We start from the raw sequence: 55614 nt of genomic DNA, 5'->3' as shown, positions 1-55614 counted from the left end.
CCTCCAGCAGGCGGGCCGCGGCGGTGATGTAGAAGCCGGTCAGACCGTCCTGCACGCCCGCCACCAGGGCCCGCCCGGGCAGCAGGGCGAACAGTCCACCGGTGACGACGGCGGCCGCCTTGACGTCGATGTGGGCCAGCGCGAACGCCACCCCGATCGCCGCGGGCGGCATCGCGGCCACCGTGAACTGGTAGAACTCGGGCAGTCCGCGCCCGGCACACAGCCAGGCCAGCCGGTCGCCGAGCATCGCGCCGAGGGCGGCCGCGACGAACACGATCAGATCACCGCCGACCAGCGTGGAGGCCGCACCGGCCAGCAGACCGCTGGCCAGGGTCAGTGCCCAGCCGGGATAGGGGTGCCGGTTGCGGCGGATCTCCGCCAGCCGCCGGTAGGCCTCCTCCAGGGAGACATGGGCCTCCGGGTCGGTCAGGTCGTCCACCAGCCGGAACACGGCTGAGAGCCGGGTGTAGTCGGTGCCCCGCCGGCGTACCGTCCGCGACGCCGTCACCGGGTCCTCCACCAGCGACGGCTGGTGCGAGATGGACAGCAGGGTGAAGGTGACGTTCGGCTCGCAGCGGTCCAGGCCGTAGGAGCGGCACACCGCGAACATCGCGGCCTCCACGTCCTCCGCGCCCTCACCGCCGGCCAGCAGCAGCTCCCCGATGCGCAGGGTCAGGTCGAGGACGCGCGGAACGGCCGGGCCCTCCTCCTCGTGGCGCTGCACGTGCTCCGGGGCGGGCCGCTCGGCCACCGGCATGCGCAGCATCGTGCGCATCCGGTCCTGCCAGGGGGCGTCCTTGACCAGGCTGACCAGCGGCACTCCGGTGGCCGGAGTGAACGCGATCAGGGTGTCCTTGGCGCTGTAGGTGCTCGGCGGGCTGAACGCCGACCCCTCCGGCTCGGCGCTCGGCGGCTCCGGCGTCTGCAGCCCCTCCGGCACCGCGAACTCGGAGGTCGTCTCCGGTTCGAGAACCGTCCTCGGGACGTCGAGCCCGGCGGGAATGGCGAACTCGGACGTGATCTCCGGGTCGTACCGCGCCTCGTCCGACCGGGGCTTGCGGTCCTCCGCCTCCGTCACCTCGCACCGCTCCCTGAACGACACCTTCCGCTGGCCTCAGTATGCGCATGGACACCCGGACGAGTCCGCACGGGTGCGTGCATGCGAAAAGGGCCGCACGCGCACGCGTGAGACCCGTTTCGCAGAAGACGCCTGAAACGGCGCCGTAGGGGCGTCAGTGGCCGCCCTGCTCCTTGAAGCGCTTGTAGGACCGCTCGATCTCGACCTCGGCGTCCGTGCGGCCCACCCAGTTGGCACCCTCGACCGACTTGCCGGGCTCCAGGTCCTTGTACACCTCGAAGAAGTGCTGGATCTCCAGGCGGTCGAACTCCGACACGTGGTGGATGTCGCGCAGGTGCTCCACCCGCGGGTCGGTGGCCGGAACGCACAGCAGCTTGTCGTCGCCGCCGGCCTCGTCCGTCATCCGGAACATGCCGATCGCACGGCACTTGATGAGGCAGCCCGGGAAGGTCGGCTCGTCCAGGATGACCAGCGCGTCCAGCGGGTCGCCGTCCTCGCCGAGGGTGTTCTCGACGAAGCCGTAGTCGGTCGGGTAGGCGGTCGAGGTGAAGAGACGACGGTCCAGGCGGATCCGACCCGTCTCGTGATCCACCTCGTACTTGTTGCGCGAACCCTTCGGGATCTCGATCGTGACGTCGAACTCCACCGGTGGCTCCTCCATGATCAGCACATAGTTCTGGTGGTTAAGTGTCCCTCACGCACGTGTGTGATCGCGAAAGGGGCTGGTGGTCGTGCCAGAGCTGAGGCCTTGGCGAGCCGCGGGACCGCAGCTGGAGCGGATCGCGAACGCCGTACGACCGCGTCTGGCGCGGGCCGCGACGGCCGCGAAACCGCACCTCGCACGGTGGACCCGGGCCCGTGGGCCCCGCCCCCCGCACCTGCGGCGTCCCCGGTCCGTCAGGACCTGGCAGTACACTGCGGGCGCCGCCACCGCCGGCCTCGCACTCGCCGCCGGCGTGGTGACCGTGGCCGGCCCCTGGGACGCCGACGGTCAGCGTACGGCCGAGCGGGACCGGGCGGTCGCCCTGCAGCGGTCAGGTGGCGCAGATCACGGCGGATCCGGTACGGCGGCGGGGGCGCCCCGGCCCGCGCCGAGCGCCGCGCCCGTCCTGGTGGGCCTGGACGCCGCGAGGAGCGCCGCCGGCACCCTGCAGGCCGCCCCGGGCGGAAAAGCCTTCTCCGACGTCCTGGGGCCCCTTCTGAGCGCCTCCGCGCTGGGCGACACGCACACGGCCGCCGTCGTCGACGTGGCCACCGGCACGCGCGTGTACGACGCCGGCGCCGACAAAGCCCTCACCCCGGCCTCCACGACCAAGATCGCCACCGCGGTCGCCGCCCTGTCCGCCCTGGGCCCCGACCACCGCCTCACCACGCGCGCGGCCCTCGAACCCGACACCGGCGAACTCGTCCTGGTCGGTGGCGGCGACCCCACCCTCACCGCGCACGAGGCGTCCGACGGCTGGGCCAGCCTGCGCACGCTGGCCGCGAACGCCGCGAAGGCACTTCAGCGGCGCGGCATCCACAAGGTCACGCTCTCCTACGACACGACCCTCTACTCCGGCCCCGCCCTGCACCCCATCGGCGTCAACGACAACCTGGCACCCGTGAGCGCCCTCACCGCCGACGAGGGCCGCGCCGACGACTCCACCAGCGGTCCGGCAGCCCGCGCGAGCGACCCGGCGCAGGCGGCGGCCGGCGAGTTCGCGGGCTTCCTGGACGCCGCCGGCATCACCACCACACCGCCCGGCCCCTCCAAGGCCAGCACGCGCGCGGAGACCCTCGCCACGGTCTCCTCGCCCCCGCTGTCCACCCTGGTCGAGCGCATGCTGACCAACAGCGACAACGACATCGCCGAGCACCTGGCCCGCCAGACGGCCCTCGCCAGCGGCGAACCCGGCAGCTTCGACGGCGGCGCCAAGGCGATCTCCGCACGGCTGACCAAGCTCGGCCTGCCGATGTCCGGCGCCTCCTTCCACGACGGCAGCGGCCTCGACCGCGACGACCGGCTCACCGCCGGCCTCCTGACCGGCCTCCTCGTCACGGCCGGCGACCCCGAACGCCCCGGCCTGCGCCCCGTCCTCACCGGCCTGCCCGTGGCCGGCTTCACCGGCACCCTCGCCGACCGCTACACCGACAGCGCGGCAGGCGTCGTACGCGCCAAGACCGGCACCCTGACCGGGGTGAACACCCTCGCCGGCACGGTCGTGGACGCCGACGGCCACCTCCTGGCCTTCGCCTTCATGGCCTCCGGCACGACCAGCCCCACGGAGGCCGAGTCGGCCCTGGACAAGACGGCGACGGCACTGGCGAACTGCGGCTGCAGGTAGCGGATCCCGCTGCCGTGCCGGGTGCCCGCCCGACGACCCCCGCCCCTGCCACCCCTCATGGCCTGCCCCAAGCGGGAGCGGTCCCGTACGGTTGACAGCATGACTGGCTTCGGTGGCACCACATCTCCCGGGATGGTCGACTGGAACCTCGCGGTGGCAACCGCGACGCGGCTCGTACGGCCGGGCCCCGACGTCAGCCGTGACGAGGCACGCGCCGTCGTCGCGGAGCTGCGCCGGCACGCGAAAGCCTCGGAGGAACACGTCCGGGGCTTCACTCGTATGGGCACAGAGGAGACCCACGACACCCCGGTCCTCGTGGTCGACCGCCCCGGCTGGGTCCGCGCCAACGTCGCCGGCTTCCGCGAGATCCTCAAACCGCTCCTGGAGAAGATGCAGGAACGCCGCGCCGGCAGCGCCGGCAGCGCGGTCCTCGGCACCGTCGGCGGCAAGGTCACCGGCGTGGAACTGGGCATGCTGCTCTCGTTCCTGTCCTCCCGCGTCCTCGGCCAGTACGAGACCTTCGCCCCCGCCGGCCGCGACCTCCCCGCCGGCGAGAGCGGCGGCGGCCGCCTCCTGCTCGTCGCCCCCAACATCGTCCACGTCGAGCGCGAACTCGACGTCGAGCCGCACGACTTCCGCCTCTGGGTGTGCCTGCACGAGGAGACCCACCGCACCCAGTTCACGGCCGTGCCCTGGCTGCGCGACCACCTGGAGGGCGAAATCCAGTCGTTCTTGGCGGAGACCGACGTCGACCCGATGACCTTCCTGGAGCGCATCAGGGAAGCCGCCCAGTCCCTCGCCGGAGGCCGCCCCGAGGGCGAGGAGGACGACGGCGGCCGCTCCTTCGTGGAACTGGTGCAGACCCCGGCCCAGCGCGAGATCCTCAGCCGCCTCACCGCCGTCATGTCCCTGCTGGAGGGGCACGCCGACTACGTCATGGACGGCGTCGGACCCAGCGTCGTACCGACCGTCTCGGAGATCCGCGAGAAGTTCCAGCAGCGTCGCGCCAAGGGCGCCTCCCGTCTCGATCTCGCCCTGCGCAAGCTGCTGGGTCTGGATGCCAAACTGAGGCAGTACCGGGACGGCGAGAGGTTCGTACGAGCCGTCGTCGAGCAGGTCGGCACCGACGGCTTCAACCGCGTGTGGACCTCGCCCAACACCCTTCCCACCAAGGCGGAGATCGCCAAACCGGCGGACTGGGTCGCGCGGGTGCATCGCAAGGCCGAGTCGTGAACGGCATGGACACGTCGTGAATGGAATCCGGCCTGCGGCAGGCGAACGCCCCTCCAATCACCCGTCCGAGGGACCGTGAGCCATGCGTAGGCGTGCAATGCTCGGGGAACCGCCTGGTTCTGTCACCATCTACACACTCTGAGTGACCGACTCGGGTTCACCCCCCGAAAACTTCATGAAGGGAACCGGACATGGGTCCCCATCCTGCGGTCGCGGCGATACGCCTGGCGGTCCGCCGCGTCCTCCACGACATCCTCAACGACCTCCACACCCCCGGCGGGCTCGGCCGACAGGCCACCGGCGAGCGCCTGGACCGGACAGCCGAGCGGCCCCCCTCCCCGCTCGTGCTCGTCGCGTGCTCCGGCGGCGCCGACTCCATGGCCCTCGCCTCCGCCCTCGCCTTCGAGGCGCCCAGACTCGGCATCCGCGCCGGAGGCGTCACCGTCGACCACGGCCTCCAGCCCGGCTCCGGCCTCCGCGCCGACGAAGTGGCCCTGCGCCTGCGGGAACTCGGCCTCGACCCGGTCGAGTCCGTCACCGTCACCGTCGGCCGCGACGGCGGACCGGAAGCCGCCGCCCGCGACGCCCGCTACGCCGCCCTCGACGCCGTGGCCGAACGCCACGGGGCCGCCACGGTCCTGCTCGGCCACACCCGCGACGACCAGGCCGAAACCGTCCTGCTGGGCCTCGCCCGCGGCTCCGGCATCCGCTCCCTGTCCGGAATGGCCGCGGTCTCGGGGGCCGGCGGCCGCTACCGGCGGCCCTTCCTGGCGCTCGACCGGCAGACCGCCCGCAAGGCCTGCATGGCCCAGTCGCTCCCGGTCTGGGACGACCCGCACAACGCCGACCCGGCCTACACCCGCTCCCGGCTCCGGCACGAAGGCCTGCCCGCGCTGGAGAAGGCCCTCGGCAAAGGAGTCGTGGAGGCGCTCGCCCGCACCGCCCAGCTCTCCCGCGACGACGCCGACGCCCTCGACGCCTGGGCCTGCCAGGCCGAGGCCTCCGTACGCGACGCCACGGGCCTGCTGGAATGCGCCAAGCTCTACGCCCTCCCGCCCGCCGTACGCCGCCGGATCCTGCGCCGCGCGGCCATCGAGGCCGGTGCTCCGGCCGGTTCGCTGTTCGCCCGGCACATCGAGGAAGTCGACCGCCTGATCACCGGCTGGCGCGGTCAGGGAGCCATCAATCTCCCGGGCAGAGTCGTCGCCCAGCGCCAGGGTGGCAGACTGGTGATTCGGCAAGGCTGAATCCCGGCCCCGCGGAGCGACCCTCCGGCGGCCGGCCCGGGCAGCCGGTGGCCGTGACTGCGGCCGTAAGTGCGGGACGACCGAAAGTGATGCGGGTGGACGCGAACGACATGGGTGCCGACCTCCAGCAGGTGCTCATCAGCAAAGAAGAGATCGACGCGAAGCTGGCCGAGCTGGCCGCGAAGATCGACGCGGAGTACGAGGGCAAGGACCTGCTCATCGTCGGCGTCCTCAAGGGCGCCGTGATGGTCATGGCGGACCTCGCGCGGGCGCTGTCCACCCCCCTCACCATGGACTGGATGGCCGTGTCCTCCTACGGCGCGGGCACCCAGTCCTCCGGTGTCGTGCGGATCCTCAAGGACCTCGACACCGACATCAAGGGCAAGCACGTCCTGATCGTCGAGGACATCATCGACTCCGGCCTGACCCTGTCCTGGCTGATCAACAACCTCGGCTCCCGCGAGCCCGCCTCCCTGAAGGTGTGCACGCTGCTGCGCAAGCCCGACGCGGCCAAGGTCGCCATCGACGTCGAGTGGGTCGGCTTCGACATCCCGAACGAGTTCGTCGTCGGCTACGGCCTCGACTACGCCGAGAAGTACCGCAACCTGCCGTTCGTCGGTACGCTCGCGCCCCACGTCTACGGCGGCTGAGCCAGTCGGCTCAAGCCCTGTAGGACGATCGGGAACCCCGGCGGGTTCCGTGCCGTTGAAGCATGCAGAGACGGGTTTCCCCGCCGTCGAAGCAACTTCGTGCGGCTTCGGGCATCCATGCTGGGGTACCGTCAGAAGAACTGTCTTATCAAACTCACTATGGCAGGAGGGACGGGGCGACACCGCTCCGTATGGATGGACGTGAAGCGATACTTCCGTGGGCCGGTCATGTGGATCGTGCTGGCCGTCCTTGCCGTGGTCGTGTTGATGCAGGTCGTCGGCTCGTCCGGCGGCTACAAGACGGTGGACACCGGCCAGGTCGTGGCGGCGATCAACGCCAACAAGGTCCAGTCGGCCAAGCTCACCACCGGTGACGAGCAGAGCATCAAGGTCACGCTCAAGGACGGCCAGAAGGTCGAGGGCAGCTCGAAGATCCAGGCGAGCTACATCGGCGACCAGGGCGTGACGATTGCCGGCACGCTGCAGACCAAGTACCAGGACAAGCAGATCCCCGACGGCTACACGGTCTCGCCGTCCAAGCAGAACCCGTTCGTCGGCGTCCTGCTCTCCCTGCTGCCCTTCGTCCTGATCGTGGTCGTCTTCCTGTTCCTGATGAATCAGATGCAGGGCGGCGGCTCCCGGGTGATGAACTTCGGCAAGTCCAAGGCCAAGCTCATCACCAAGGACACCCCGAAGACGACGTTCTCCGACGTCGCCGGCTGTGACGAGGCCGTCGAGGAGCTCCACGAGATCAAGGAGTTCCTGCAGGAGCCGGCGAAGTTCCAGGCCGTCGGCGCCAAGATCCCCAAGGGCGTGCTGCTCTACGGCCGCCCGGGTACGGGCAAGACCCTGCTCGCGCGCGCCGTCGCCGGCGAGGCGGGCGTCCCCTTCTACTCGATCTCCGGTTCCGACTTCGTCGAGATGTTCGTCGGTGTCGGTGCCTCCCGGGTCCGTGACCTGTTCGAGCAGGCCAAGGCGAACGCCCCGGCGATCGTCTTCGTCGACGAGATCGACGCGGTCGGCCGCCACCGCGGCGCCGGCCTCGGCGGTGGTCACGACGAGCGCGAGCAGACGCTGAACCAGCTGCTCGTCGAGATGGACGGCTTCGACGTCAAGGGCGGCGTCATCCTGATCGCCGCCACCAACCGGCCCGACATCCTCGACCCGGCGCTGCTGCGCCCCGGCCGCTTCGACCGCCAGATCGCGGTCGACCCGCCGGACCTGCAGGGCCGCCTGGAGATCCTCAAGGTTCACCAGAAGGGCAAGCCGGTCGCGCCCGACGTCGACCTGTCCGCCGTCGCCCGCCGCACCCCGGGCATGACCGGTGCCGACCTCGCGAACGTGCTGAACGAGGCAGCGCTGCTCACCGCCCGCGGCGACCAGAAGCTGATCGACAACAAGGCGCTGGACGAGGCGATCGACCGCGTGGTCGCGGGCCCGCAGAAGCGGACCCGGATCATGTCGGACAAGGAGAAGAAGATCACCGCGTACCACGAGGGCGGTCACGCCCTGGTCGCGGCGGCCTCGCCGAACTCCGACCCGGTCCACAAGATCACGATCCTGTCCCGCGGCCGCGCCCTCGGTTACACGATGGTTCTGCCCGACGAGGACAAGTACTCGACCACGCGCAACGAGATGCTCGACCAGCTCGGCTACATGCTGGGCGGCCGCGCGGCCGAGGAACTGGTCTTCCACGACCCGACGACCGGCGCCGCGAACGACATCGAGAAGGCCACCAACCTGGCCCGCGCGATGGTCACCCAGTACGGCATGACCGAGCGGCTCGGCGCCATCAAGTTCGGCGGCGACAACAGCGAGCCGTTCCTCGGCCGTGAGATGGCTCACCAGCGCGACTACTCGGAAGAGGTCGCCGCGCTGGTCGACGAAGAGGTCAAGAAGCTCATCGAGAACGCGCACAACGAGGCCTGGGAGATCCTGGTCGAGAACCGCGACGTGCTCGACCAGCTCGTCCTTCACCTGCTGGAGAAGGAGACCCTGGGCAAGGAGGAGATCGCCGAGATCTTCGCCCCGATCGTCAAGCGCCCGCCGCGGCCCGCGTGGACCGGTTCCTCGCGCCGCACCCCGTCCACCCGCCCGCCGGTGCTCTCCCCGAAGGAGCTGGCACTGACCAACGGTGCGAACGGCGCGACGGCCGCGATCAGCACGGTCAAGGCCACCGCCACGGAGTCGGCCCCGGTGACGGACCAGACCCCGGAGGACCGCCCGGAGAGCTGACGGCTTTTCGGCCAACCGGCCCGGAATGAACGCCGCGTCCACCAGGTTTTAGCCTGGGGGCGCGGCGTTCTTATGTCCGCAAGGTGAACATGTGGCTGCCGTCACATGTGAAGGCTCAGGAACGAGGAACCAGATGACCGACCCCGTGACGCTGGACGGCGAGGGCCACATCGGCGAGTTCGACGAGAAGCGCGCCGAGAACGCCGTACGCGAGCTGCTGATCGCGGTCGGCGAGGACCCGGAGCGCGAAGGCCTGCGGGAGACCCCGGCTCGGGTGGCACGGGCGTACAAGGAGATCTTCGCGGGCCTGTGGCAGAAGCCCGAGGACGTCCTGACGACGACGTTCGACCTGGGGCACGACGAGATGGTCCTGGTGAAGGACATCGAGGTCTACAGCACCTGTGAGCATCATCTGGTGCCGTTCCGCGGAGTCGCGCACGTCGGTTACATCCCGTCGACGTCCGGGAAGATCACCGGTCTGTCCAAGCTGGCCCGGCTCGTGGACGTCTTCGCGCGCCGCCCCCAGGTGCAGGAACGTCTCACGACGCAGATCGCCGACTCCCTGATGACGATCCTGGAGCCGCGAGGCGTGATCGTGGTCATCGAGTGCGAGCACATGTGCATGTCCATGCGCGGCATCCGCAAGCCGGGGGCGAAGACCATAACGTCGGCCGTCCGTGGCCAGCTGCGGAACGTGGCCACACGGAATGAGGCGATGAGCCTCATCATGGCGCGCTGACCCGGTGACACTCAGGCGGTCATGCCGCCGGCTCTGCCCCCGGGGGGTTCTGGTCGTCGTCCTCCGGGAGCTTGCACACCCGCTCCAGGAACATGGCCGCAGCTATCACGCCGATGCCCGCCAGGACCGAGAAGCCGGCGTAGAGGGCCTGGTCGCGGCGGACCGGGATGTCGAGCAGCTCCAGCAGGAAGACGCCCGTGCCGCCGTACATGCCGGCGACGAGGGCGGCGACCAGGGCGCTGGCCTGGCCGAAGACGACCGCGCGGGCGGCCATCAGCGGGTCGACGCCCTTCGCGCCGGGGCGTCGCTCGCGCTGGGCCTTGAAGCGGGCGCGCAGCGAGAGCGCCGTCGACAGCAGGACCACCGCGATCAGGGCGAGCACGATGGGCGCGGCCAGGGGGACGCTGGGAAGGGTCCCGATCGAGTTCCAGAGGCGGGCGCCCGCCCAGGACAGGATGCCGGCCACGACGAACACGCCCGCCAGCACCCTGATGCGCAGCTCTCTCACGGTGTCCCTTCAGCTCCCCCGGACCGGTCCGGACTGCGGTCGTGTCGACCTTGTCGTCTTGACCTTAACGACTACTCGGGCAGTCGGAGTTCCAGGTCCGCGCGGGGCGCGACACCCTCTCGGGTGACGACGGACAGCAGTTCGGCCACCGTGCCGCGGCCGGGCAGCTGGGCTTCGGGGTCCACGTCGTGCCAGGGGGCGAGCACGAAGGCGCGCTCGTGGGCGCGCGGGTGGGGCAGGGTGAGCTGCGGGTCGTCGGAGGTGACGTCGGCGTAGGCGACGATGTCGACGTCCAGGGTGCGCGGGCCCCAGTGCTCGTCGCGGACGCGTTGGTACGCCTCCTCGATGGCGTGCGCCCGCTCCAGGAGGGAGGCGGGGGGCAGAGTGGTCTTGAGGACCACGACGGCGTTGAAGAACGACGGCTGGCTGCCGGGCGCCACGCCCCAGGGCTCGGTCTCGTACACCGGGGAGACGGCCTTCACGCGGACACCGGGGGTGTCCTCCAGGGCGTCGACGGCACCCTGGAGGGTCTCCAGACGGTTGCCGAGGTTGGAGCCGATGGAGATCACGGCCCATTTGGGGTTCTGCAGGGTCGTGTCGGCCGCGTCGACCTGCTCGACGACCGAGGCGGGCACCGGCTGGACGGTCGGGTCGCTGTGACCCTGGAGGAAAGATCGGGTCATACTCGGCTCCGGGTGATGGTGACGGTCACATCGTCGAAGGGGACGGTGATCGGCGCGTCCGGTTTGTGGACGCACACCTCCACCTCCTGGACCCCTTCGTGCTTCAGGCAGGTCTGGGCGATCCGCTCGGCGAGAGTCTCGATGAGATCCACCGGCTCGCCCCCCACCACGGCCGCGACCTCCTCGGCCACGACGCCGTAGTGCACGGTCTTCGCCAGGTCGTCGTCGGCCGCGGCCGACCGGGTGTCCAGCCCCAGGACGAGGTCGACGATGAAGGTCTGGCCCTCCTCGCGCTCCTTGGGGAACACGCCGTGGTGCCCGCGGGCCTTGAGGCCGCGCAGCGCGACACGATCCACGCGAATCACTCCTGCAATCGTCGGGAATGACCGGCCCGTACCGCGTGCGGGCGGCACACCGGCTTCAGACGAATCTACCTGCGGGCACTGACAAAGCCGGGCTGCGGGGCGCGGGCCCGGGCCGGGAGCACGAGGGTTCATCTCGTGTTTCCCCGGGAAAACCCGGCGGTGTCATGGGTTGGTAGCGGCTCCTACCCCGGGGTAGGTGATTCCAACCACTTCTTCCTCCCTGTGCCGGGGGCCGCCCGCTCAGCCGAGGGGTTCGTCGTCCGGATTCACGCCGTCGACGCCGCTCTCCCCGTTCTCGTCGTCGCTCTCCGCCAGGACGGGGGAGGCGTGGTGCGACCAGAGCTTCCAGCCGGAGGGCGTGCGCCGGAACACGTTCGTGGCGACGACGAGCTGGCCGACCAGCGGTCCCAGTTCCGCGCCGTCCTTCGGGGCGGGGCCGCCACTGAGGATGTTCTCGGTGCAGGTCACCAGCGCGGTGTCGCCGGTGACGGAGACGTGCACATCGGTGAGGAAGAACTGGATGTAGTCGGTGTTGGCCATGATCAGGGCGTACGACCTGAGGACCTCGCCGCGGCCGGTGAGCACCGGCCAGCCGGGGTGGACGCAGGAGATCACGCCAGTGTCCGCCGGGTCGTGGTACTCCTCGTCGACGCCCAGGTCGGCGGGGGTGAGCCAGAGCGAGGACAGCTCCTCGAAGTCACCGCGTTCCATCGCCTCGTAGAAGGCGGTGTTGGCGGCCTCCACCTGTTCGACGTCGGTATGAGGGGCGCTCACCGGGCTCCTTCCGCCCCGCGCTCGCCCGCGGCGCCCAGCGTGTGCTGTGCATCACGCGCCCCGCGTTCACTTCCCGCTCCCGCGCCCGGCGCCGACCCCGCCGTCCGCGCCTGTTCCACGGCGCGCGCGACCCGTACCGCGTCCGCGGTGGCGCGCACCTCGTGTACGCGCACCGCCCACGCGCCGGAGTGCGCCGCGAGTGCGGAGACGGCGGCCGTGGCGGCGTCGCGCTCGCGGGCCGGCGGGGGCGCGCCGTCCGGGCCGGCGAGGACGCGGCCGAGGAACCGCTTGCGGGAGGCGGCCACGAGCAGGGGGTACCCGAGGGCGCGCAGGCGGTCGAGGTGGGCGAGGAGCGTGAGGTCGTGCTCGGCGTCCTTGGAGAAGCCGAGGCCGGGGTCGACGATGATGCGGTCGGGCGCGATCCCGCCCGCCAGAACGGCCTCCACGCGTGCGTGCAGCTCGTCCACGACTTCGGTGACGACGTCCTCGTAGACGCCCCTGACGCTGTCGCCCTGGAGGAAGCCGCGCCAGTGCATGACGACGAACGGGGCGCCCGTGTCGGCGACCGCCGGGATCATCGCGGGGTCGGCGAGGCCGCCGCTGACGTCGTTGACGAGGGCGGCGCCGGCCGCGAGGGACTGCTCGGCGACGGAGGCGCGCATGGTGTCGACGGAGACGACGACGCCTTCGGAGGCGAGGCCGCGGACGACCGGGACGACCCGCCGGAGTTCCTCGGCCTCGTCGACGCGGGTGGCGCCGGGGCGGGTGGACTCGCCGCCGACGTCGACCAGGTCTGCGCCTTCGGACACGAGGTCCAGGCCGCGCTTCACGGCGGCGGTCGTGTCGAACCAGCGGCCGCCGTCGGAGAAGGAGTCGGGGGTGACGTTGACCACACCCATGACCGCGCACCGGTCCCATGGCGGAAAGCCGGGCGCCTGGCCGCGCCCGCTGTGGCTGTTCATACGTTCAGCGTAGGCCCAGCGGGGCGCCGGGAATGCGCGGCGGCCCGGGCGGAGACCCCGAGCTGGAGGGGTGGGACGCCCGCCCGGGCCGGTCCTCGGTCGCACCGCTCGCTTGCGCGGTGCTCAGCGTCGTGGCACGGCGCTCAGGCCGCGCGCATGTCCGTTTCCGCGAGGGAGTGCGCGCAGGGGCGCTCGGCTGCCGCCTTGCGCCGGCGCAGGGCGCGCGGGAGCGGGAGCGCGAGGTCGACGAAGCCCTCCGCCTGCATGGTGGCGAAGCCGATGCGGGGCAGGTCCGTCGTGGCGCGGTAGACCATGAACCGCGGTTCCCAGCGCGGCTGGAACTTGGCGTTGAACTTGTACAGCGACTCGATCTGGAACCAGCGCGAGAGGAACACCAGCAGCCCGCGCCAGGCACGCAGCACCGGACCGGCGCCGATCTTCTCCCCGCGCGCGAGGGCGGAGCGGAACATCGCGAAGTTCAACGAGACCCGGGCGATGCCGAACTTCGGCGCGGCCTGCAGGGCGGCGACGATCAGCAGTTCGTTCATGCCGGGGTCGGCGCTGCGGTCGCGGCGCATCAGGTCCAGCGACGCGCCGTCCTTGCCCCAGGGCACGAAGTGCAGGACCGCCTTCAGGTCGCCGTACTCGCCGGGCTCGTCGTCCTGCTTGTGCGCGGTGGCGATCAGGCAGTCGCCGTCGGAGGGGTCGCCGATGCGGCCGAGAGCCATCGAGAAGCCGCGCTCGGTGTCGGTGCCGCGCCAGTCCTCCGCGGCCCGGCGGATGCGCTCCAGCTCGGCCTCGCCGACGTCACGGATGCGCCGTACTCGGGTTTCGTAGCCGGCCCGCTCGATGCGCTTGACCATCTGTCGTACGTTGCGCATCGCGCGTCCGGCGAGCGAGAAATCCGCGACGTCCACCACCGCCTCGTCGCCCAGCTCCAGGGCGTCCAGGCCCGTCTCCCGGGTCCACACCTCGCCGCCCGTCTCCGAGCAGCCCACGACGGCCGGGGTCCAGGAGTGGGCCTTGGCCTCGTCCATGAAGCGCTCGATCGCGCCGGGCCAGGCCTCGACGTCACCGATGGGGTCGCCGCTGGCGAGCATCACACCGGAGATGACGCGGTAGGTGACCGCGGCCTTGCCGCTGGGCGAGAAGACGACGGCCTTGTCACGGCGCAGCGCGAAGTGGCCGAGGGAGTCGCGGCTGCCGTGCTTCTCCAGCAGGGCCCGCAGCCGGGACTCGTCCTCCTCGGTGAGGCGCGCGGCCGGGTGCTCGGGGCGGAACGCCAGGTAGATGGTGGTGACGGCGGTGATCCAGCCGAGCGCGCCGAGCGAGAAGGCGACGGTCCAGGACGTGTTGCCCTGGTAGTCGACCGGGCCCTCGAAGCCGAACAGGCCGTAGACGACGTGCGTCAGTCGGTCGGCCAGGCTCGGGTCACCGATCGTCCGGTGCGGGTGCACGCTGACGATCACGAGGCCGAGGACCAGGGAACCGGCACTCATAAGTACGAAGTTGGTAAGAGCTCGCCACCTGCTGCGCGGGTCCGGCAGGGCCGAGAACTGGTCACGATGGAGCAGCAGCGGCACGAGCAGCGCGACCGCGATCAGCACGCCGACGATCGAGTGCCGGTAGGCGAACTGCGCCGCCGCACCTGCCGGCAGCAGCGCGACCGCGGCCCGCCATGCCCGGCGCTTGCGCCGCTTGATCCCGTGCGCGAGCAGCAGCAACAGCACGCCGGCACTCAGCGAGAGCGCTGCGGCGAAGGGCCCGAACGAGCCCGGCAGCACCTCGGCGATAGCGTGCATACGGCTGTGACGGAAGCGCGGGAACACACCCGCGGCAATGTCCAGGACGCCCACGAGCGCGGCCGCCCTGCCGACCAGGACGGGAACGGCCTCGGGGCGCGGGCCGCGCAGTATGCGCCGCGCCCGGCTTGATCGGCTCGGAACCTCGCCCGACATTTCCCCATCTATCCTGACAGACATCGCATCCCGTAGTTCTGCGAGAGACCTTGAACCCGGGCCCGATCGGGCATCCGGCGACATTGCGCCCTCTAGGACGGTGTCTCGGGGAGAGAGGTTCACTCCTCACCGGAAAGTCGGGTCAAAGGTCAAGGAAAGCCCCGGGCAAGCCCTCGCGACGGTGCGTGGGCACGTGCCGGGCGGAGAGCGCAGGCAGGAAGCAGCCCATGGGTCTGACGAGCAACAAAGTGCTGATGCTGGCGGTCGTGATCGCCGCCGTTCTGTTCGCCGGTACGGTCTGGCTGTGGCCGCGGCTGGCGCGGCAGAACTGGCGGGCCGTCCTCGGGCGGGTCGGCCTGCTGCTCGCCACGCAGCTTGCGGTCTTCTCCTCGGTGGGACTCGCCACGAATCAGGCCTTCGGTTTCTATGCGAGCTGGGCGGACCTGTTCGGTCAGGAGAACGGCCAGGGGGTGGTCGTGGATCACATAGCCGGGGGCAGTAACAGCCCCATCCAGGTGGTCTCCACGTCCCGGGTCATCGGTGTGAGCAGTTCGATGCCGCAGGTGGCCGGGCAGGTCCAGAAGGTCGACATCATCGGTCGTTCGACCCATCTGTCGACGCCGGCGTTCGTGTACCTGCCGCCGGAGTATTTCCAGTCGCAGAACCGCGGGCGCAAGTTCCCGGTGTCGGTCGTGCTGACCGGTTACCCCGGTACGGCCCAGGCCCTGGTGGACAAGCTGCATTACCCCACGACGGCGCAGCAGCTGGCCAAGCAGGGGAAGATGCAGCCGATGATCCTGGTGATGATGCGGCCGACCGTGGCGCCGCCGCGGGACACCGAGTGCGTCGACGTGCCCGGTGGCCCGCAGGCCGAGACCTTCTTCGCGAAGGATCTGCGTGACGCGGTGATGGCGCACTACCGGGTTGACAAGACGCCTGCCAGCTGGGGCATCGTCGGCGACTCGACCGGTGGTTACTGCGCGTTGAAGATCGCCATGCACCACCCGGGTTCGTACGCGGCCGCCGCGGGCCTTTCGCCGTACTACAAGGCGCCGATCGACCCGACCACCGGGGATCTCTTCCACGGCAACAAGAACCTGCAGAACCGTGCCGACCTCTTCTGGACGATCAAGAATCTGACCGCGCCCGAGACGTCGCTGCTCGTCACCAGCAGCAAGGTCGGTGAGCACAATTACAAGGACACGCTCAAATTCATCAAGAGTGTGCAGGACACGAACGTGACCAGGATTTCGTCGATCATCCTTCCCAGCGGCGGGCACAACTTCAACACCTGGAAGCGGGAGATCCCCAGCACGCTCCAGTGGCTCAGCTCACGACTGGTCGCCCACTGAACCCCCTGGGCCCGACACTCTGTGAAGCCGGACATGTGGCCGTGTTTTTACGGGGCGGGGGCCCACGATTCGCCTACGCGCGGTAAGTTTCTGGCCATGCCACGTGGACGCCACCGCCATTCCCCACCTCTGCACCGGCTGTTGCCTGCCTCGGCGATCGCCGGTGTGTCCATCGTCTGCGCGCTGGGTCCCTGGGTGTTCACCGAGGCCATGGTGCTGCGCGCCCTGGCCGCTGCCGCCGCCGCGACGGCGGTCGTCGGCGCGGTCGTGATGCGCCGCTGGGACACACAGGCGGGCAAGCGGGTCGCCGAGCTCACACGCGCGCGTGCCGGCGACGAATGGCGCTACGAGGAGCGGGTCGCCGAACTGGAGACCGACCTGGAGGAGTCGCGCGAACTGCGCGCGAAGCTGGAGCAGCGGCTGCGTGCCAAGCGCACGGAGCTCGCGGGCCTGCGCAACGAGCACGCGGCCCTGCTGCGCCGGTACGCCACGGCGGAGACCGAGCGCGCGAGCGCCCTGGAAGGCCGCCGGCTGCTGGAGATCGAGTCGGCCGCGCCCTCGTCCTCGCTCGCGCTGCCGCCCGCGCGTCGCGCCGAGCCGGAGCCGACCGGGACGAAGACGGCGCACGAGTCCGCCGAGACGGCCGGCGCCGCCGGTGAGGCCGAGGCGGACGGCGCGGACGAGCCGCCGGCGCGGGCGGTGTTCTCGTCCGAGGGCGCACGGCTGTACCGGCAGGCCCTGACGGCCCTGGTCCGGTTCGACGGCGAGGTTTCGGCCGAGTCCGTGCCGGAGGCCGCAGAGGCCGCAGAGGCTGCGGAGGGGGCCGCTGCCGAGCACGACGAGACCGCGGTTTCCGAAGCCGCGGGTTCCGATGCTGCGGTTTCCGAGGTGGCGGCTGCTGAGGCCGTGACGTCCGGGGACACGGCTGCGGAGGCGGTGGCGCCCGAGACCGGCGCGGATGCCGGCGTGGCCGGGGCGGATGCGGGCCTTCTCGCGGCGAGCACGGCAGATGTTCGCAGGTCCGACGCGGTGGAGGCCGATTCCGCCGCCCGTCCGAAGGGCGCTGCGGAACTCGCCGGAGGCGTTGCCGTGGAAGGCACCGAAGAAGGCGCGGCCGAAGGTGTGACGGACGGTGCCGGTGATCCTCGGAGCGAGGCCGGTGCGCCGGACGCCCAGGAGGAGGAGGCGCAGGGGCAGCCCTTGGCGGCCGACGGGCACACGCGCGTGGCCGCCACCACCACCGCACCGGTCGAGCCCGCCAAGCCGGTGGGCCGCCCGCCCGCCGGGCACTTCACCGTGCCGACCGCGGTGGCCGTCGTACCGGCCGCGCCCGCGCGGCGCCCGGTGGTCGAGGGCGGTTTCGACTTCTTCGGCACCCAGAAGGGCGCGCCGAAGGCCGCGCTGGACTCCGTGCAGAACGAGGATCTCGCCGATGTCGTCGGCGCCGAGGCCCTCGCCGTGCACAAGGCTGAGGCCGAGGCCGACTTCAAGCCCGCCGGAGCGCAGGAGCACGGCGTCGGCCAGGTCATCGACCTGACCGCGCACGACGAGACCGAGCAGATCGACGTACAGGGGCTGCGCAGCGCGGCTTCCTGAGTCCCTCAGCAGGCAGGCACGAGGCCCGGCTTCCCGCACAGGGAGCCGGGCCTCCTGTCATTCCGAGGTCATTCCGAGGTCATCCCGAGGTCAGCCCGAGGTCATCCAGCGGTCGGGGCGGGCGTCCCGGCGGCCCGTACGGGACCTCTCCGCCTGGGCGTGCAGGAGCCGCGCGGCCTGCTGGGCGTCCCGCGAGCGGGCCGTGACGGTCTTGTCGGCCCCCGTGTCCACATGGACGTCCGCGAGCCGCCAGAGGCGCTGCCAGGGGCCCTGGGTCAGTCGCACGCTCTGCACCTTGGCGTGCGGGACCAGCGAGAGCCGGCGACGGAGCAGGCCGTGCCGGGTGGCGAACACCGCGTCGGTGACCGCGAGGCGGTGCCCGCGCCACCACACCGGCACGCACCAGCGGGCCCGCCGCGGCGGGCGTGCCAGTTCCTGAGGCACGGTCACGCCGGGCAGCACGCGCGCGACGACCGACTCGGCGATCGGGCGCGGAGCGACCGGCACCAGCACCGAGTTGGCGGACCCGGCCACGTCCAGTTCCACCCGCACCCAGCCCAGCCGCCGCCACAGCAGGGGCTCCACGAACCGCACGGTCTGCACCCGGCCGGGCGGGACCGTCTCGTGTGAACGGTCGAGCAGCCCGTGGTCGATGCGCAGTCCGTCCGGTGACTCGCTCACCGTCCAGTCGAACTCGCCGACGAACCGTCCCACGCTGCTCGCGCCGACCGCGCCGAACAGCGGGAGGGCGGTGGCGAGGACCGTCCACAGGTTGTGGGTGGTGAGCCACAGCACGGTCGGGACGACGAGCGCGGCGCACAGCGAGCCCCAGGTGGCGCCCGTCAGCAGCAGGGAGATCGCCAGCGCGCGCGGGGGCACGCGCAACAGCTCCTGCGCCGGCGCCTCGCCGACTTCGCGCGCCGTCTCGGGCGCGAAACCCGCCGCGCGCGCCAGCAGCTCCGCACGCAGGGCGCGCGCCTCCTGCTCGCCCAGGAAGGCCAGTTCGTCCTTGTCGTCGGCGCCCACGACGTCGATCCGCAGCTTCGCGACGCCGGCCAGGCGCGCGAGGAGGGGCCGGGAGACGTCCACGGCCTGGACGCGCTCCAGGCGGATGTGCGCGGTGCGCCGGAACAACAGGCCGGTCCGGATGCGCAGTTCGGTGTCGGTGACCGCGAACCGCGTGAACCACCAGGACAGGAAGCCGTAGAGGCCGGCCACCGGCACCAGCACCGCGAGCCCCAGCAGCAGCACGGTGGTGGTCAGCCGGGCCAGCTGCTGCTGCGTCCCGTTCGGGTCGTGCACCGCCCATCCGGCGAGTACGGCGACCGGCGCCCAGGCCCGGCGGAACGGCGTGACGGGGTGCAGCCGGCGCTCGGTCACCGGCACAGGCGCGGGTATCTCCTCGTCGTGGTCCGGGGTCGTCACAGGCCCGCCGATCGCGCCTCGCCCAGCTCGGTGAGCCGGTCGCGCAGCCGTTCCGCCTCGGCCGGGTCCAGGCCGGGGATGGTGGCGTCGGTCGCGGCGGCCGCCGTGTGCAGCTCCACGGTCGCCAGCCCGAAGCGCCGCTCGACGGGTCCGGAGGTGACCTCCACCATCTGCATCCGCCCGTACGGCACCACCGTCTCCTCGCGCCACAGGACACCGCGGCTGATCAGCAGGTCGTCCGCGCGCTCGGCGTACCGCCACGAGCGCCAGTTGCGCTCCAGCAGCCTCCAGCACCATGCGGCGAAGGCCAGCGGCAGCAGCGCGAAGGCCGCCCACGCGGGCCCCACGAGCAGGCCCAGCAGCAGCCCGGCGGCGACCGCGAGCACCACCGTCCCCCCGACCACGAACAGCCGGCGCACCCGCACCAGAGCGGGCTGCAGGCCCCGCCACACCAACTCGTCCCCCGGTATCCCGGTCTCCTCCGGGCTCCCCGTTTCCATGGGCCCAGCGTACGTAGGGGAGACTGGGGCCATGACTCCTACGACGGAGACCACGGTCGGGATCGGCGGTGCCGCGGAGAGCACCGACATGGTGCTCAACATCGGGCCCCAGCACCCGTCCACGCACGGCGTGCTGCGGCTCAGGCTCGTGCTGGACGGGGAGCGCATCGTGCACGCGGAGCCGGTGATCGGCTACATGCACCGCGGCGCCGAGAAGCTCTTCGAGGCCCGCGACTACCGGCAGATCATCGTGCTCGCCAACCGCCACGACTGGCTGTCGGCGTTCTCGAACGAGCTGGGCGTGGTCCTCGCCGTGGAGCGGATGCTCGGCATGGAGGTGCCCGAGCGGGCGGTGTGGACGCGCACGCTGCTCGCCGAGCTGAACCGCGTCCTGAACCACCTGATGTTCCTCGGCTCCTACCCGCTGGAGCTGGGCGGCATCACCCCGGTGTTCTACGCGTTCCGCGAGCGCGAAGTGCTCCAGAACGTCATGGAGGAAGTCTCCGGCGGCCGTATGCACTACATGTTCAACCGCATCGGCGGCCTCAAGGAGGACCTGCCGGCCGGCTGGACCGCACGCGCGCGTGCCGCCGTCGCCGCCGTGCGCTCACGCATGGACGTCTTCGACGACCTGGTGCTCGGCAACGAGATCTTCCGGGGGCGTACGCGCGCGGTGGGCGTGCTGGCCCCGGAGACCGTGCACGCCTACGGCGTGAGCGGGCCCATCGCGCGCGCCTCGGGCGTCGACTTCGACCTGCGTCGTGACGAGCCGTACCTGGCGTACGGCGATCTCCAGGACACCCTGGAGGTCGTCACCCGGGGCGAGGGCGACTGCCTCGCCCGCTTCGAGGTGCTCCTGGGGCAGGCCCACAACGCGCTCGACCTCGCCGACGCCTGTCTGGACCGGCTCGCCGAGCTGCCGCCCGGGCCGATCAACCAGCGGCTGCCGAAGGTGCTGAAGGCCCCCGAGGGGCACACGTACGCGTGGACCGAGAACCCGCTCGGCATCAACGGCTACTACCTGGTCAGCAAGGGCGAGAAGACGCCGTACCGGCTGAAGCTGCGCTCGGCCTCGTACAACAACATCCAGGTGCTGACCGAACTGCTGCCGGGGACGCTGGTGGCGGACATGGTGGCGATCCTGGGTTCGATGTTCTTCGTGGTGGGCGACATCGACAAATAGGCAGGTCCGGGATGTCGTTTAGGCCAGTCCCGGGATGCCGCTCGGCTCAGGCGAGCGGGTCCGGAATTCCAACCGGCTGGACCAGCCAGCCGAAGTCGCCGAGACCGCCCGGGGCGGTGAGTTCGGCAGCTTCCCCGGCGCTCGCGAGGGCGCGCACGTAGGCGGAAGGGTCTGTGGAGGCCAGCGTGAGCGGGGGGCGTGCGCCGGTGATGTCCAAGGCGCGCAGAGCGGCGCGTTGCGTGAGGAGGCGCGCGGAGGGTGTCGTGTGCGCTGTGCCGAGGAGCTTCTGTGCCGTGTCGGAGGGCGTGCGCGCCGCGTCCTGAGGCGTGCACGAGCGCGTGTGTGCCGTGGAGGCCGCCGCGCACGCGTCCAGCGCGACGTGCGCCGTGATGTCGCACGACCCGTCCGGCACGGGCGCCGTCTCGCGCCCCTCCCGGAAGCCGGTGAGCGTCCCGAACGGGGGGCGCGCGTCGACGGTGTGCGCGTAGTCCACGGCCACCGCGAGCCCCCGCACCACCCGGTCCACCGCCGACGCCCACGCCAGGTCCCGGGGCAGCCCGATCTCCGCGCGCAGCCCCTCCTCGGCGGGCAGCGGCCACCACCGGGCGAGCCAGTCCGCCGCCGCTCCGGTCACCGGCTCCCCGAGCCGCTCGGTGCCGTCGTCGGCGACGAGCACCAGCCGGGGCACGCCCGCGGGATCGACCTCGGCGACGTCCACGGGCACGTTGTCCAGCCACTCGTTGGCGAACAGCAGCCCCGTGACGGCGGCCGGGGGAGTGTTCCGCCAGATGATGCGTTCGTCCAGTACGGCAGGGCGGTCGGCGAGTTCGACGGCGTACGCGCGCGTGCGGGCGGCCACGTCGGCCGGCAGGGCGGCCAGCACCCCGGTGACCAGCTCGCCGCGCCCCGCGCCCATGTCGACGAAGTCCAGCGCCGAGGGCCGCCCCAGCGCCTCGTCGACCCGGCACAGCAGCCGGGCCACGGCCTGCGCGAACAGCGGGGAGGCGTGCACGGACGTACGGAAGTGGCCGGCCGGGCCCTCCGGGCGGCGGTAGAAGCCGCCGGGCCCGTACAGCGCCGCCTCGGTCGCCGCACGCCAGCCGCGCCGCTCCGTTCCGTCGCGCCGGCCGGGCCGGTCGCGGGCCTCGTCCCGGTCGTGAGCGTCGTGCCCGTCGCCGGCGGGCCGTTCCGCTTCCGGTGCCGTCTCATCCGTCACCGGAACAGACTAGGCGCACAGATGATCACTCCCTCCACCTTGCGGAGTACGCGTGCCGGGTGGGGATCGGCCCTCCGGTTGACCCCTGCACGCATCTCGTTTCCCTACTCTGGGTTACGTGCAGCGCCTTTATGACTTCCTCCGCCGCCACCCGACCTGGGTCGACTCCTTCTGGGCCGTCACCCTGCTCGGGCTGTCCGGCCTGAGCGTGGTCAATCTGAACGGGGCGCCGGGGCACCACGGATCGATCGCCGCGGCGATGACCGTGTCCTTGGTCCTGGGCGTCGTCGTCGCGCTGCGCCGCCGTCATCCGGAGGCGATGCTGCTGGCCGCCTGCGCGACCGGGCTGGCCCAGCTGGTCCTGGACGTGGGGACGACCCTCGCCGACTTCGCGATGCTGGTGATCACGTACACCGTCGCGGCGATCGGTGCCCGCTGGGCCTCGCGGCTCGCCCTCGCCGTCAGCCTCGTCGCGGCGACCCTCGCACAGATCCGCTGGCCGGCGCCGGAGTCCGGTTTCGCCGGGCACATCGCCATAGCGGTCTTCCAGACAGTGCCCTTCGCGCTCGCCTGGGTGCTCGGTGACTCCATGCGCACCCGGCGCGCCTACTTCGCCCAGCTGGAGGAGCGCGCGGCCCGCCTGGAGAAGGAGCGCGAGGCGCAGTCGAAGGTCGCGGTGGCCGCCGAGCGGGCCCGGATCGCGCGCGAGCTGCACGACGTCGTCGCGCACAACGTGTCGGTGATGGTGGTGCAGGCCGACGGCGCCGCCTACGTCCTCGACGCCGCCCCCGACCAGGCCAAGAAGGCCCTGGAGACGATCTCCTCCACCGGCCGTCAGGCCCTCGCCGAGATGCGCCGCCTGCTGGGCGTGCTGCGCACCGGCGAGCACCAGGAGGGCGGGGAGTACGTCCCGCAGCCCGACGTCGAGCAGATCGACGACCTCATCGAGAAGTGCCGCAGCTCCGGCCTCCCGGTCGACTTCAAGGTCGAGGGCACCCCGCGCCCGCTGCCCAGCGGCGTGGAGCTGACCGCGTACCGGATCGTGCAGGAGGCGCTCACCAACACCCGCAAGCACGGCGGGCCCAACGCGGGCGCGAGCGTGCGGCTGGTCTACTTCGACGACGGGCTCGGCCTGCTCATCGAGGACGACGGCAAGGGCGCCCCGCACGAGCTGTACGAGGAGGGCGGCGCGGACGGCCAGGGGCATGGCCTGATCGGAATGCGCGAGCGGGTCGGTATGGTCGGCGGCACCCTGGACGCGGGCCCGCGTCCAGGCGGAGGATTCCGCATCAGCGCCCTGCTCCCGCTCAAACCGGCGCACTGACGCAGCCGTACGCCCCCTGTTGACACCTGTCAGACCCCCACTACGAAGCACCACCGCCCGTTCCGACGAAAGAGGCCCGATGACGATCCGCGTGATGCTCGTCGACGACCAGGTGCTGCTGCGCACCGGGTTCCGGATGGTGCTCGCCGCCCAGCCGGACATGGAGGTCGTCGCGGAGGCGGGCGATGGCGTCGAGGCCCTGCAGGTGCTGCGGTCCACGCCCGTCGACGTCGTCCTGATGGACGTCCGTATGCCGAAACTGGACGGTGTGGAGACCACCCGGCGGATCTGTGCCGAGCCCGACCCGCCCAAGGTGCTGATCCTGACCACGTTCGACCTGGACGAGTACGCCTTCTCGGGGCTGAAGGCGGGCGCCTCCGGCTTCATGCTCAAGGACGTACCGCCCGGTGACCTGCTGGCCGCGATCCGCTCGGTGCACAGCGGCGACGCGGTCGTGGCGCCCTCCACCACCCGGCGCCTGCTGGACCGCTTCGCGCCGATGCTGCCCTCCGCCGGCAAGGAGCCGCAGCACAAGGAGCTGGGGCGGCTCACCGACCGGGAGCGCGAGGTGATGGTGCTGGTCGCGCAGGGCCTGTCCAACGGCGAGATCGCGGCCCGGCTGGTGCTGAGCGAGGCGACGGTGAAGACCCACGTGGGCCGCATCCTGACCAAGCTCGGTCTGCGCGACCGGGTCCAGGTGGTGGTGCTGGCCTACGAGACGGGCCTGGTGCGCGCGGGCGGGCACGGCTGAGACCGGTCACGCCGAGGAGTCGCGCAGGCCCTCGCGGCCAGGGCTGACCCCGGCGCCTCCGAGCCGTCAGTGCAGCCCCCGCCACGACAGCCCCGCCACGACAGCCGAAGCCCGCTGGGGCGGGGTGCCGGTGCACCCCGGCCGCCACCGCCACTGCAGCGTCGCGCTGCGGCCTGCCCTGTCGCGCTGCGGCGTACGTCAGCGCAGGACGCCCTCGATGAAGTCGCTGCCCAGCCGGGCCACCGCTGTCAGGTCCAGCTCGTGCTGGACGTACCGGCCGCGGCGGCAGTGGGTGATCAGGCCCGCCTTCTTCAGCACCGCCAGGTGCCGGGATATCTCGGGCGCCGACATGCCGTGCGCGTCGGCCAGTTCGCTCGTGGTGTGCGGAGCTCGCGCCAGGTTCCGGCACAGGCGCATCCGCACCGGGTGGGCCAGTGCCTCCATGCGGCGGGTGAGCTGCTCCACGGACGGGGCCTGCGGGCGGGAGCCGCTCGCGGGATAGGAGATCGACGGCTGCCAGCCGTGTCTGCGCAGGACCAGGACGTGCGGCCAGCCGAGGCTGGTCGGCACCAGGACCAGGCCGCCGTCGCCCGTGGCGGCCCGGCCCACCGTCAGCTTGTCGATCGTGATGAGCGCGGCTTCCTCGTCCAGCGAGACGGCCCCGGAGAGGGACGCGAGGGCTTCCCCGAGGCCCTTGCGGCGGAGCAGTTCGGTCTTGTGCCGGGCGTCGGCGACGAGCTGGGGCTGGAGCCGGGCCCAGGTGCCGGCGAAGAAGGCCTCGTCGCAGTCGAGCATCAGCTGCCGGAACCACGCGCGGACGACCGGCGGGTCCTCCAGCAGCCGGCGCGTGAACCGTTCCTGTACGGCACCGCGGGCGGCGGCCAGTTCCAGGGCACGGCAGCGCAGCTCCGGGTCGGTCAGGGGGCTGCCGGGATCCTGGACGTCGTAGCGCAGCTGGCAGGTGAACTCCAGTGCGGCGGTGACGAACTGATCGTCCGTCAGCTTGTCCAGCTGGTCCAGTTCCTCGGCGAGCGTGGCGCCGGGGAGCGCGTGGCCGCCGGGGAGGGCCGCGAACGGGGAGAAGACGTCCGAGAACGTCGTACGCCACAGGAAGTCCGCCTCGCACAGCCGGTCGGCCAGGCAGGGGTCCAGGCGGGACGAGACGGCGGCCACCCAGCCCTGGAGGCCGGGGTGGTGGCCGGGGTCGCTGAGGGCGTGCAGGGCCATCCCCAGTTCCTTCAGCGGAGAAGGCACGAAGGCGACTCTCGCCCACCGCTCGGCTTCACCCGAGCCGGGGGTACCCCCGTCGATGGCGAGTCCGGTGATGTCGATGGTCACGCTCATGCCCTCCATCGTGCACCCGGCCACTGACAGCGGCGCCGTGGATTGACGGCAGTCGTCAATCCACGGGACAGCCGCCCTGGCCAGGGGCAGTCTGGAGGCACCGGGGCAGCCGCGGAGCCCGAACGGTCACCGAGCGGTCGGTGAACATGTCCATGTGCCGAGAGTCCCGAGACCTTCCGAGTGCCGAGAGTCCCGAGATCTTCCGAGAAGGCGATCCGCCATGAGCATCACCCAGCAGTACCTCCTCGACAGCTACCGCGCCCGTGTACTCGGCGAACCGGAGCCGCCCGCGCCCGGCCGGCACGACGTCGACGCGGTCCGCGAAGTGCGCGACCACCGGCGCTTCCAAGCGGTGATCGCCGAGCGCCCGGCGCGGGGGCGCGTGCGCTACGCCCTGCGCCGGTGGCTGCACCCGCGCGCGCTGTGATCACCCGGCGCGCTGCGACCACCTCGTGAGTCCTGCGATCACGCCACGCGTCCCGTGATCACGCCACGCGTCCCGTGATCACGCCACGCGTCCCGTGATCACGCCACGCGTCCCGTGATCACGGCGCGGGCAGCCGCTCCACGAAGTCCGCTACGGCCGCCCGTACGTCGTCCGCCGTCCACTCCAGGCCCGCCGCGCCGACCGTGACCTCCGTGAACGCCAGGTCCGGTCCGCCGCGGTCCCAGCCGCGTGCGAACAGGCCCACCGAGGTCTCCTCCGCCTGTCGTATCGCGGCCTCGGCCGGCACGTCCGGGTCGTACGGCAGCCACACCCGGAACTGGTGGGTGTGCGGCACCTCCGGGTGGACGCGTGCCCAGGGCAGCCCGGCCGCGGCGAAACCCTCGCGCAGCGCGGCGGCCACCACGCGCGCGTGCCGCACGTACTCCGGCAGCCGGGGCAGCTCCGTCTCCAGCCCGGCAAGCGCCGACAGCACCGTCGGGAACTGCTGGAAGACCATCCCGCCGTACCGGTGCTGCCAGGTCCTCGCCTCCTCGATCAGGGTCTTCGGACCGGCCAGCGCGGCGCCGCCGAAACCGCCGAGGGACTTGTAGAACGACACGTAGACGGTGTCGGCGAGGCCGGCGATCTCCTCCAGGGGGCGGCCGAAGTGCACGGTGGTCTCCCACAGGCGCGCGCCGTCGAAGTGCACCACCGCGTCGCGCTCCCGCGCCGCCTCCACGACCTCGGTCAGCTCCTCCCACGTGGGCAGCAGATAACCGGCGTCCCGGAGCGGCAGTTCCAGCATGAGCGCGCCGAAGGGCTCGTCGAAGTCGCGTATCTCCGCGGCCGTGGGCAGCCGGGGCTCGCTTGTCACCTGTACCGGGCGCAGGCCGCTGACCTGGCTGAACGCATTCCGTTCATGAACTTCGGGGTGGGCGAGGGGGTGCAGCGCGACCGTGGGGTTGCCGGTGCGGGCCGCCCAGCAGCGCAGCGCCACCTGCTGGGCCATCGTGCCGGTCGGGAAGAAGGCGGCGGCCTCCGTTCCGAGCAGGCCGGCGACCCGTTCCTCCAGGGCGGTGACGATCCGGCCGCCGTACATGTCCGCCTGCTTGTCCAGGTCGTAGACCTGCGGAGCCGTTTGCGTCAGCAGGTCCAGCCGGTCCCGGATCGTGGCCTCGAAGCCGGGGCGCCACAGCACGCGGCGCGCCGCTTTGAGAGCGGCCAGGCGTCGCTCGTACCTCGCTCGTTTCTCGTCCTGTTCCGCCGTATCGCTCATGCGCGCGATCATGCCCTGCCCGGCTTGCCGGGGCACCGGGGTTTCCGCGCGGCGGTGCGACGGCGTGGCGGTGCGGCGGCGTGGTGAAACCCACAGCCTGTGGACGACCGATCCACGCCGGACCGAGATAGCGTTAACATGACGAGAAATCGTCCGGTACCCAGAGCGGACTGGAACGGGAAGGCCGCCGTCGCGTGAGTACAGTCCACCAGCCAGACCTCAAGGACCGCCCCGCGCGGCTCACCGTCGGCGTCGTCGGCGCCGGCCGCGTGGGCCCCGCGCTCGCCGCGTCCCTCCAGCTCGCCGGCCACCGCCCGGTGGCCGTCTCCGGAGTCTCCGACGCCTCCCGCAGGCGCGCCGAGACCATGCTCCCGGACGTGCCGTTGGTGCCGCCCGCCGAGGTCCTGGCCCGCGCCGACCTGGTGCTGCTCACCGTCCCCGACGACGTCCTGCCCGGCCTGGTCGACGGCCTCGCCGAGACCGGCGCGGTGCGGCCGGGACAGCTGCTCGTGCACACCTCCGGCCGCTACGGCGCGGGGGTCCTCGACCCGGCCACGCGCGCGGGCGCGCTGCCGCTGGCGCTGCACCCGGCGATGACCTTCACCGGTACCCCCGTGGACGTCCAGCGCCTCGCCGGCTGCTCCTTCGGCGTCACGGCGCCCGAGGAACTGCGCCTCGCCGCCGAGGCCCTCGTGATCGAGATGGGCGGCGAACCGGAGTGGATCAGCGAGCAGAACCGCCCGCTCTACCACGCGGCCCTCGCGCTCGGCGCCAACCACCTCGTGACCCTGGTCGCCCAGTCCATGGAGCTGCTGCGCGCGGCAGGCGTGGAGGCGCCCGACCGGATGCTCGGCCCGCTCCTCGGCGCCGCCCTGGACAACGCGCTGCGCTCGGGCGACGCGGCGCTCACCGGGCCCGTCGCGCGTGGGGACGCCGGCACGGTCGCCGCGCACATCACCGAGCTGCGCAAGCACGCCCCGCAGACCGTCGCGGGCTACGTCGCGATGGCCCGCGCGACCGCCGACCGGGCGCTCGCGCACGGCCTGCTGAAGCCCGAACTCGCCGAGGACCTGCTCGGCGTGCTGGCCGACGGGACCGGCGGCACGAGAGGCACTCACGGCACCGAGGGGAACGACCGATGACCACCGCCCTGCTGAGTACCGCCGAAGAGCTGCACGCGCGTGTGCGCAGCGGCCGCCGCGCCGTCGTGATGACCATGGGCGCCCTGCACGAGGGCCACGCCACCCTGATCCGCTCCGCGCGCGAGATCGCCGGCCCGGCCGGCGAGGTCGTCGTCACCGTCTTCGTCAACCCCCTGCAGTTCGGCGCGGGCGAGGACCTGGACCGCTATCCGCGCACCCTCGAAGCCGACCTGAAGATCGCCGAACAGGCCGGTGCGGACGCGGTGTTCGCGCCCTCCGTGGACGAGGTCTACCCCGGCGGCGAGCCGCAGGTCCGCATCACCGCGGGTCCCATGGGCGAGCGCCTGGAGGGCGGCTCACGGCCCGGGCACTTCGACGGCATGCTCACCGTGGTCGCCAAGCTGCTGCATCTCACCCGCCCCGACGTGGCCCTGTTCGGGCAGAAGGACGCCCAGCAGCTGGCCCTGATCCGGCGCATGGTGCGGGACCTGAACTTCGGCGTCGAGATCATCGCCGTACCCACCGTGCGCGAGGCGGACGGGCTCGCCCTGTCCAGCCGCAACCGCTATCTCTCGCCGGAGGAGCGGCTGACCGCGCTCGCGCTGTCCCGCGCGCTGTTCGCCGGCCGCGACCGGCACGCCGCGCAGGAGGCGTTGCGCGCGCGTGCCCGCGAAGTGCCCTCCACGCACGCGCGTGCCGAGGCGCTGAGCGCCCTCGGGGAGTCCCGTGCGGCCGCTGACGCGCACGCGGTCGCCACGGCGTCCCCCGGCGGCCCGGCGGCCGTCCGCGCGGCCGCCCGCCAGGTGCTGGACGAGGCCGCCCGCTTCGCCCCGCCGCTGGAACTCGACTACCTCGCCCTCGTCGACCCGTCCGACTTCACCGAGATCGGCGACGGCTTCACCGGCGAGGCCGTCCTCGCCGTCGCCGCGCGGGTCGGCACGACCCGGTTGATCGACAACCTTCCTCTCACCTTCGGAGCCGCCTCGTGACCAGCACAGGCACCAGCACAGGCATACGACTGCACGCGCCCGCCCCCGGCTGGGCCATCTCCGCCGACGTGGTCGTCGTCGGCTCCGGAGTGGCCGGCCTGACCGCGGCCCTGCGCTGCGAGGCCGCGGGCCTGACGACCGTCGTCGTCACCAAGGCCCGCCTCGACGACGGCTCCACGCGCTGGGCGCAGGGCGGCATCGCCGCCGCGATCGGCGACGGCGACACGCCTGAACAGCACCTTGAGGACACGCTGGTGGCCGGCGCGGGCCTGTGCGACGAGGAGGCCGTGCGGATCCTCGTCACCGAGGGCCCCGACGCCGTACGGCGGCTGATCTCCACCGGCGCGCACTTCGACACCGACGACGAGGGCGACATCCACCTCACCCGCGAGGGCGGCCACCACCGGCGCCGGATCGCGCACGCGGGCGGTGACGCGACCGGCGCGGAGGTCTCCCGGGCGCTCGTGGAGGCCGTACGCGCGCGTGGGCTGCACACCATCGAGAACGCGCTCGTGCTGGACCTGCTGACCGACGCCGAGGGCCGTACGGCCGGTGTCACGCTGCACGTGATGGGCGAGGGCCAGCACGACGGCGTGGGCGCTGTGCACGCCCCCGCGGTGGTCCTCGCGACCGGCGGCATGGGCCAGGTGTTCTCCGCGACCACCAACCCGTCCGTGTCGACCGGCGACGGCGTGGCGCTGGCGCTGCGCGCGGGCGCCGAGATCTCCGACCTGGAGTTCGTGCAGTTCCACCCGACCGTGCTGTTCCTCGGCGCGGACGCCGAGGGCCAGCAGCCGCTGGTCTCCGAGGCGGTGCGCGGCGAGGGCGCCCACCTGGTCGACGCCGACGGCGTGCGCTTCATGGTCGGGCAGCACGAGCTGGCCGAGCTGGCGCCGCGGGACATCGTCGCCAAGGGCATCCTGCGGCGGATGCTGGAGCAGGGCGCCGAGCACATGTTCCTCGACGCCCGGCACTTCGGCGCCGGCATGTGGGAGCACCGCTTCCCGACGATCCTGGCCGCGTGCCGCGCCAACGGCATCGACCCGGTCACCGAGCCCATCCCGATCGCTCCGGCCGCCCACTACGCCTCCGGAGGCGTCCGCACCGACGCCCGGGGCCGTACGACCGTGCCCGGCCTGTACGCGTGCGGCGAGGTCGCCTGCACCGGTGTGCACGGCGCCAACCGGCTCGCCTCCAACTCCCTCCTCGAAGGCCTCGTCTACGCCGAGCGGATCGCCGACGACATCGCCGCCGCCCGTGCCGAGAACGGCCTCCACGCGCGCGTGCCCGCACCGGTCCCGCACCCCGAGAAGCCCGAGCACCCGCTGCTCGCCCCCGAGACCCGCTTCGCCATCCAGCGGATCATGACCGAGGGCGCCGCCGTGCTGCGCTCGGAGGAGTCCCTCGCCCGGGCCGCCGGACAGCTGCAGCAGCTGCACACGGACGCCCGCGACGCCCTCGCCGAGAACGGCAAGACCGCCGAGCCCGGCGTCGACACCTGGGAGGCCACGAACCTCCTGTGCGTCGCCCGCGTCCTGGTCGCCGCCGCGCGGCTGCGCGAGGAGACCCGCGGCTGCCACTGGCGCGAGGACACCGCCGAGCGCGACGACGCCCACTGGCGGCGCCACATCGTCGTACGGCTCAATCCGGACCGGTCGCTGGCCGTACGCACCACGGACACCGCAGACTTCCCCCCTACCCGGTAACACCCCAGCGTCCAGGAGCAGTGACGAACGTGAGCACCGACGATCTTCCCCTCGCCTCCGCCGGCGGTTGCGGCGACGGCTGCGCCTGCGGCGCCGAGGGTGACGAGGAGTACCTGGAAAGCGGGCTCGACCCCGCGCTCGCCGAGCTGCTGGCCGCCGCCGGGCTCGACCCGATCGAGGTCGAGGACGTGGCCAACGTGGCCATCCAGGAGGACCTGGACGGCGGCGTGGACGTGACGACCGTCGCCACCATTCCCGAGGAGGCGGTGGCCACCGGCGACTTCACCGCGCGCGAGGCCGGCGTCGTGGCGGGCCTCCGGGTCGCCGAGGCCGTGCTCTCCGTGGTCTGCGCGGACGAGTTCGAGGTCGAGCGGCATGTCGAGGACGGCGACCGGATCGAGGCCGGGCAGAAGCTGCTGTCGGTCACCACACGCACGCGTGACCTGCTGACCGCCGAGCGCAGCGCGCTGAACATCCTGTGCCGCCTGTCCGGCATCGCGACCGCCACGCGCGCGTGGGCGGACGCGCTGGAGGGCACGAAGACGAAGGTCCGCGACACCCGCAAGACGACGCCGGGCCTGCGCTCGCTGGAGAAGTTCGCCGTGCGCTGCGGCGGCGGCGTCAACCACCGTATGTCGCTGTCCGACGCGGCCCTGGTGAAGGACAACCACGTGGTCGCCGCCGGCGGCGTCGCACAGGCCTTCAAGGCCGTACGGGAGGCCTTCCCGGACGTGCCGATCGAGGTCGAGGTCGACACCCTGCACCAGCTGCGCGAGGTCGTGGAGGCGGGTGCCGACCTGATCCTGCTGGACAACTTCACGCCCGAGGAGTGCGCGGAGGCGGTCGGGATCGTCCGCGGGCGGGCCCTGCTGGAGGCCTCCGGGCGGCTCACCCTCGACATCGCGCGCATGTATGCCGACACCGGCGTGGACTTCCTGGCGGTCGGCGCGCTCACCCACTCCTCGCCGATCCTGGACATCGGCCTGGACCTGCGCGAGGCGGAGTAACGGCGATGCTCCTCACGATCGACGTCGGCAACACGCACACCGTCCTCGGCCTGTTCGACGGCGAGGACATCGTCGAGCACTGGCGCATCTCCACGGACGCGCGCCGTACGGCGGACGAGCTGGCGGTGCTGCTCCAGGGCCTGATGGGCATGCACCCGCTGCTCGGCGAGGAGCTGGGCGACGGCATCGACGGCATCGCGATCTGCGCGACCGTCCCGTCGGTGCTGCACGAACTGCGCGAGGTCACCCGGCGCTACTACGGCGACGTACCCGCCGTCCTGGTCGAGCCGGGCGTGAAGACGGGCGTGCCGATCCTCACCGACAACCCCAAGGAGGTCGGCGCGGACCGGATCATCAACGCGGTCGCGGCCGTCGAGCTGTACGGCGGCCCGGCGATCGTCGTCGACTTCGGTACGGCGACCACGTTCGACGCGGTCTCCGCGCGCGGGGAGTACGTCGGCGGGGTCATCGCGCCCGGCATCGAGATCTCCGTGGAGGCGCTCGGCGTCAAGGGCGCGCAGCTGCGGAAGATCGAGGTGGCCCGGCCGCGCAGCGTGATCGGCAAGAACACCGTCGAGGCCATGCAGTCGGGCATCGTGTACGGCTTCGCCGGGCAGGTCGACGGGGTCGTCGGCCGGATGGCCCGGGAGCTCGCCGACGATCCCGACGACGTGCGGGTGATCGCCACGGGCGGGCTCGCGCCGATGGTGCTGGGGGAGTCCTCGGTGATCGACGAGCACCAGCCGTGGCTGACGCTGATCGGGCTGCGCCTGGTGTACGAGCGGAACGTGTCGCGGCTGTGAGAGGAACGGCGTGAGGGGGCCTGCGTGAGGGGGCCGGCGCCCGTGCGGGGCGCCGGTGCCGCGGGGGTGTGGACCCGGCCGAGGGGAACGTAGCCCCGGTCGAGGGAAACAGGGAGCGACACGCGGCGAAACAACAGTCCAATTCGTCACTTTTGTCCGATTAGCGGTAGCGTCGCCGCATGCCCACGCCATACGGATCCCGCGGCGGCATGGCGTTCGGCGTGGAGGAGCTGCGTGTGCTCCGCCGCGCCCTCGCCCTCGCCCTTCACTCCGGCCAAGCGTCCACCGACGACGTCCAGGACTGTTTCCGGCTCGCCGAGTCGCTCGACGAGGCGATGCGCGAGGGGGCGAGAATGCGCGCGTTCCTGGTGGCCGACCTCGGCCGGTACCGGGCCGCGCTCCCGGGCGCCGCGGCGGGCTATCTCGCCCTCCTGGAGGAGGCGCTGGGCGCCGGGCACCGGCCGACGCCGGACGATCTCGCGGCGCTGCGTGCGCTGCGCGGGAACCCGGTGGCGGCCGCGCTGCTGGACCGCTGCCGGACGCTGGCCGAGCAGGACGTACGGGCCCGGTTCGCCCAAGGGCCCAGGAGCGCCCCCGCGCCGGCCGTGCCGCCCGCACGGGCCCGCCTGCTGGCCCTTCCGGGCGGCGCGGCCCAGGGTGCCGGGGCGGGGCAGGGCGAGGAGTCGCCGAAGCCCGGGCAGAAACCGGCGCCGAAGCCCGCGCCGACGCCTGCGGAGCGGCCCGCCACGGAGCCGGCGGCGCCGAAGCGGCCCATCCCGACGCCGGGGGAGGTCTTCCCGCGCCGCAAGCCGGTGCCTCCGGCGGATCCGGCCGAAACCCGCCAACTCGCCGCGGGCTGACCGCCCCGGCCCGGCCTTCGGCCGGACGCGATTTCCCGTCGGCGGCTTGCGGGGTGCGGGATATGCGTACCCCGCCCCTTTCGTGTCGGTCGCCGTGGCTACTCTGGGGGCATGGACTACGTCTCCGCGCTCGTGCCTCCGGTCGTGATGGCCGTGTTCTTCATCGGTGTGGTCAGGGTGATCGTGAAGACCCAGGGCGGGGCCGCCAAGGCCAAGGAGGACGCGGCCGTCGACGCCGCCCTCGCGCGCGCGGAGGGTGCGCGCCAGGCCTCCGCAGGCAACGACGCCTGAGGGACGCCTGAGCGACGCCCGGGCGAGGCCAGAGTTCGGCCCGTCGCGCTTCGGCCCGTCGCGCTTCGGTCCGTCGCGCTTCGGTCCGTCACGCTCCGACGGGCCTATCGCCGCCGCTATCCCCATGTGACTTCCCCATACCGCTTCGGGTCGTACGCCCTTTTTGTTCCTATTCATGGAGTTAGTGCACGTCCGGCACGCCATTGTCGGGATCTCCCACTATTGTTCTGAGCTGTGCCTCGCCCATTGGGAGAACTCGAAGACGCGGTCATGACGCGGGTGTGGAAGTGGAACCGCCCGGTGACCGTTCGAGAAGTCCTGGAAGACCTCCAGCAGGAGCGCTCCATCGCGTACACCACCGTGATGACCGTTTTGGACAATCTCCACCAGAAGGGCTGGGTGCGCCGCGAGGCGGAAGGGCGGGCCTATCGATATGAGGCCGTCTCGACGCGAGCCGCGTACGCCGCCGCCCTCATGAACGACGCCTGGTCGCAGAGCGACAACCCCGCCGCCGCTCTCGTCGCCTTCTTCGGGATGATGAGCGAGGAACAGCGCCACGCCCTCAGGGACGCCGTGCGCATCGTCCAGGGGCCGGAAACCCCGGAAGCCCCCGAACCGCGGGAACCGGAAGCCCCCGAACCGCGCGAAGAGGAGAACCCCGGCTCGGCAGAGGGCGCGGACGGGCGATAGCGTCCGCTCATGTCAGCAGAGCGTCCCGAAGTCTCCGCAAAAGCCATCACCGTCCGGCGTGCCCGGACCGGCGATGTCCCGGCCGTACGTCACCTCCTCGACGCCTACGCCCGTGACCGCATCCTGCTCGACAAAGCCACGGTCACGCTTTACGAGGACATCCAGGAGTTCTGGGTCGCGGAACGCGACGACAACGCCGAGGTGGTCGGCTGCGGCGCACTGCACGTCATGTGGGAGGACCTCGCGGAAGTCCGCACTCTCGCGGTGAACCCGGGCCTCAAGGGCGCCGGCGTCGGCCATCGGTTGCTGGAGAAGTTGCTGCAGACCGCGCGCTGGCTCGGCGTTCGCCGGGTTTTCTGCCTGACCTTCGAAGTGGACTTCTTCGGGAAGCACGGCTTCGTGGAGATCGGGGAGACGCCGGTCGACACCGATGTGTACGCGGAGCTCTTGCGTTCCTATGACGAGGGTGTCGCCGAGTTCCTCGGTCTCGAACGAGTGAAACCGAACACCTTGGGCAACAGCCGGATGCTTCTGCATCTGTGATCGTCTTTGCCCAGGTGCCCTATGTCCGAAACGCGCATGTTTCCGGACGGAGACGGCCCGCCGGTCCTCTACCGGTCCTCTCCCAGGGGTTTGTGTTTTTCCGGCAAAAGCGGTTTGCTTTCCGACGTACTGCAGTACTGCATATAACAGGGGCGGCGAAACGGCGGGACGCCACACACCCCTGACCCTCAACGTTATCGATGAAAGGAAATCCGGTGGCACAGAAGGTTCAGGTCCTTCTTGTCGACGACCTCGACGGCGGCGAGGCGGACGAGACCGTGACGTTCGCGCTGGACGGCAAGACGTACGAGATCGATCTCACGACCACCAATGCGGACAAGCTGCGTGGCCTTCTCGAGCCCTATGTGAAGGGCGGCCGTCGCACCGGTGGCCGTGCTTCGGGCGGACGTGGAAAGGCGCGTGCCGCTTCCGGTGGCAGTCAGGACACCGCGGCGATCCGCGCCTGGGCGAAGGAGAACGGCTACGAGGTCAACGACCGCGGCCGTGTTCCCGCGTCCATTCGCGAGGCCTACGAGAAGGCCAACGGCTGAACCCGTCGGCAGGCGGTCGAAAGCCCGGCGCACAGGCGCCGCAGCCGGACCCGGTGACAGTGCGCTGCCACCGTGTCCACCAGGCGTACGAGATCGGGGGCGCTCCCCTCGCGCCCCACGGCCGGCATCGCCGGCAGCGAGGCTTCGACCTCGCCCCCAGGATCAGGGGGTCGCAGCCACACGGCGGCCCCCTGCACCGACCCGGCCCGCACCGGAGCGGCTCCGGGCGGTGCCGGCACGGTCACCCCGGCGGGCGGGACCGGAGCCGCCAGCGCGTGACCCGCGCCCAGGACCCGCAGGTCCAGGGCTACGGCGCTCCACTCCAGCCAGTCCAGCAGCCCCGGCAGCTCCTCCGCGCTGCCCGCGGCCACCAGCAGCTCCATCCGGTCGCCCCTGAGGGCCACCGGGGAGCCCGGCGCGAGATGCCGGAGCGCCTCCGCGCCCGCCTCGGCCGGCACGTCCAGGACGTCGAACCGCACCCCGGTGAGCAACCGCGGCGGCCGTCCGGGCACGGTCGCCCACCCCAGATCGTTCTCGTACCAGTGACGGGCCCGGGCGTCCGGGCAGGCCGTCGGAGCGCAGGGCTCCGGTTCCGGATCGAGGGGCCGGCGAGGAAGGGGGACCGTATGGGCGGCGGGATGGACAGCGGGAAGGACGGCGGGAAGGACGGCGAGCTGATGCCTCGCGGGACCCGTGGGCCCGTGGGCCGTGGGGTCCGGGAGGGCCGTGGAAGTGGAAGTGGAAGTGGAATCCGAGGGGGCCGGGCCAGCCATGCCACGTGCAACCGCCGAAGCGACCGGCAAGTTACGCTGGGTGTCCTGTCGATCGCACAGAGTGTGAAAGTGGGGGGCGCGTGGGGGTGCGGGGAGGCGCAAGGTTGTTCGCCCATAGCGGAGGGAATGGGTGTGCGCCGCATGGAGTGTCCGTCCCAGCGGGTAAGAGATGCCTAGTGGGAGGGGGCGACACGCAGGTCGGGCCGTCTCACGTTCGCCATCGGCGTACTGGCGATGGGGGTAACTGCCTGGCCTGCGGGAACATCGTCTCGCACCATCGGGTTGGAGCAGATGTCGGCGTTCGGGGTCAGGAGGCCAAGGACGGTGTCGGCAGTTGGAATGAGCGGTCCCCGCTTGCGGGACTAAGCTGCGGAAGGACAGGGAGGGGAAGTTCCCCCCACTGCCTGACCGCTCTGAGGAGCGATTAACGATGTTCGAGAGGTTCACCGACCGCGCGCGGCGGGTTGTCGTCCTGGCTCAGGAAGAAGCCCGGATGCTCAACCACAACTACATCGGCACCGAGCACATCCTCCTGGGTCTCATCCACGAGGGTGAAGGTGTCGCCGCTAAGGCCCTGGAGAGCCTCGGCATTTCGCTTGAGGCGGTCCGCCAGCAGGTGGAGGAGATCATCGGCCAGGGCCAGCAGGCCCCGTCCGGGCACATCCCCTTCACTCCCCGTGCCAAGAAGGTCCTGGAGCTGTCGCTCCGTGAGGCTCTTCAGCTGGGCCACAACTACATCGGCACGGAGCACATCCTGCTCGGCCTGATCCGTGAGGGCGAGGGCGTCGCCGCCCAGGTCCTGGTCAAGCTGGGCGCAGATCTCAACCGGGTGCGGCAGCAGGTCATCCAGCTGCTCTCCGGTTACCAGGGCAAGGAGACCGCCACTGCCGGCGGACCGGCCGAGGGCACGCCCTCGACCTCCCTCGTCCTCGACCAGTTCGGCCGGAACCTCACCCAGGCCGCTCGTGAGTCCAAGCTCGACCCGGTCATCGGGCGCGAGAAGGAGATCGAGCGGGTCATGCAGGTGCTGTCCCGCCGTACGAAGAACAACCCGGTCCTGATCGGTGAGCCCGGCGTCGGCAAGACCGCCGTCGTCGAGGGCCTCGCCCAGGCCATCGTCAAGGGCGAGGTGCCCGAGACCCTCAAGGACAAGCACCTCTACACGCTGGACCTCGGCGCCCTGGTCGCCGGCTCCCGCTACCGCGGTGACTTCGAGGAGCGCCTGAAGAAGGTGCTCAAGGAGATCCGCACCCGCGGCGACATCATCCTGTTCATCGACGAGCTGCACACGCTGGTCGGTGCGGGTGCCGCCGAGGGCGCCATCGACGCGGCTTCGATCCTGAAGCCGATGCTGGCCCGCGGTGAGCTGCAGACCATCGGTGCGACCACCCTGGACGAGTACCGCAAGCACCTGGAGAAGGACGCGGCCCTGGAGCGCCGCTTCCAGCCCATCCAGGTCGCCGAGCCGTCCCTGCCGCACACGATCGAGATCCTCAAGGGCCTGCGCGACCGTTACGAGGCCCATCACCGCGTCTCCATCACGGACGAGGCCCTCGTCCAGGCCGCCACCCTGGCCGACCGCTACATCTCGGACCGCTTCCTGCCGGACAAGGCGATCGACCTGATCGACGAGGCCGGTTCCCGGATGCGCATCCGCCGGATGACCGCTCCGCCGGACCTGCGCGAGTTCGACGAGAAGATCGCCGCCGTCCGCCGGGACAAGGAGTCCGCGATCGACTCGCAGGACTTCGAGAAGGCCGCCTCCCTGCGCGACAAGGAGAAGCAGCTCCTGGCCGCCAAGGCCAAGCGGGAGAAGGAGTGGAAGGCCGGCGACATGGACGTCGTCGCCGAGGTCGACGGCGAGCTGATCGCCGAGGTCCTCGCCACGGCCACGGGCATCCCGGTCTTCAAGCTGACCGAGGAGGAGTCCAGCCGCCTGCTCCGCATGGAGGACGAACTCCACAAGCGGGTCATCGGCCAGGTCGACGCCGTCAAGGCGCTGTCGAAGGCGATCCGTCGTACGCGCGCCGGTCTGAAGGACCCGAAGCGTCCGGGCGGTTCGTTCATCTTCGCCGGCCCGTCCGGTGTCGGTAAGACCGAGCTGTCCAAGGCGCTCGCCGAGTTCCTCTTCGGTGACGAGGACGCGCTGATCTCCCTCGACATGTCGGAGTTCAGCGAGAAGCACACGGTGTCGCGGCTCTTCGGTTCCCCGCCCGGATACGTGGGTTACGAAGAGGGCGGGCAGCTGACCGAGAAGGTCCGCCGCAAGCCGTTCTCCGTCGTCCTCTTCGACGAGGTCGAGAAGGCCCACCCGGACATCTTCAACTCGCTGCTGCAGATCCTGGAGGACGGTCGCCTGACCGACTCCCAGGGCCGGGTCGTGGACTTCAAGAACACGGTCATCATCATGACGACCAACCTCGGCACCCGGGACATCTCCAAGGGCTTCAACCTCGGCTTCGCCGCCGCGGGCGACACGAAGACCAACTACGAGCGCATGAAGAACAAGGTGTCGGACGAGCTCAAGCAGCACTTCCGCCCCGAGTTCCTCAACCGCGTCGACGACGTGGTCGTCTTCCCGCAGCTGACGCAGGAGGACATCCTGCGGATCGTCGACCTGATGATCAGCAAGGTGGACGAGCGTCTGAAGGACCGGGACATGGGCATCGAGCTCTCCCAGTCCGCCAAGGAGCTGCTGGCGAAGAAGGGTTACGACCCGGTGCTGGGCGCCCGGCCGCTGCGCCGTACGATCCAGCGCGAGGTCGAGGACACGCTCTCGGAGAAGATCCTCTTCGGCGAGCTGCGCCCCGGTCACATCGTGGTCGTGGACACCGAGGGCGAGGGCGAGGCCCAGACCTTCACCTTCCGCGGCGAGGAGAAGTCGGCACTGCCCGACGTCCCGCCGATCGAGCAGGCCGCGGGTGGGGCTGGTCCCAACCTGAGCAAGGACGCGTAAGCATCCGGCGGATTGGCCGGGTTGAAGGGGCCGGTGCCTTGGGGCGCCGGCCCCTTCGCCGTACCCGTTGGGCTCAGAGGGCCCAGGGGCGGGGCCGCGGAGCCACCACGTCGGCGCCCGGGAAGTGGGCCGCGTAGGCAGACGCGTCCAGCGCCGTCGGCTGCTTCGGAAGGAGCCGGACGGTGCGGACGTTGGGGCACAGCCGGGCCAGCGGTGACAGGTCCGCCCCGGCCTCCACCTCCGTGACGTGGAGAAGCCTGACGCCGGACAGTTCGGGGGCTTCGGCGCAGTGAGCCGCGGCAGGCGCGGGAACGCAGAGCCAGGTGAGCTCGGGCAGCGCGGCGAGTTCCGACCAGGCGCCGGGGCCGGCGTACCGGACTCCGCCCCGCAGGTCCACCTGGTCCAGCGTCGCCCAGTGGCTCAGGCCGCGCAGACCGCCCGTCGCGAGAACTCCGGCGTCCAGGCCCAGCGTGGTCAGCGGCGCGTCACGGGGCAGTGTCCGCAGGTCGACGGGCAGCTCGCTCAGCAGCCAGAGGTGCCGCAAGGTGCTCAGGCGATCGAGGCCGGAGACGGCGCCGAGCCGATACAGGGACAACTCGCGCAGTCCCAGGTCCGCCAGGGACGAGACATCGCTCACCAGCGGGCATTCCGCAATGCTCAAGGTGCTGAGGGAGCGGAGGGCGGTGAGCGGGCGTAGATCATCGAGCAACGGATTCTCCGCCAGGCTGAGCTTCTCCACGCCCTCCGGCAGCGCCTCCAGGATGTCCGCGAGTTCATGGGCCCCATCGATGATCAGCTGGGTCCGGTGGCCGATCCGGGGGAGGGCGCGCAGAGCCTCGGGTGTGGAGACGGAGACGAAGAAGTCCGAGGAGTCCATATGGGCCAGGACCTCGTCGGCGTAAGCGACCTCGTCGAACCGCTCCCAGGCCCGCGCCAGCGTGATCCGTACCCGATCCGAGACATCCCCCGCGAACCGGGCCAGCACTGGCACCGCCGCATCCGTGCCCACTAGGGCCGCCGTGGCCGTAACCGCCTCGGCCTCCTCTTCGGTCAGGTCCTCCGGGCCCGGCAGCAGCTCCAGGACCAGGGGACCGGCCTCGGCCAGTTCCCTGGCCTCCTCCGCCGTGCGGGGTGGCAGCAGCGCACGCGCCAGGTCTTCGGCCTGCTGCCGCACCGCCGGGTCCAGTTCCGTCGCGTGTTCCAGGCAGGCCATCGCCAGCAGGTGAGCCCGCTTGTCGGGGACGGACGTCAACAGGCCGAGGAGTTCGGCCCGTTCGCGAGGGCGGGCCTGGGCCACGGCCATGCGGATCACGTCCGCCCACTGGTCGTCGGCGGCGTGCTCGCCGAGCAGGCCGAAGTCGCCCGCTTCCACGGCCGCTCGGGCGCCGAGGTAGTCCTGGAAGGTGCGGTGGACGAAGTGGAGGGTGTCCGGGGTGGGGGTCAGCAGCAGGCCCGTGCGGACGAGGAAGTGGTCCAGTACGGCGGCGGCGCCCCCCAGCGCCGACGCCGCCGGCACCGCCGGGAGGGATGCGGCGATGATGCTCTCCGCCCGGTCGCGGTCCATCTCCGTACGACCGTTGCGGATGAGCCAGTACGCGAGGCGCTGCAGCAACTGGAGTTGGGGTTCCTCGCTCAGCTCCGGCACCGCCATGTCGCGCTCGCGGTCCCGGCGGGTCAGCAGCATGGAGAGGGCGGACTCGTACAACTCCTTGCGGCCGTACGGCAGATAGCCGCGCCGGTCGCGGTGCAGGGCGCAGATCAGGCCGCACATCAGGGGGTTGGTGGCGAGCCTGCCCAGGTCCGGTTTGGTGCGTACGGCGTCCAGGAGTTGCCTCTCGTAGGCGGCGAGCTGCTCGTCCTCCTCCGCGTCCCCGCTCGTCGCGGCCCGGTGCCAGCGCCGGATGAACGAGGCGACGTCCGAGGGGCTCATCGCGGCGAGCACCAGCTCGGTGAAGCCGTCGTCGGCGAGCCAGTCGTCGCCCACGGCCGAGGGGCGGGAGGTGACCAGCCAGCGGTTGCGGGGGAACGCCTCGACGAGATCGCGCAGCCAGGCGCGGGCCCGTACCCGTTCCGGCTCCGGCACCTCGTCCAGCCCGTCGACCAGCACGAGAGCGCGTCCGGCTGTCAGCACCCGGTGCTCCCAGCCGGCCGGCTGCGCCCCGGCGAGCGGGCAGCCGATGGCGGCCAGGAACCTCGCGGGATCGGGGAGGCGTTCACCGTGCCGGGTGACGGTGCGCAGCGGCAGCACGAACGGGACGCGGCCGGCGAGATGCGCCATACGGCCGGTCGGCCCGGTCGCGGCTGATACGGCGAGCCACTGGATCAGCGTGGTCTTCCCCGAGCCCGCGACGCCGCGCAGCAGCACCCGGTCGTGGCCGGCCAGTGCCTCGTCGGCGGGGGCGGTGACCGCGCCCGCGGGTGGCAGCCCGAGCCACGAGGCGTACGGCTGGTCCCCGCGCCCGACCGCCTCCAGGCTGAGATACGCGGCGTCCAGCGGCCAGCGGCCCGGCGAGTTGCTGAGGTCGATGCCGTAGATCGTGAGCTTGCCGTGTCTCCGTGCGAGGTAGTCCAGGTACCGGATCTCGAATCCGATGTCCTGGGCCTGCGGGCTGGGCACGCGGGCCAGTAGTTCCTGGACGTCGGCGCCCGTCCTGGCCTGGGCCCGGCTCTGCTCGACGGCGGTGCGGGCCACGAAGGTGGAGCGGCGGGTGAAGAACTCCAGGATCTCGCCGCAGGCCCACTCGGCGGCCGTGTCGAGGAAGAGTCCGGCGTCGGCGGACAGCCCGTCGGACCCGGGCGCCGCCTGCTTGAGCTGCCGGGCCAGCGCGGACTCACCCAGCCGTACGGCCTGGACGTCGTCCATGTCGAGTCCGCCGAGGGCGAGCAGCCTGCGGGTCAGAGCCTCGGTGACGGCTTCCCGCTCGGCGGTCGGGAAGGGCGGCTCGCCCGGAGTGTCCAGTGCCCGGCCGGTCAGGTGGGCGGCGAGCTTGCGCAGTTCCTTCTCGCCGAGGCCGCGTGTCTCGCCCCGTAAGGACACGAGGTCCGTCAGCCGCAAGGGCTTCGGGACGAGCCCCGCGCCGGGGCCGTCCGCCGGGACCAGCTTCCTCAGCAGCGAGACGACCAGCGTGGACGCCAGCTTCCCGCCGATCGCGGCAGGCTCCATCCGCCACCCCCGTAGTCGCAGGATCAGACGGAGCCTAGCCGCGGGTCCGAACCGGCGTCAGGACAACTGCCCGTTGTAGTCCGGCAGTTTGAAGGTCTTCTCGGCGTGGCCGCCGGAGAGGTCGGTGGCGCTGTTGCCGATGTTCGCGATGATCGTGTAGCCCCTGTTCTCGATGTCGACGCGCTGGGCGGTCTTGTAGGCGGCGACGTCCTTGAAGAGGTCGAACAGGTTGCGGACGTAGAGGCCGGAGACGTCGTAGCCGTCGTGTTCGAGGTTGTACTCGGTGGGCAGGTAGATGATGCCGGGGCGGGCCGTGACGAAGAAGAGCGAGACGCCGTGCTCCTGGGCGTACTTCGCGACGTTCAGGACGGGCTTGTTGGCCGGCTGCGGGTAGCTGAAGCCGAAGTCGGTCTCCAGCGTGGTGTTGTCGATGTCGAAGACGATCGCCTGCTTCTCGCCGGGCCCGGCGGCGGCGATGCGCTGCTTCAGATACGGCAGGGCCTGGTCCATCACCGTCTGGCAGTCCTTCTGCCAGGTCGCGTAGTCCACCTTCGCGGAAGAGGCGGTGGCGGTCGCGGCGGCGGTGCCGCTCGCGGTCGCGGCCTGGGCCGGGGCGGCCAGCGCCGCGAGGGCGGCCACGGAGACGGCGGTGGCGGATATGCGGCGAGCCCAGGGGCCTCTGGTCATCGGTGGGGTTCCTCTCACGTCCGTACACGCGGCTGCAATGTCAGGGGCATGATCCGAGGCGAGGGTGGCGCGAGGGGAACCGTAGGGTTACTGGACGGTAGGTCGCCGGAGGTGTGCATCACATTTCCGCGATGCGGGTTTGGGCGGCCGGTGATAAGCCGCACAGGCGATATATTCCTTACTAACCTGGATAGTGGTATTCGGTACGCAGGCAAAGAGGCGGCAAAAGAGAACTTTCGGACTGGGACCACCCGCGAAAGAAGGCCGTCGGCAGCGGGGGTGCCCGGCCGGCCGGGGTGCTGTCAAGGAGTCAATGGTTTCGCGGTCATCTACTACCGGACGCCGTAGAAGGGCCGTTTTGGGGCGGGCGGAGTGCTGGGCTACCAAGGGATGGCCACTCGGCGGAACGTCCGTTCGCCGGGTGGCGGTTCTGTCCCCGAATCCACGAGGTCTTGATGTTCCAGCGCGCCACGTCCCGTTCTTCCCGTACGCCCTCGCTCCGCACCCGCGTGGCCGTCCTGGCCGCCGGAATCGGCGCCTCGGCCGTACTGGGGACCGGGGCCGCGAGCGCCGCGGCGCCTTCCGCCGCCTCCTGGGTCGACCCGGTGAAGAAGTACACGCTCTCGGCGAGCTTCATGCAGGCCGGAGCCATGTGGCAGGCCAAGCACAGCGGCCAGGACTTCGCCGTGCCGACCGGCACCGAAGTGGTCGCCACGCACGGCGGCACCGTCGTCAAGGCCGGCCCGAACGGCGCCGGCGACGGTCCCGCGCACGGCAACGCCGTCGTCGTCAAGCACGGCAACGGCACCTACTCGCAGTACGCGCACCTGTCCCGGATCGACGTCAAGGCCGGCCAGATCGTCAAGACCGGCCAGCGCATCGGCCTGGCCGGCTCCACCGGCAACTCCAGCGGCCCCCACCTGCACTTCGAGATCCGTACGACCCCGCACTACGGCTCCGCCGTCGACCCGGTCGCGTTCCTGCGCGCCAAGGGCGTGACCTTCTGAGCCGCCTCCCGGGCTGAGCCGGCTCCCGGTCCTGGCGCATCACGCTAGTTCTCGCCGGCGTGTTCGTGTGCCTGGGTGACCAGGTCCAGGGCGACTTCGAGGACGGCCTCGCGACGCTCCTCGAAGTCGCTCTCCAGGTCCTGCATCACGAACATGCCCGCGTGCAGGGTGAACATCGCGCTGACGCAGCGGACCTGGTCGATCAGCGGCGCCTCCGGGTCGATGAAGATGTCCCGCATGCCGCGCATCCGGTCCTTGAAGGTGTCGCCGATGCGCAGGTCCCGGACCGTGCCCTGGTTGTCGTGCATGAAGCGGAAGAACGGCTCGGCGTCGGCGAGGATGCGGCTGTAGCGCCGTACCATCTCCTGCTTGGTCTGCAGGGCGTGCGGCTGGCTGCGGCCCCACTCGATCAGCTCTTCGATCGGCTTCGTCACGTCCTCGAAGAGGCTGACGACGATCTCTTCCTTCGTCTTGAAGTGGTAGTACAGGGCCGCCTTCGTGACGTCGAGACGCTCGGCGATCTCGCGCAGAGAGGTCTTGTCGTAGCCCTGCTCCGCGAAGAGTTCGAGCGCCACGTCCTGAATGCGCTGGCGGGTGTTGCCGCGGCGCTGCTGCTTGGTGCCGTCCATGGTGACGCCCATCCTCGTACTCCTTGCGCTTCCGCGGAAACTTACTTGACGCCCGGCTAGTAGCAGGTCTACCTTCCCGAGTGTACTGAACTAGCCGGGCGACAAGTAAGTGGAAGTCGCAGGGGGAGTGGGAAGAGATGGCGGACACGGTCGACAGGGTCACGGAGCGCGAACAGGAGGCCCAGCAAGGGGCCGAACAGGGCGCCCAACAAGAGGCCCAGCAAAGGGCCCAGCAGGGGGCCCAACAGGAGGGCGAACAGCCGAGGAGCGTGCGGGTGGTCGTGCTCGCGCTCATGATCGCGATGATGCTCGCCATGCTCGACAACATGATCGTGGGTACGGCGATGCCGACGATCGTGGGCGAGCTGGGCGGCCTGGAGCACCTGTCCTGGGTGGTCACCGGCTACACCCTGGCCACCGCGGCCTCCACCCCGATCTGGGGCAAGCTCGGTGACATGTACGGGCGCAAGGGCGCCTTCCTCACCTCCATCGTGATCTTCCTGATCGGCTCGGCCCTCAGCGGTATGGCCCAGAACATGGGCGAACTCATCGGCTTCCGGGCCGTGCAGGGCCTCGGCGCCGGCGGTCTGATGGTCGGCGTCATGGCGATCATCGGCGATCTGATCCCGCCGCGGGAGCGCGGCAAGTACACCGGCATGATGGCCGGCGTCATGGCCCTGGCGATGATCGGCGGCCCGCTGGTCGGCGGCACCATCACCGACAACTGGGGCTGGCGCTGGTCCTTCTACATCAACCTGCCGCTGGGCGTCGTGGCCCTGGCGCTGGTCAGCGCCGTGCTGCACCTGCCCAAGAAGCGGGCGCGGGCACGCATCGACTACCTGGGCGTCGCGCTGCTGACCGTCGGCATCACCTCGATCGTGCTGGTCACCACCTGGGGCGGCACCCAGTACGCCTGGACCTCCGCGCGGATCATGGAGCTGATCGGCATCGGCGTCGCCGCGCTGATCGGGTTCGTGTTCTGGCAGACCAGGGCCGTCGAGCCGGTGCTGCCGCTGCACATGTTCAAGAGCCGCAACTTCACCCTGATGTCGGTCATCGGCTTCATCACCGGCTTCGTGATGTTCGGCGCCACGCTCTATCTGCCGCTGTACCAGCAGTCGGTGCAGGGCGCCTCCGCCACCAACTCCGGTCTGCTGCTCCTGCCGATGCTCGGCGCGATGCTCGTGACCTCGATGGTCGCGGGCCGGGTCACCACCAACAGCGGCCGTTACAAGATCTTCCCGATCGCCGGCGGCGCGCTGATGATCGCCGGGCTGTATCTGCTGTCGCTGATGGACACGGACACCACCCGCTTGACCTCGGGCATCTACATGGCCGTGCTGGGCCTGGGCATGGGCTGCCTGATGCAGATCACCATGCTGGTGGCGCAGAACAGCGTGGAGATGAAGGACATGGGCGTGGCCTCCTCGTCATCGACCCTGTTCCGTACGCTCGGCTCCTCCTTCGGTGTCGCCATCATGGGCGCGCTGTTCAACGACCGGGTCAAGCACGTCATGGCCGAGCGGGCCGGCGCGCTGGGCAAGGGCGTCACCGAGAAGTCCGCCCAGCTGGACGCGAAGCACCTCAAGATGCTGCCGGCCCCGCTCCGGGACGCGTACCAGTACGCGGTGTCCGCCGGTATCCACTCGGCGTTCCTGCTGGGCGCGGTGGTCGCGGTGATCGTGCTGGCCGCGGCGGTGTTCGTGAAGGAGGTTCCGCTGCGGAGCGGGCCGCAGAAGCCCGCGGCGGACGGCTAGGATGCCGCGCCGGTAGCTGTGGTCGAGGCCGTCCGAGCCGCCGGGCGCGGGCCTGCCCGAACGGAAGACCCCGGGTCGGTGTCCGCCCCCGGGGTCTTCGTTTTCGCTGGTCGGAGCCGTTGTCAGTGCTCCGTGTCACCATCGGCTGCATGGACAAGGTGCGGCGGCTGCGGCTGGCCAAGGACGCCATGGACCGGGACTGGGCGGACCCCGGTCTCGATCTGGACGCGGTGGCCGCCTGTGCCGGGTACTCGCGGTATCACTTCCTGCGCGCCTTCAAGGACGTCTACGGCGAGACGCCCGGCCAGTATCTGACCCACCGGCGGATCGAGCGGGCCGAGGAGATGCTGCGCTGCGCCAACCTCACCGTGACCGAGATCTGCACGCTCGTCGGCTTCAGCAGCCTCGGCACGTTCTCCGCCCGCTTCAAGGCCCGCACCGGACTCACCCCGAGCGAGTACCGCGCCCGGCACGTGGGCCGCGGCGCCTCCCTGATACCCGGCTGCTACGCCATGCTCTGGGCCGGCGGCTTCAGTACCGCAAGATCGGAGAAGCGCTCCGGGGCCGGCCCTGCCTACGGTGGCGAAGGAGGGTCCGCCCCGGCGGACAGCACCGCCAGCGCCGTCAGCAACGCCGACAGGAGAGCAGAGCCATGATCAAGGGGCTTGCCATCACGACCGTCTGGGTCCTGGACCAGGACCGGGCCAAGGAGTTCTACACCGAGAAGCTGGGCCTGGAGGTCCGTACGGACATGACGATGGGGGAGGGCGGTATGCGCTGGCTCACCGTCGGCGCCCCCGGCCAGCCCGACGTGGAGCTGACGCTCATGGTGCCGGGGCCGCCGGCCATGGACCCCGAGTCCGCCGAGATGATGCGGAAGCTCGTCGCCAAGGGGGCGCTCGGCGCCGGTGTGCTCGCGACGGACGACATCCACGGGGACTACAAGAAGCTGAAGGAGCGCGGAGTGGAGTTCCTCCAGGAACCGCAGGAGCGGCCCTACGGCACGGAGGCGCTGTTCCGGGACGACTCCGGGAACTGGTTCTCCTTCACGCAGCGACGGCAGGGCGGCCTGGACTTGGAGCGGGACTGGGCCTGCTGAGCACGTCCGCCTCGGGCGCCGTCGGCCGAACGCCCCATAACTCGGGGCGCGTTGTGGTCCCGCGGCCGCGGGCCGAGGCGGGTTGGTCGCTCCCCCAGCGCGGCGGAGCCGCATATCGGTACAGCCCCGCGCCCCTGGGGAGTTGCAGTGCCGCGTGCCTTCAGCGCCCTGTGGCCAGCGTCGCGCCCCCCGTCGCCTCCAGTACCACGCCGGTCACGAAGCCGTTGGCCGCCAGCATGTGGATCGCGCGGGCGATGTCCTCCGGGCGGCCGACGCGGCCGACGGGGGTGATCGCAGCGAAGCCGTCGAAGAGCGTCCGGCGCTGTTCGGCCGGTACGCCCTGCCACCAGGGCGTGTCGACGACGCCGGGCGAGACCGCGTTGACGCGGAGCGGGGCCAGTTCCACGGCCAGGGGCGGGACCATCGCCTCCAGGGCGCCGTTGATCGCGGCGAGGCCGGCGGTGCCCGGCAGGGCGGCGCGGGCGGAGGCGGCGGTCACCAGCGTCACCGAGCCGTCGCGGCGCAGGGCGGGCAGAGCCGCCTGGAGTACCTGGACGTGCGGCCAGAACTTGCCGTCGAAGCCCGCCGCCAGCTCGGTCAGGTCCAGTTCGGCGAAGGGGCCGCCGCCCTTGGCGCCGCTGAGCGCGACGACCAGGTGGTCGACAGGCCCGGAGCCCGCGAAGAAGGCGTCCGCCGCGGCGCGGTCCGCCCCGTCCAGCCGGTATGTCGAGACCTTGCCGCCGATCCGGTCGGCCGCGGCGTCGAGGCGGTCCTGGTCGCGGCCGGTGATGACCACCTCCGCTCCGTCCGCCGCGAAGAACGCGGCCGCCGCCTCGCCGATGCCGGAGCTGCCGCCCATCACGACGACGCGCTGTCCGGCGAGGGCGTGCACAGGGCTGTTCGCAGTACTCATGAGTGGCTCTCTCCTGCTCTTTGCCGTCTTTCCGGCTCTTGCCCGAGGAATCGCCGGGTTCCGGCTGTGCGTTTTGTCGAGAACGCCGGTCTCGTTAAAGTTTACCGAGACCGATAGTCTCGTCAAGGTGTTTCGGGCACCGCAAGCCGCCGGGACTCGGAGAGGATGGGCTCGTGCACGACAGCAACGAACCTCGCCCGCACACCGGCCGCCGCCGTAACGAGGCGGCGCGCCGGGCGATCCTCGACGCCGCGCTGGAACTGCTCGCCGACGCCGACGGCGCCCCGGTGAGCGTGGAGACCATCGCGCGGGCGGCCGGGGTCGGAAAACAGACCCTCTACCGCTGGTGGCCCTCGAAGGGCGCGGTGCTGCTGGACGCGCTCACCGACCGGGCTGCCCAGGACGTGCCCTCGCCGGACACCGGAAACCTCCGCGAGGATCTGCGGGAATGGGCGGTCGCCACCTTCGAGGCCTCCCAGCGGCGGCCGTCCGCGCCCGCCCTGCGCACCCTCGTCCGGGAAGCGGCCCGGGACGCGCATCTGGCCGAGCTGATGCGGGTGTTCACGCAGTCCCGGAGGGCCGCCGTACGAGAAGTGCTCGAACGGGGCCGGGAGCGGGGGGAACTGGCCGCCGACCGGGATCTGGATCTGCTCGTCGACCAGTTCTACGGGTTCTTCTGGTACCGCTTCCTGCTCGGCCACGCTCCGCTCGACGAGGCCGCCGCCGACCGGCTCACGGACTCGCTCCTCCGGTAGCGGATCAGGAAGCGCCCCCCGACAACGGCAGCATCGGGTAGCTGCCCGTGTTGGTCGGGGCGTGTTCCGGGAGCCAGAGCACGGCCACCGCGCCCTCCGCGGGGATCTCGGCAGGGGCTCCGGCGGGGCGTACGTTGCGGAACGTCAGCCGGGCGCCGAGCACCCGGGCCTGGCCCGCCGCGATGGTCAGGCCCAGCCCATGGCCCGTACCGGCGCGGTCCATGCTGCCGGTGCGGAAGCGGCTCGGCCCCTCGGCGAGCAGCTCCTCCGGGAAGCCGGGACCGTGGTCGCGGACCCGGATCACCCGGCCCTCGACGGTCACCTCGATCGGCGGCCGGCCGTGCCGGGCGGCGTTGGCGAGCAGGTTGAACAGCACCCGCTCCAGCCGGCGCGGGTCGGTCGTGACCTCCGACTCGTGCACCACCCGTACGGTGATCTCCGGGTCCTTGGCCGCCACCCGCCGCGTGACGAACTCGCCCAGCATGATGTCCTGCAGCTCGGCCCGCTCCGTGGAGCTGTCCAGGCGGGCCACCTCCAGCACGTCCTCGACGAGCGTGCGCATCGCCTTCGCCCGGTCCAGGACGAGCTCGGTCGGGCGGCCCGGGGGCAGCAGTTCGGCGGCCGTCAGCAGGCCCGTCACCGGAGTGCGCAGCTCGTGCGCGATGTCGGCGGTGACCCGCCGCTCGGCCTCCAGGCGCTGCCGCAGCGCGTCCGCCATGGCGTCCACCGCGCGCGCGAGATCGTCGGTCTCGTCCCGTACGACACCGCCGATGGCCTCCCGCACCCGGACGTCGGTCTCGCCCTTGGCGACCTGGTTCGCGGCGGCCGCCGCCTTGCGCAGCCGCCGGGACAGCTGCCCGCCGATCAGCACGCCGAGCGCGCTGCCGCCGAACACGACGGCGACGGACCCAATGACGAGTGCCTGGTCGAGGTCCTTGAGCACATCGGTGGAACGCTCCGGCATATGGCCGTGCACGGACAGCACGCGCCCGTCCTTGGTCGGCACGGCCGCCCAGATGTCCGGCACTCCGCCGGTGTCGATGACGTCACTCGCCTTGCGTCCCTGCTCGACCTTGTCGCGCACGGCATCCGGCAGCTCGGGGTCGTCGAGCTTGACGTTGGGGAAGTTGGGCCGCCGGTTCAGGTCGTAGTTGCGCTGCGCGATCTGGACGCGCTGATTGGCGAGGTCACGTGCGTTGTCGAGCATCGAGACCCGGGCCGCGTTGTGCACGACCAGGCTCAGCGTGATCGTCACCAGCCCGGCCACCAGCGCGATCGCCGCGCTGAGCTTCCATCTGAGGCCGGTGTGCAGGCCCGCGCGCTCCATGCGCCGGACCGGATACCGAAGGATCCCCCGCATACCGCGCCTCGCTCAGGCCTTCAACTTGTAGCCGAAGCCACGGACCGTCTCGATACGGTCCTGGCCGATCTTCTGCCGCAGCCGCTGCACATGCACGTCGACGACTCGGGTGTCTCCGCCCCAGCCGTAGTCCCAGACGCGCTCCAGCAGCTTGTCGCGCGAGAGCACGGTACCCGGCGCCGAGGAGAATTCGAGCAGTAGCCGCATCTCGGTCGGGGTGAGCGCGACCGGCGCTCCGGCCCGGCGCACCTCCATGCCCTCGGTGTCGATCTCCAGGTCCCCGAAGGTGAGCACGGCACCGGTCACCGGCTCCTCGGCGGTCTCGGTCCGGTCGCTGCCGCCCGCGTGCCCGAAGCGGCGCAGCACGGCCCGGATCCGCGCGACCAGCACGGCTCCGTCGAAGGGCTTGGTCACATAGTCGTCGGCGCCTGCCTCCAGGCCGAGGACGACGTCGATGCTGTCGGCGCGCGCCGACAGCATGATCACCGGCACGGTCGACTCGTCCCGGATGCGCCGGCACAGGCTGACGCCGTCCAGGCCGGGGACCATGACGTCCAGCAGAGCGATGTCGGGGCGGTTGGCCCGGAACGCCTCCAGGCCCGACAGACCGTCGGGCATGGCGGTGACCGCGAAGCCGTCCCGCTCCAGGGCGAGCTGGGTGGCCTCACGAATGACGTCGTCGTCCTCGACGAACAGGACGTGGGTCTGTTCTGCCATCCCTGTGCTCTCAGTCCTCGTGGTGTGTGGGGGTTCAGTTGTCCTGCGCGGTCGCCGTGTCGCCGCCATTCTTGCTGTAGTCGGTCTCGTGGCTGCTGACCTGGGTGAATCGGCCCGCCTTCCACCTGTACGTGATGACGGTCTCCCGGGACGGGTTCGACACCGGGTCGTCCCTCTCGTACACCTGTTTGGTCACGGTCAGGTCGCTGCCGTCGATCTCCGCGTAGACCGGCGACTCCTCCGCCTTGAAGACATTCTTGTACGTGCCCTCGACGTCCCGGTACACATACGTGCCGATACCCACCAGGTCACCGCAGCTGGAGATGTTGACGAGGATGTCGTTGACCGGTCCGCCGGTCAGATAGCCGTAGGAGACGTCGACCGGGTAGCCGTCGGCGCCGCACGGCTTCAGCTCGCGCTTGACCGCCGCGGAGACCTCCGGGTCCTTCTTGATCAGCGAGACCGCGTCCACCCGTCGGTAGCCGGTCGACGGGCTCGGCGTCGGGGAGGCGACGGCTCCCGCGACCGCCGACGCATGAGCCGGACCCTCGTCCCGGGCGCCGGTGCCCCCCGTGCCGCACGCGGCGATGAAAAGGGCGACGGCGGCGAGCACGGCCCCCGCCGCGATCACCGCCTGTGAACTGCCTCGGGCCCGATCGGGCCCGGCCCCGGTCAGGCCGCGCAACGCTCCCGCTCCTCACGCTCCAGCGCGCGTGCGTCCAGATCGCGGGCCTCCAGCTCCTCACGGAGCCGGGCGAGCGCTCGGTGCAGCGTGCTCTTGACCGTACCGGCCGACATACCGAGTGCCGCGGCCGTCTCCTCTGTGGACATCTGCTCCCAGTGTCGCAGCACCACGACGCTGCGCTGCTTCGGTGCGAGCACCTTCATGACGTCCATCAGCAGAGCCCGGTCGGCGTGCTGCTCGGTGGAGTCGTCCACGGACGCGTCCGGCAGCTGCTCGGTCGGGACCTCCTCCAGCTTGCGCGCCCGCCACCACTCCGTACGGGTGTTGATCATGACACGGCGCAAATAGGCGTCGGCCAGCCGCTTGTCGGCGATGCCCTCCCAGCGGCCGTACGTGCGCACCAGTGCCGTCTGCAGCAGGTCCTGTGCGTCGACCGGGTCCGGCACCAGTCGGCGGGCGCTGCGCAGCAGCGCGTCCTGCCGTGTGCGGACGTACTCCTCGAATTCGAGCACCTCGCCCTGCGCCATGATCAACCGCCTCCGTTCCCCGCCGCTCCGGCCCCGTGCCTGAAGTCCTGCGTCCCCGTGTCCGGTGGTCTCCCGGGCACGAACAAGAAGCTACGGAGCTGTTGTCACGGCGTTGTCCGAACCAGCCTTCGGCTAGCAATCGGCTATCCGTCGGTTGTGTAACGACCGTGGAAGCGGGGTAGGAAGGAGGGTCGATATATCCCTTTCTGTAGGCCTTTGTCAGGCTAAGGGCTCCGTAACAGAGCCCCCCAGGCTGTGACTTGGCTGTCCGTCAGCTCAGCGGCAGTCGATACAGACCGCCCGGCAGCGGCTCCACCAAGCCGTCCGTGACAAGCCCGTCGAGCGCGCGGGCGCGCTGCACCGGCTCGTGCCACACCCGGTCCAGCACCGCCTGCGGCACCGGCGCGTGCGCCTCCCGCAACACCGACAGCAGCTTGCCGCGCACCTGCCGGTCCGTACCCGCGTACGTCTGACCCCGGCGAGGCGGCCCCGCGTGCGCCGGCTTGCCGGCCAGCCGCCAGGCGCACTGCGCGGCGATCGGGCACTGCCCGCACCCCTCGTTCTTCGCCGTGCACACCAGCGCGCCCAGCTCCATGGAGGCGGCGGCCCAGCGCGCGGCCGTCGGCTCGTCCTCGGGCAGCAGCTCGCGGGCGAGGCGCCGCTCGGCGGCCGTCGTCGCGTTCGGCGGGTACTGCACCCCCGTCACCGCCCGCGCGAAGACCCGGCGCACGTTCGTGTCCAGCACCGCATGCCGCTGCCCGTACGCGAACGACGCCACCGCGGCGGCCGTGTACTCGCCGATGCCGGGCAGCGCCAGCAGCTGCCCGTGATCCGTCGGTACGTCCCCGCCGTGCCGCTCCGTTATGGCTACGGCGGCTCCGTGCAGCCTGAGCGCGCGGCGCGGGTAGCCGAGCCGGCCCCAGGCGCGCACCGCCTCGCCCGGCGCCTCCTTGGCGAGGTCGGCCGGGCGTGGCCAGCGGGCCAGCCACTCCTCATAGACGGGCAGCACCCGGCTGACCGGGGTCTGCTGCAGCATGAACTCGCTGACCATCACACCCCACGGGCCCGCCTCCGGGCGGCGCCAGGGGAGGTCGCGGGCGTGGGCGTGGAACCAGGCGATCACGGGGGTGTGCAGCTTCTCAGTCATGGCCTTCCGATCCTCCCACGGCTCGGCGTCCATGACGGTGACGGCGCGGTCACCCAGCGTCGCGATCTACGAAGGGCCGCGTCGCTGACGGCAGTTACCGGGATGATGATCCGGAAAAGTTGCCGCCCGGGCGGCGGGTGACGCAAGCAAGCACGGGGATCTCTCGTACAGTTTGGGCCGTGGGATCTCTGCGCAATCCGGTCGGGCCGCTTCCCTCCTCCATCTACTGGCGCAGGAGGGTCGTACTGCTGTCCGTGGTCGCCCTGTTGACGCTGGTGGTCACGTGGATCGCGACCTCCGGCGGCGGGGGCGGCAAGAAGAACACCGGCGCGTCCAACGGCAAGAATCCCGCGCATACCATCACGCCGGGCCCGTCCGCGTCCGGGCCCGCGATCAGTCAACACCCGGGCGGACGCGACGAGTCGAGCGGCGGGGACTCCAGCGGGAGCGGTTCCGGCGGCTCGGGCGCAGGCTCCTCCGGGTCCGGTGATGGCTCGGGTGGCTCCGGTCCGGGCTCCGGCGGCGGCAACGTCGGTACGGGCGACACGCTCCCGGCGTCCTCCGCACTCCCCAACTGCACCTCCTCCGCAGTGACGTTGAGCCTGAGCAGCCTGCACAACTCCTACTCGCCGGACCAGACGCCGGCCTTCGAACTCACCGCGAAGAACGGCTCGTCCGCCGACTGCAAGGTCGATCTCGGGCCCAGGAGCACGGTGTTGACCATCACGTCGGCCGACGGCGGCAAGGCGTTCTGGTCCTCGGCCGACTGCCCTCAGAGCCAGGGGAGCCTGGTGTTCCGGGTGCCGGCAGGCCAGAGCATCACGTACACCGTGAAGTGGGACCGCAGGCCGAGTGCTCCGCAGTGTGCGACGCCCACGCCCTCCGCGCGTTCGGCGGCGGCGGGTACGTATCTGCTGGAGGCGAAGGCGCCGGGGTTCGGGAACGTGCGGACGTCGTTCGTGCTGTCGGCCGACTGACGCCGGTTCCCTGGGGCACCGGCGCGGCCGGGGTGCCGCACGTACGAGCTGTGGATCAGCTCCAGCGCTGGCGCGGGGCGCCCGCGTCCGCCTCGGTGTGGACCTGCCCGTCGATCCCCACCTCCAGGACGCGCCCGGTGGCCTTGTCCTTCAGGCGCCAGCCCGAGGAGTCCTGGATCTCGTACCACTTCTGGTAGTCGCCGCCGTTGCACGCGCCGATGTACACGTCACCCCGGCTGTTGCTGTCGAGGCACTTCCGGTCGATGTCGTGCCTCATGGTGTAGGTGCCGTCGGACTGCTTGTTCTCGAACCACTTGCTGGTCGGGCCGATGGCGGACGTCGTACGGACCCTGTAGTTGAAGTACGCGAGATACTTGCCGTTGCTCTCGTTCCTCCAGCTGACGCCGCTGTCGGCGGCGAACGCCGGGCCGGTGCCCACGAGGGTCAGCACCGGGGCGAGGACCGCCGAGGCGGCGCAGACACCGATGAGGCGCTTCTTCATGGAGCTCCCCCTGCATAGTTCGAAATTAAATCGAACATCATGGTCGGGGTCACGCTATCCCCGCGTGATCACCTCGTGCAATGCCTCGTGGATCAACGGACAAAGGCGTCCCCGAGTCGGGCGCCCTCCCGAACTCAGACGTAACGCTCCAGGATGGAGGACTCCGCCAAGCGCGACAGGCCTTCCCGCACGCTCCGCGCCCGAGCCTCTCCCACGCCGTCCACG

The 55614-nt window shown here is 71.3% G+C and carries 53 protein-coding genes and 1 pseudogene (2 of these 54 only partly in view); 29 read left to right on the top strand and 25 right to left on the bottom strand.

Annotated elements, in window-relative coordinates; translation table 11 throughout:
• Window positions 1–1078: the 5' portion of a threonine/serine exporter family protein gene (locus AB5L52_RS19730; protein WP_351572591.1), read on the bottom strand. The gene continues 578 nt to the left of window position 1, outside the view; the window shows 1078 of its 1656 coding nt (coding positions 1–1078); it begins with the start codon at window positions 1076–1078; the stop codon falls past the left edge of the window.
• A gap of 154 nt (window positions 1079–1232) precedes the next feature.
• Entirely contained in the window at window positions 1233–1724 is a 492-nt protein-coding gene (locus AB5L52_RS19725) for an inorganic diphosphatase (protein WP_046730908.1), read from the bottom strand.
• Between the two features lie 79 nt (window positions 1725–1803).
• Between AB5L52_RS19725 and dacB the strand changes: the two genes are divergently transcribed.
• The 6 genes from dacB (at window position 1804) to folE (ending at window position 9509) form a co-directional block, all read left to right on the top strand.
• The gene (gene dacB, locus AB5L52_RS19720; RefSeq protein WP_369365306.1) at window positions 1804–3405 is read left to right on the top strand and encodes a D-alanyl-D-alanine carboxypeptidase/D-alanyl-D-alanine-endopeptidase; all 1602 of its coding nucleotides are present in this window, start codon (window positions 1804–1806) and stop codon (window positions 3403–3405) included.
• Between the two features lie 99 nt (window positions 3406–3504).
• Window positions 3505–4638 carry a zinc-dependent metalloprotease gene (locus tag AB5L52_RS19715; RefSeq protein WP_369365304.1) on the top strand — a complete coding sequence of 378 codons (1134 nt, stop codon included), beginning with the start codon at window positions 3505–3507 and terminating at the stop codon, window positions 4636–4638.
• 191 nt (window positions 4639–4829) lie between these two features.
• Complete coding sequence (gene tilS, locus AB5L52_RS19710) at window positions 4830–5885, top strand: tRNA lysidine(34) synthetase TilS (RefSeq protein WP_369365302.1); 1056 nt, start codon at window positions 4830–4832, stop codon at window positions 5883–5885.
• Window positions 5886–5974: 89 nt separating this feature from the next.
• Entirely contained in the window at window positions 5975–6535 is a 561-nt protein-coding gene (hpt, locus tag AB5L52_RS19705) for a hypoxanthine phosphoribosyltransferase (protein ID WP_351026191.1), read from the top strand.
• 195 nt (window positions 6536–6730) lie between these two features.
• On the top strand, window positions 6731–8770 hold the full coding sequence (gene ftsH, locus AB5L52_RS19700; RefSeq protein ID WP_351026193.1) for an ATP-dependent zinc metalloprotease FtsH: 2040 nt from the start codon (window positions 6731–6733) through the stop codon (window positions 8768–8770).
• A 133-nt stretch (window positions 8771–8903) separates the two neighbouring features.
• On the top strand, window positions 8904–9509 hold the full coding sequence (gene folE / locus AB5L52_RS19695; RefSeq protein ID WP_351026195.1) for a GTP cyclohydrolase I FolE: 606 nt from the start codon (window positions 8904–8906) through the stop codon (window positions 9507–9509).
• A gap of 19 nt (window positions 9510–9528) precedes the next feature.
• Here folE and AB5L52_RS19690 read toward each other — a convergent pair whose 3' ends face one another.
• From AB5L52_RS19690 to AB5L52_RS19665, 6 genes are all read right to left on the bottom strand, one after another.
• Window positions 9529–10017 (bottom strand): DUF3180 domain-containing protein, encoded by a 489-nt coding sequence (locus tag AB5L52_RS19690; RefSeq protein WP_351026197.1) that lies wholly within the window; start codon window positions 10015–10017, stop codon window positions 9529–9531.
• A gap of 71 nt (window positions 10018–10088) precedes the next feature.
• Window positions 10089–10700 (bottom strand): 2-amino-4-hydroxy-6-hydroxymethyldihydropteridine diphosphokinase, encoded by a 612-nt coding sequence (gene folK / locus AB5L52_RS19685; RefSeq protein WP_351026199.1) that lies wholly within the window; start codon window positions 10698–10700, stop codon window positions 10089–10091.
• Window positions 10697–11056, bottom strand: coding sequence for a dihydroneopterin aldolase (gene folB / locus AB5L52_RS19680; protein ID WP_351026201.1), 360 nt, complete (start codon window positions 11054–11056; stop codon window positions 10697–10699). The genes folK and folB overlap by 4 nt, the downstream gene beginning before the upstream one ends.
• Before the next feature lie 249 nt (window positions 11057–11305).
• Window positions 11306–11839 carry a nuclear transport factor 2 family protein gene (locus AB5L52_RS19675; protein WP_351572609.1) on the bottom strand — a complete coding sequence of 178 codons (534 nt, stop codon included), beginning with the start codon at window positions 11837–11839 and terminating at the stop codon, window positions 11306–11308.
• Entirely contained in the window at window positions 11836–12801 is a 966-nt protein-coding gene (folP, locus tag AB5L52_RS19670; RefSeq protein WP_369365298.1) for a dihydropteroate synthase, read from the bottom strand. The genes AB5L52_RS19675 and folP overlap by 4 nt, the downstream gene beginning before the upstream one ends.
• A 143-nt stretch (window positions 12802–12944) precedes the next feature.
• Window positions 12945–14759 carry a phosphatidylglycerol lysyltransferase domain-containing protein gene (locus AB5L52_RS19665; RefSeq protein WP_351026207.1) on the bottom strand — a complete coding sequence of 605 codons (1815 nt, stop codon included), beginning with the start codon at window positions 14757–14759 and terminating at the stop codon, window positions 12945–12947.
• Between the two features lie 227 nt (window positions 14760–14986).
• On the opposite strand from AB5L52_RS19665, the gene AB5L52_RS19660 reads away from it, so the two are divergent.
• Together AB5L52_RS19660 and AB5L52_RS19655 are read left to right on the top strand one after the other, a co-directional pair.
• On the top strand, window positions 14987–16111 hold the full coding sequence (locus AB5L52_RS19660; RefSeq protein ID WP_351580968.1) for an alpha/beta hydrolase-fold protein: 1125 nt from the start codon (window positions 14987–14989) through the stop codon (window positions 16109–16111).
• 96 nt (window positions 16112–16207) lie between these two features.
• Entirely contained in the window at window positions 16208–17707 is a 1500-nt protein-coding gene (locus tag AB5L52_RS19655; protein ID WP_369365295.1) for a hypothetical protein, read from the top strand.
• Window positions 17708–17797: 90 nt separating this feature from the next.
• Here the strand turns inward: AB5L52_RS19655 and AB5L52_RS19650 are convergent, their stop codons facing one another.
• Window positions 17798–19132 (bottom strand): PH domain-containing protein, encoded by a 1335-nt coding sequence (locus AB5L52_RS19650; RefSeq protein ID WP_369365294.1) that lies wholly within the window; start codon window positions 19130–19132, stop codon window positions 17798–17800.
• Window positions 19129–19632 carry a PH domain-containing protein gene (locus AB5L52_RS19645; protein WP_369365292.1) on the bottom strand — a complete coding sequence of 168 codons (504 nt, stop codon included), beginning with the start codon at window positions 19630–19632 and terminating at the stop codon, window positions 19129–19131. Before AB5L52_RS19645 ends, AB5L52_RS19650 begins: the two co-directional genes overlap by 4 nt.
• A gap of 31 nt (window positions 19633–19663) precedes the next feature.
• Here AB5L52_RS19645 and AB5L52_RS19640 point away from each other — a divergent pair, with 31 nt between their 5' ends.
• Window positions 19664–20815 carry an NADH-quinone oxidoreductase subunit D gene (locus AB5L52_RS19640; RefSeq protein ID WP_369365290.1) on the top strand — a complete coding sequence of 384 codons (1152 nt, stop codon included), beginning with the start codon at window positions 19664–19666 and terminating at the stop codon, window positions 20813–20815.
• A gap of 46 nt (window positions 20816–20861) precedes the next feature.
• Here the strand turns inward: AB5L52_RS19640 and AB5L52_RS19635 are convergent, their stop codons facing one another.
• Window positions 20862–21890: an SAM-dependent methyltransferase gene (locus AB5L52_RS19635; protein WP_369368935.1), complete on the bottom strand. Its 1029-nt coding sequence runs from the start codon at window positions 21888–21890 to the stop codon at window positions 20862–20864.
• Between the two features lie 259 nt (window positions 21891–22149).
• On the opposite strand from AB5L52_RS19635, the gene AB5L52_RS19630 reads away from it, so the two are divergent.
• On the top strand, window positions 22150–23355 hold the full coding sequence (locus AB5L52_RS19630; protein ID WP_351031685.1) for a sensor histidine kinase: 1206 nt from the start codon (window positions 22150–22152) through the stop codon (window positions 23353–23355).
• A 79-nt stretch (window positions 23356–23434) separates the two neighbouring features.
• On the top strand, window positions 23435–24106 hold the full coding sequence (locus tag AB5L52_RS19625; protein ID WP_369365287.1) for a response regulator: 672 nt from the start codon (window positions 23435–23437) through the stop codon (window positions 24104–24106).
• A 198-nt stretch (window positions 24107–24304) separates the two neighbouring features.
• Here the strand turns inward: AB5L52_RS19625 and AB5L52_RS19620 are convergent, their stop codons facing one another.
• The gene (locus AB5L52_RS19620; protein WP_351031679.1) at window positions 24305–25450 is read right to left on the bottom strand and encodes a DUF5937 family protein; all 1146 of its coding nucleotides are present in this window, start codon (window positions 25448–25450) and stop codon (window positions 24305–24307) included.
• 220 nt (window positions 25451–25670) lie between these two features.
• On the opposite strand from AB5L52_RS19620, the gene AB5L52_RS19615 reads away from it, so the two are divergent.
• Window positions 25671–25877: a hypothetical protein gene (locus tag AB5L52_RS19615; protein WP_351031676.1), complete on the top strand. Its 207-nt coding sequence runs from the start codon at window positions 25671–25673 to the stop codon at window positions 25875–25877.
• A gap of 118 nt (window positions 25878–25995) precedes the next feature.
• Here AB5L52_RS19615 and AB5L52_RS19610 read toward each other — a convergent pair whose 3' ends face one another.
• Entirely contained in the window at window positions 25996–27153 is a 1158-nt protein-coding gene (locus AB5L52_RS19610) for a low specificity L-threonine aldolase (RefSeq protein ID WP_369365286.1), read from the bottom strand.
• 194 nt (window positions 27154–27347) lie between these two features.
• On the opposite strand from AB5L52_RS19610, the gene AB5L52_RS19605 reads away from it, so the two are divergent.
• The 10 genes from AB5L52_RS19605 (at window position 27348) to AB5L52_RS19560 (ending at window position 35735) form a co-directional block, all read left to right on the top strand.
• Complete coding sequence (locus AB5L52_RS19605; RefSeq protein ID WP_351031672.1) at window positions 27348–28295, top strand: DUF2520 domain-containing protein; 948 nt, start codon at window positions 27348–27350, stop codon at window positions 28293–28295.
• The gene (gene panC, locus AB5L52_RS19600) at window positions 28292–29284 is read left to right on the top strand and encodes a pantoate--beta-alanine ligase (RefSeq protein WP_369365284.1); all 993 of its coding nucleotides are present in this window, start codon (window positions 28292–28294) and stop codon (window positions 29282–29284) included. The genes AB5L52_RS19605 and panC overlap by 4 nt, the downstream gene beginning before the upstream one ends.
• Entirely contained in the window at window positions 29281–30990 is a 1710-nt protein-coding gene (locus AB5L52_RS19595) for an L-aspartate oxidase (RefSeq protein ID WP_369365282.1), read from the top strand. The genes panC and AB5L52_RS19595 overlap by 4 nt, the downstream gene beginning before the upstream one ends.
• A gap of 29 nt (window positions 30991–31019) precedes the next feature.
• Entirely contained in the window at window positions 31020–31997 is a 978-nt protein-coding gene (gene nadC, locus AB5L52_RS19590) for a carboxylating nicotinate-nucleotide diphosphorylase (RefSeq protein WP_351031663.1), read from the top strand.
• Between the two features lie 5 nt (window positions 31998–32002).
• A complete protein-coding gene (locus tag AB5L52_RS19585; RefSeq protein WP_153540962.1) occupies window positions 32003–32800 on the top strand; it encodes a type III pantothenate kinase in 798 nt (265 codons plus the stop codon).
• A gap of 209 nt (window positions 32801–33009) precedes the next feature.
• Window positions 33010–33660, top strand: coding sequence for a hypothetical protein (locus tag AB5L52_RS19580; protein ID WP_351577541.1), 651 nt, complete (start codon window positions 33010–33012; stop codon window positions 33658–33660).
• 111 nt (window positions 33661–33771) lie between these two features.
• Entirely contained in the window at window positions 33772–33951 is a 180-nt protein-coding gene (locus tag AB5L52_RS19575; protein WP_351031660.1) for a hypothetical protein, read from the top strand.
• A 234-nt stretch (window positions 33952–34185) separates the two neighbouring features.
• Window positions 34186–34641 (top strand): BlaI/MecI/CopY family transcriptional regulator, encoded by a 456-nt coding sequence (locus tag AB5L52_RS19570; protein WP_351577476.1) that lies wholly within the window; start codon window positions 34186–34188, stop codon window positions 34639–34641.
• 9 nt (window positions 34642–34650) lie between these two features.
• Window positions 34651–35184: an amino-acid N-acetyltransferase gene (locus AB5L52_RS19565; RefSeq protein ID WP_351031655.1), complete on the top strand. Its 534-nt coding sequence runs from the start codon at window positions 34651–34653 to the stop codon at window positions 35182–35184.
• Between the two features lie 215 nt (window positions 35185–35399).
• On the top strand, window positions 35400–35735 hold the full coding sequence (locus AB5L52_RS19560; protein WP_351031652.1) for an Lsr2 family protein: 336 nt from the start codon (window positions 35400–35402) through the stop codon (window positions 35733–35735).
• Here AB5L52_RS19560 and AB5L52_RS19555 read toward each other — a convergent pair.
• Window positions 35714–36283, bottom strand: a pseudogene (locus AB5L52_RS19555) (SCO3374 family protein); the annotation flags it as partial. The gene AB5L52_RS19560 and the pseudogene AB5L52_RS19555 sit on opposite strands and share 22 nt — an antisense overlap.
• A gap of 655 nt (window positions 36284–36938) precedes the next feature.
• On the opposite strand from AB5L52_RS19555, the gene AB5L52_RS19550 reads away from it, so the two are divergent.
• Window positions 36939–39464, top strand: a complete 2526-nt coding sequence (locus tag AB5L52_RS19550; protein WP_351031651.1) for an ATP-dependent Clp protease ATP-binding subunit — start codon at window positions 36939–36941, stop codon at window positions 39462–39464.
• Between the two features lie 73 nt (window positions 39465–39537).
• On the opposite strand, the gene AB5L52_RS19545 is transcribed toward AB5L52_RS19550, so the two are convergent.
• Both AB5L52_RS19545 and AB5L52_RS19540 read right to left on the bottom strand, forming a co-directional pair.
• Window positions 39538–42627, bottom strand: a complete 3090-nt coding sequence (locus AB5L52_RS19545) for an NACHT domain-containing NTPase (protein WP_369365278.1) — start codon at window positions 42625–42627, stop codon at window positions 39538–39540.
• A gap of 57 nt (window positions 42628–42684) precedes the next feature.
• Window positions 42685–43314 carry an HAD family acid phosphatase gene (locus tag AB5L52_RS19540; RefSeq protein WP_369365276.1) on the bottom strand — a complete coding sequence of 210 codons (630 nt, stop codon included), beginning with the start codon at window positions 43312–43314 and terminating at the stop codon, window positions 42685–42687.
• 455 nt (window positions 43315–43769) lie between these two features.
• Between AB5L52_RS19540 and AB5L52_RS19535 the strand changes: the two genes are divergently transcribed.
• Entirely contained in the window at window positions 43770–44321 is a 552-nt protein-coding gene (locus tag AB5L52_RS19535; RefSeq protein ID WP_369365274.1) for a M23 family metallopeptidase, read from the top strand.
• A 44-nt stretch (window positions 44322–44365) separates the two neighbouring features.
• Here the strand turns inward: AB5L52_RS19535 and AB5L52_RS19530 are convergent, their stop codons facing one another.
• Window positions 44366–44962, bottom strand: coding sequence for a TetR/AcrR family transcriptional regulator (locus AB5L52_RS19530; protein WP_351031641.1), 597 nt, complete (start codon window positions 44960–44962; stop codon window positions 44366–44368).
• 125 nt (window positions 44963–45087) lie between these two features.
• Here AB5L52_RS19530 and AB5L52_RS19525 point away from each other — a divergent pair, with 125 nt between their 5' ends.
• From AB5L52_RS19525 to AB5L52_RS19515, 3 genes are all read left to right on the top strand, one after another.
• Window positions 45088–46707: an MDR family MFS transporter gene (locus AB5L52_RS19525; RefSeq protein WP_351031639.1), complete on the top strand. Its 1620-nt coding sequence runs from the start codon at window positions 45088–45090 to the stop codon at window positions 46705–46707.
• 149 nt (window positions 46708–46856) lie between these two features.
• Window positions 46857–47363 carry a helix-turn-helix transcriptional regulator gene (locus AB5L52_RS19520; protein WP_351577492.1) on the top strand — a complete coding sequence of 169 codons (507 nt, stop codon included), beginning with the start codon at window positions 46857–46859 and terminating at the stop codon, window positions 47361–47363.
• Complete coding sequence (locus AB5L52_RS19515) at window positions 47360–47806, top strand: VOC family protein (protein WP_351031634.1); 447 nt, start codon at window positions 47360–47362, stop codon at window positions 47804–47806. The genes AB5L52_RS19520 and AB5L52_RS19515 overlap by 4 nt, the downstream gene beginning before the upstream one ends.
• Before the next feature lie 160 nt (window positions 47807–47966).
• Here AB5L52_RS19515 and AB5L52_RS19510 read toward each other — a convergent pair whose 3' ends face one another.
• Complete coding sequence (locus tag AB5L52_RS19510; protein WP_351031633.1) at window positions 47967–48719, bottom strand: SDR family oxidoreductase; 753 nt, start codon at window positions 48717–48719, stop codon at window positions 47967–47969.
• Between the two features lie 173 nt (window positions 48720–48892).
• Between AB5L52_RS19510 and AB5L52_RS19505 the strand changes: the two genes are divergently transcribed.
• Window positions 48893–49474, top strand: a complete 582-nt coding sequence (locus tag AB5L52_RS19505) for a TetR/AcrR family transcriptional regulator (RefSeq protein WP_369365270.1) — start codon at window positions 48893–48895, stop codon at window positions 49472–49474.
• A 4-nt stretch (window positions 49475–49478) separates the two neighbouring features.
• Here AB5L52_RS19505 and cseC read toward each other — a convergent pair whose 3' ends face one another.
• From cseC to AB5L52_RS19480, 5 genes are all read right to left on the bottom strand, one after another.
• A complete protein-coding gene (cseC, locus tag AB5L52_RS19500; RefSeq protein ID WP_351031629.1) occupies window positions 49479–50834 on the bottom strand; it encodes a two-component system sensor histidine kinase CseC in 1356 nt (451 codons plus the stop codon).
• A gap of 12 nt (window positions 50835–50846) precedes the next feature.
• Complete coding sequence (gene cseB, locus AB5L52_RS19495) at window positions 50847–51551, bottom strand: two-component system response regulator CseB (RefSeq protein WP_351031626.1); 705 nt, start codon at window positions 51549–51551, stop codon at window positions 50847–50849.
• A 34-nt stretch (window positions 51552–51585) separates the two neighbouring features.
• The gene (locus AB5L52_RS19490; RefSeq protein WP_351031623.1) at window positions 51586–52236 is read right to left on the bottom strand and encodes a hypothetical protein; all 651 of its coding nucleotides are present in this window, start codon (window positions 52234–52236) and stop codon (window positions 51586–51588) included.
• Window positions 52224–52763 (bottom strand): SigE family RNA polymerase sigma factor, encoded by a 540-nt coding sequence (locus AB5L52_RS19485; protein WP_030751823.1) that lies wholly within the window; start codon window positions 52761–52763, stop codon window positions 52224–52226. Before AB5L52_RS19485 ends, AB5L52_RS19490 begins: the two co-directional genes overlap by 13 nt.
• A gap of 271 nt (window positions 52764–53034) precedes the next feature.
• Window positions 53035–53910: an A/G-specific adenine glycosylase gene (locus tag AB5L52_RS19480; RefSeq protein WP_369365266.1), complete on the bottom strand. Its 876-nt coding sequence runs from the start codon at window positions 53908–53910 to the stop codon at window positions 53035–53037.
• A gap of 179 nt (window positions 53911–54089) precedes the next feature.
• Here AB5L52_RS19480 and AB5L52_RS19475 point away from each other — a divergent pair, with 179 nt between their 5' ends.
• Complete coding sequence (locus AB5L52_RS19475) at window positions 54090–54887, top strand: hypothetical protein (RefSeq protein ID WP_351766824.1); 798 nt, start codon at window positions 54090–54092, stop codon at window positions 54885–54887.
• Window positions 54888–54942: 55 nt separating this feature from the next.
• On the opposite strand, the gene AB5L52_RS19470 is transcribed toward AB5L52_RS19475, so the two are convergent.
• Complete coding sequence (locus tag AB5L52_RS19470) at window positions 54943–55389, bottom strand: RICIN domain-containing protein (RefSeq protein ID WP_351031617.1); 447 nt, start codon at window positions 55387–55389, stop codon at window positions 54943–54945.
• Window positions 55390–55523: 134 nt separating this feature from the next.
• Window positions 55524–55614, bottom strand: partial view of a DNA integrity scanning diadenylate cyclase DisA gene (disA, locus tag AB5L52_RS19465; protein ID WP_351031615.1) — the 3' end only. It continues 1034 nt past the right edge of the window; the window shows 91 of its 1125 coding nt (coding positions 1035–1125); its start codon lies off the right edge, out of view; its stop codon occupies window positions 55524–55526.

Source organism: Streptomyces sp. CG4 (genome assembly GCF_041080655.1).
Lineage (GTDB): Bacteria > Actinomycetota > Actinomycetes > Streptomycetales > Streptomycetaceae > Streptomyces.
This window is presented reverse-complemented; position numbering and strand designations above follow the sequence as displayed.

Bases quoted from the DNA above. Each gene is read 5' to 3' on its own strand.
- AB5L52_RS19625 (WP_369365287.1), top strand. From the start codon at position 23,435: ATGACGATCCGCGTGATGCTCGTCGACGACCAGGTGCTGCTGCGCACC.
- AB5L52_RS19515 (WP_351031634.1), top strand. From the start codon at position 47,360: ATGATCAAGGGGCTTGCCATCACGACCGTCTGGGTCCTGGACCAGGAC.
- AB5L52_RS19660 (WP_351580968.1), top strand. From the start codon at position 14,987: ATGGGTCTGACGAGCAACAAAGTGCTGATGCTGGCGGTCGTGATCGCC.
- AB5L52_RS19530 (WP_351031641.1), bottom strand. From the start codon at position 44,962: ATGGGCGTCACCATGGACGGCACCAAGCAGCAGCGCCGCGGCAACACC.
- AB5L52_RS19485 (WP_030751823.1), bottom strand. From the start codon at position 52,763: ATGGCGCAGGGCGAGGTGCTCGAATTCGAGGAGTACGTCCGCACACGG.
- AB5L52_RS19665 (WP_351026207.1), bottom strand. From the start codon at position 14,759: ATGTCGGGCGAGGTTCCGAGCCGATCAAGCCGGGCGCGGCGCATACTG.
- AB5L52_RS19535 (WP_369365274.1), top strand. From the start codon at position 43,770: ATGTTCCAGCGCGCCACGTCCCGTTCTTCCCGTACGCCCTCGCTCCGC.
- AB5L52_RS19545 (WP_369365278.1), bottom strand. From the start codon at position 42,627: ATGGAGCCTGCCGCGATCGGCGGGAAGCTGGCGTCCACGCTGGTCGTC.
- AB5L52_RS19520 (WP_351577492.1), top strand. From the start codon at position 46,857: ATGGACAAGGTGCGGCGGCTGCGGCTGGCCAAGGACGCCATGGACCGG.
- AB5L52_RS19480 (WP_369365266.1), bottom strand. From the start codon at position 53,910: ATGACTGAGAAGCTGCACACCCCCGTGATCGCCTGGTTCCACGCCCAC.
- tilS (WP_369365302.1), top strand. From the start codon at position 4,830: ATGGGTCCCCATCCTGCGGTCGCGGCGATACGCCTGGCGGTCCGCCGC.
- AB5L52_RS19610 (WP_369365286.1), bottom strand. From the start codon at position 27,153: ATGAGCGATACGGCGGAACAGGACGAGAAACGAGCGAGGTACGAGCGA.
- AB5L52_RS19620 (WP_351031679.1), bottom strand. From the start codon at position 25,450: ATGAGCGTGACCATCGACATCACCGGACTCGCCATCGACGGGGGTACC.
- AB5L52_RS19540 (WP_369365276.1), bottom strand. From the start codon at position 43,314: ATGACCAGAGGCCCCTGGGCTCGCCGCATATCCGCCACCGCCGTCTCC.
- AB5L52_RS19525 (WP_351031639.1), top strand. From the start codon at position 45,088: ATGGCGGACACGGTCGACAGGGTCACGGAGCGCGAACAGGAGGCCCAG.
- folE (WP_351026195.1), top strand. From the start codon at position 8,904: ATGACCGACCCCGTGACGCTGGACGGCGAGGGCCACATCGGCGAGTTC.
- AB5L52_RS19580 (WP_351577541.1), top strand. From the start codon at position 33,010: ATGGCGTTCGGCGTGGAGGAGCTGCGTGTGCTCCGCCGCGCCCTCGCC.
- AB5L52_RS19645 (WP_369365292.1), bottom strand. From the start codon at position 19,632: ATGGAAACGGGGAGCCCGGAGGAGACCGGGATACCGGGGGACGAGTTG.
- AB5L52_RS19585 (WP_153540962.1), top strand. From the start codon at position 32,003: ATGCTCCTCACGATCGACGTCGGCAACACGCACACCGTCCTCGGCCTG.
- cseB (WP_351031626.1), bottom strand. From the start codon at position 51,551: ATGGCAGAACAGACCCACGTCCTGTTCGTCGAGGACGACGACGTCATT.
- hpt (WP_351026191.1), top strand. From the start codon at position 5,975: ATGCGGGTGGACGCGAACGACATGGGTGCCGACCTCCAGCAGGTGCTC.
- AB5L52_RS19550 (WP_351031651.1), top strand. From the start codon at position 36,939: ATGTTCGAGAGGTTCACCGACCGCGCGCGGCGGGTTGTCGTCCTGGCT.
- AB5L52_RS19470 (WP_351031617.1), bottom strand. From the start codon at position 55,389: ATGAAGAAGCGCCTCATCGGTGTCTGCGCCGCCTCGGCGGTCCTCGCC.
- AB5L52_RS19615 (WP_351031676.1), top strand. From the start codon at position 25,671: ATGAGCATCACCCAGCAGTACCTCCTCGACAGCTACCGCGCCCGTGTA.
- AB5L52_RS19510 (WP_351031633.1), bottom strand. From the start codon at position 48,719: ATGAGTACTGCGAACAGCCCTGTGCACGCCCTCGCCGGACAGCGCGTC.
- AB5L52_RS19640 (WP_369365290.1), top strand. From the start codon at position 19,664: ATGACTCCTACGACGGAGACCACGGTCGGGATCGGCGGTGCCGCGGAG.
- AB5L52_RS19575 (WP_351031660.1), top strand. From the start codon at position 33,772: ATGGACTACGTCTCCGCGCTCGTGCCTCCGGTCGTGATGGCCGTGTTC.
- cseC (WP_351031629.1), bottom strand. From the start codon at position 50,834: ATGCGGGGGATCCTTCGGTATCCGGTCCGGCGCATGGAGCGCGCGGGC.
- AB5L52_RS19565 (WP_351031655.1), top strand. From the start codon at position 34,651: ATGTCAGCAGAGCGTCCCGAAGTCTCCGCAAAAGCCATCACCGTCCGG.
- AB5L52_RS19715 (WP_369365304.1), top strand. From the start codon at position 3,505: ATGACTGGCTTCGGTGGCACCACATCTCCCGGGATGGTCGACTGGAAC.
- AB5L52_RS19655 (WP_369365295.1), top strand. From the start codon at position 16,208: ATGCCACGTGGACGCCACCGCCATTCCCCACCTCTGCACCGGCTGTTG.
- folK (WP_351026199.1), bottom strand. From the start codon at position 10,700: ATGACCCGATCTTTCCTCCAGGGTCACAGCGACCCGACCGTCCAGCCG.
- ftsH (WP_351026193.1), top strand. From the start codon at position 6,731: ATGGACGTGAAGCGATACTTCCGTGGGCCGGTCATGTGGATCGTGCTG.
- folP (WP_369365298.1), bottom strand. From the start codon at position 12,801: ATGAACAGCCACAGCGGGCGCGGCCAGGCGCCCGGCTTTCCGCCATGG.
- panC (WP_369365284.1), top strand. From the start codon at position 28,292: ATGACCACCGCCCTGCTGAGTACCGCCGAAGAGCTGCACGCGCGTGTG.